The sequence below is a fragment of the Methylobacterium sp. E-065 genome, assembly GCF_022829605.1.
Taxonomy (GTDB): Bacteria; Pseudomonadota; Alphaproteobacteria; order Rhizobiales; family Beijerinckiaceae; genus Methylobacterium.
Genome location: NZ_JAKSYD010000077.1, coordinates 1 through 56,134, shown reverse-complemented (window position 1 = coordinate 56,134; position 56,134 = coordinate 1). Strand labels below are relative to the sequence as shown.

General features: G+C 68.1%; 54 protein-coding genes and 1 tRNA gene (1 of these 55 cut by a window edge). 22 read left to right on the top strand and 33 right to left on the bottom strand.

Translation table 11 applies throughout. The annotated features are described in order from the left end of the window. Positions 1-1,338, bottom strand: partial view of an MFS transporter gene (locus MKK84_RS08030; RefSeq protein WP_243918492.1) — the 5' portion only. It extends 9 nt beyond the left edge of the window; the window shows 1,338 of its 1,347 coding nt (coding positions 1-1,338); it begins with the start codon at positions 1,336-1,338; its stop codon lies beyond the left edge, outside the window. A 55-nt stretch (positions 1,339-1,393) separates the two neighbouring features. Continuing rightward, entirely contained in the window at positions 1,394-2,113 is a 720-nt protein-coding gene (locus MKK84_RS08025) for a ribonuclease activity regulator RraA (protein ID WP_243918490.1), read from the bottom strand. A 197-nt stretch (positions 2,114-2,310) separates the two neighbouring features. Between MKK84_RS08025 and MKK84_RS08020 the strand changes: the two genes are divergently transcribed. The 5 genes from MKK84_RS08020 (at position 2,311) to MKK84_RS08000 (ending at position 6,945) form a co-directional block, all read left to right on the top strand. Beyond that, positions 2,311-2,982 (top strand): GntR family transcriptional regulator, encoded by a 672-nt coding sequence (locus MKK84_RS08020; RefSeq protein ID WP_243918488.1) that lies wholly within the window; start codon positions 2,311-2,313, stop codon positions 2,980-2,982. A 66-nt stretch (positions 2,983-3,048) separates the two neighbouring features. After that, entirely contained in the window at positions 3,049-4,770 is a 1,722-nt protein-coding gene (locus MKK84_RS08015) for a thiamine pyrophosphate-binding protein (protein ID WP_243918486.1), read from the top strand. Between the two features lie 36 nt (positions 4,771-4,806). Next, on the top strand, positions 4,807-6,384 hold the full coding sequence (locus MKK84_RS08010; RefSeq protein WP_243918484.1) for an aldehyde dehydrogenase (NADP(+)): 1,578 nt from the start codon (positions 4,807-4,809) through the stop codon (positions 6,382-6,384). A gap of 60 nt (positions 6,385-6,444) precedes the next feature. Then, positions 6,445-6,519, top strand: a tRNA-Gln gene (locus MKK84_RS08005). 243 nt (positions 6,520-6,762) lie between these two features. After that, on the top strand, positions 6,763-6,945 hold the full coding sequence (locus MKK84_RS08000) for a hypothetical protein (protein ID WP_243918482.1): 183 nt from the start codon (positions 6,763-6,765) through the stop codon (positions 6,943-6,945). On the opposite strand, the gene MKK84_RS07995 is transcribed toward MKK84_RS08000, so the two are convergent. From MKK84_RS07995 to MKK84_RS07920, 16 genes are all read right to left on the bottom strand, one after another. After that, positions 6,929-8,266, bottom strand: coding sequence for an oligosaccharide flippase family protein (locus MKK84_RS07995; RefSeq protein WP_243918480.1), 1,338 nt, complete (start codon positions 8,264-8,266; stop codon positions 6,929-6,931). The genes MKK84_RS08000 and MKK84_RS07995 overlap by 17 nt on opposite strands. A gap of 277 nt (positions 8,267-8,543) precedes the next feature. After that, positions 8,544-9,404, bottom strand: a complete 861-nt coding sequence (locus tag MKK84_RS07990) for a glycosyltransferase family 2 protein (RefSeq protein WP_279599415.1) — start codon at positions 9,402-9,404, stop codon at positions 8,544-8,546. A gap of 233 nt (positions 9,405-9,637) precedes the next feature. Continuing rightward, positions 9,638-11,260 (bottom strand): hypothetical protein, encoded by a 1,623-nt coding sequence (locus MKK84_RS07985; RefSeq protein WP_243918478.1) that lies wholly within the window; start codon positions 11,258-11,260, stop codon positions 9,638-9,640. Positions 11,261-11,656: 396 nt separating this feature from the next. Further along, a complete protein-coding gene (locus MKK84_RS07980; protein ID WP_243918476.1) occupies positions 11,657-12,373 on the bottom strand; it encodes an HWE histidine kinase domain-containing protein in 717 nt (238 codons plus the stop codon). Between the two features lie 207 nt (positions 12,374-12,580). Beyond that, positions 12,581-13,870, bottom strand: coding sequence for a methyl-accepting chemotaxis protein (locus MKK84_RS07975; RefSeq protein ID WP_243918474.1), 1,290 nt, complete (start codon positions 13,868-13,870; stop codon positions 12,581-12,583). Between the two features lie 107 nt (positions 13,871-13,977). After that, positions 13,978-14,364 (bottom strand): response regulator, encoded by a 387-nt coding sequence (locus MKK84_RS07970; RefSeq protein ID WP_243918472.1) that lies wholly within the window; start codon positions 14,362-14,364, stop codon positions 13,978-13,980. A gap of 66 nt (positions 14,365-14,430) precedes the next feature. Beyond that, positions 14,431-15,195 (bottom strand): ParA family protein, encoded by a 765-nt coding sequence (locus MKK84_RS07965; RefSeq protein ID WP_243918470.1) that lies wholly within the window; start codon positions 15,193-15,195, stop codon positions 14,431-14,433. Continuing rightward, positions 15,192-15,437, bottom strand: a complete 246-nt coding sequence (locus tag MKK84_RS07960; protein ID WP_243918468.1) for a hypothetical protein — start codon at positions 15,435-15,437, stop codon at positions 15,192-15,194. Before MKK84_RS07960 ends, MKK84_RS07965 begins: the two co-directional genes overlap by 4 nt. After that, positions 15,437-18,031 carry a chemotaxis protein CheA gene (locus tag MKK84_RS07955; RefSeq protein WP_243918466.1) on the bottom strand — a complete coding sequence of 865 codons (2,595 nt, stop codon included), beginning with the start codon at positions 18,029-18,031 and terminating at the stop codon, positions 15,437-15,439. The genes MKK84_RS07960 and MKK84_RS07955 overlap by 1 nt, the downstream gene beginning before the upstream one ends. Beyond that, positions 18,028-18,399, bottom strand: coding sequence for a PleD family two-component system response regulator (locus tag MKK84_RS07950; protein WP_243918464.1), 372 nt, complete (start codon positions 18,397-18,399; stop codon positions 18,028-18,030). Before MKK84_RS07950 ends, MKK84_RS07955 begins: the two co-directional genes overlap by 4 nt. Position 18,400: 1 nt before the next feature. After that, positions 18,401-19,264 (bottom strand): CheR family methyltransferase, encoded by an 864-nt coding sequence (locus MKK84_RS07945; RefSeq protein WP_243918462.1) that lies wholly within the window; start codon positions 19,262-19,264, stop codon positions 18,401-18,403. A gap of 12 nt (positions 19,265-19,276) precedes the next feature. Then, positions 19,277-19,876 (bottom strand): HEAT repeat domain-containing protein, encoded by a 600-nt coding sequence (locus MKK84_RS07940; protein ID WP_243918460.1) that lies wholly within the window; start codon positions 19,874-19,876, stop codon positions 19,277-19,279. A gap of 19 nt (positions 19,877-19,895) precedes the next feature. After that, entirely contained in the window at positions 19,896-20,948 is a 1,053-nt protein-coding gene (gene cheB, locus MKK84_RS07935; protein WP_243918458.1) for a chemotaxis-specific protein-glutamate methyltransferase CheB, read from the bottom strand. Positions 20,949-20,997: 49 nt separating this feature from the next. After that, on the bottom strand, positions 20,998-22,551 hold the full coding sequence (locus MKK84_RS07930; protein ID WP_243918448.1) for a chemotaxis protein CheW: 1,554 nt from the start codon (positions 22,549-22,551) through the stop codon (positions 20,998-21,000). 146 nt (positions 22,552-22,697) lie between these two features. After that, the gene (locus tag MKK84_RS07925) at positions 22,698-24,626 is read right to left on the bottom strand and encodes a methyl-accepting chemotaxis protein (protein WP_243918446.1); all 1,929 of its coding nucleotides are present in this window, start codon (positions 24,624-24,626) and stop codon (positions 22,698-22,700) included. 255 nt (positions 24,627-24,881) lie between these two features. Beyond that, on the bottom strand, positions 24,882-25,079 hold the full coding sequence (locus MKK84_RS07920) for a hypothetical protein (protein WP_243918444.1): 198 nt from the start codon (positions 25,077-25,079) through the stop codon (positions 24,882-24,884). Between the two features lie 42 nt (positions 25,080-25,121). On the opposite strand from MKK84_RS07920, the gene MKK84_RS35405 reads away from it, so the two are divergent. Genes MKK84_RS35405 through MKK84_RS07910 form a run of 3 tightly spaced genes read left to right on the top strand, consistent with a single transcriptional unit; the run spans position 25,122 to position 26,632 of the window. After that, positions 25,122-25,253, top strand: coding sequence for a hypothetical protein (locus MKK84_RS35405; RefSeq protein ID WP_279599414.1), 132 nt, complete (start codon positions 25,122-25,124; stop codon positions 25,251-25,253). Between the two features lie 18 nt (positions 25,254-25,271). Further along, on the top strand, positions 25,272-26,114 hold the full coding sequence (locus tag MKK84_RS07915) for a bifunctional allantoicase/(S)-ureidoglycine aminohydrolase (protein ID WP_243918442.1): 843 nt from the start codon (positions 25,272-25,274) through the stop codon (positions 26,112-26,114). Beyond that, positions 26,111-26,632: an ureidoglycolate lyase gene (locus tag MKK84_RS07910; RefSeq protein WP_243918440.1), complete on the top strand. Its 522-nt coding sequence runs from the start codon at positions 26,111-26,113 to the stop codon at positions 26,630-26,632. Before MKK84_RS07915 ends, MKK84_RS07910 begins: the two co-directional genes overlap by 4 nt. Positions 26,633-26,639: 7 nt before the next feature. Here the strand turns inward: MKK84_RS07910 and MKK84_RS07905 are convergent, their stop codons facing one another. Further along, a complete protein-coding gene (locus MKK84_RS07905; RefSeq protein ID WP_243918438.1) occupies positions 26,640-26,849 on the bottom strand; it encodes a hypothetical protein in 210 nt (69 codons plus the stop codon). A 132-nt stretch (positions 26,850-26,981) separates the two neighbouring features. Further along, positions 26,982-27,212: a hypothetical protein gene (locus MKK84_RS07900; RefSeq protein WP_243918431.1), complete on the bottom strand. Its 231-nt coding sequence runs from the start codon at positions 27,210-27,212 to the stop codon at positions 26,982-26,984. A 356-nt stretch (positions 27,213-27,568) separates the two neighbouring features. On the opposite strand from MKK84_RS07900, the gene MKK84_RS07895 reads away from it, so the two are divergent. After that, complete coding sequence (locus MKK84_RS07895) at positions 27,569-28,354, top strand: endonuclease/exonuclease/phosphatase family protein (RefSeq protein WP_243918423.1); 786 nt, start codon at positions 27,569-27,571, stop codon at positions 28,352-28,354. On the opposite strand, the gene MKK84_RS07890 is transcribed toward MKK84_RS07895, so the two are convergent. From MKK84_RS07890 to MKK84_RS07880, 3 genes are all read right to left on the bottom strand, one after another. Next, positions 28,272-29,708 (bottom strand): phospholipase D-like domain-containing protein, encoded by a 1,437-nt coding sequence (locus MKK84_RS07890; protein ID WP_243918421.1) that lies wholly within the window; start codon positions 29,706-29,708, stop codon positions 28,272-28,274. The genes MKK84_RS07895 and MKK84_RS07890 overlap by 83 nt on opposite strands. A 129-nt stretch (positions 29,709-29,837) precedes the next feature. Beyond that, a complete protein-coding gene (locus MKK84_RS07885) occupies positions 29,838-30,146 on the bottom strand; it encodes a hypothetical protein (protein ID WP_243918419.1) in 309 nt (102 codons plus the stop codon). 144 nt (positions 30,147-30,290) lie between these two features. After that, positions 30,291-31,109: an enoyl-CoA hydratase gene (locus tag MKK84_RS07880; protein ID WP_243918412.1), complete on the bottom strand. Its 819-nt coding sequence runs from the start codon at positions 31,107-31,109 to the stop codon at positions 30,291-30,293. A gap of 180 nt (positions 31,110-31,289) precedes the next feature. Here MKK84_RS07880 and MKK84_RS07875 point away from each other — a divergent pair, with 180 nt between their 5' ends. Both MKK84_RS07875 and MKK84_RS07870 read left to right on the top strand, forming a co-directional pair. Then, positions 31,290-31,445: a DUF5993 family protein gene (locus MKK84_RS07875; RefSeq protein ID WP_243918410.1), complete on the top strand. Its 156-nt coding sequence runs from the start codon at positions 31,290-31,292 to the stop codon at positions 31,443-31,445. 14 nt (positions 31,446-31,459) lie between these two features. Next, positions 31,460-32,020: a disulfide bond formation protein B gene (locus tag MKK84_RS07870; protein WP_243918408.1), complete on the top strand. Its 561-nt coding sequence runs from the start codon at positions 31,460-31,462 to the stop codon at positions 32,018-32,020. A 60-nt stretch (positions 32,021-32,080) separates the two neighbouring features. Here MKK84_RS07870 and MKK84_RS07865 read toward each other — a convergent pair whose 3' ends face one another. Further along, positions 32,081-32,458 carry an AMP-dependent synthetase gene (locus tag MKK84_RS07865; protein WP_243918401.1) on the bottom strand — a complete coding sequence of 126 codons (378 nt, stop codon included), beginning with the start codon at positions 32,456-32,458 and terminating at the stop codon, positions 32,081-32,083. A gap of 340 nt (positions 32,459-32,798) precedes the next feature. On the opposite strand from MKK84_RS07865, the gene MKK84_RS07860 reads away from it, so the two are divergent. Continuing rightward, positions 32,799-33,239, top strand: coding sequence for a hypothetical protein (locus MKK84_RS07860; protein ID WP_243918399.1), 441 nt, complete (start codon positions 32,799-32,801; stop codon positions 33,237-33,239). Positions 33,240-33,252: 13 nt separating this feature from the next. On the opposite strand, the gene MKK84_RS07855 is transcribed toward MKK84_RS07860, so the two are convergent. Then, positions 33,253-33,942 (bottom strand): uracil-DNA glycosylase, encoded by a 690-nt coding sequence (locus MKK84_RS07855; RefSeq protein ID WP_243918398.1) that lies wholly within the window; start codon positions 33,940-33,942, stop codon positions 33,253-33,255. Positions 33,943-34,187: 245 nt separating this feature from the next. Here MKK84_RS07855 and hemH point away from each other — a divergent pair, with 245 nt between their 5' ends. Beyond that, positions 34,188-35,273 (top strand): ferrochelatase, encoded by a 1,086-nt coding sequence (gene hemH, locus MKK84_RS07850; protein WP_243918396.1) that lies wholly within the window; start codon positions 34,188-34,190, stop codon positions 35,271-35,273. A 92-nt stretch (positions 35,274-35,365) separates the two neighbouring features. After that, the gene (locus tag MKK84_RS07845; RefSeq protein WP_243918394.1) at positions 35,366-35,524 is read left to right on the top strand and encodes a hypothetical protein; all 159 of its coding nucleotides are present in this window, start codon (positions 35,366-35,368) and stop codon (positions 35,522-35,524) included. 274 nt (positions 35,525-35,798) lie between these two features. Here the strand turns inward: MKK84_RS07845 and MKK84_RS07840 are convergent, their stop codons facing one another. Continuing rightward, positions 35,799-36,710 carry a peptidylprolyl isomerase gene (locus tag MKK84_RS07840; protein WP_243918392.1) on the bottom strand — a complete coding sequence of 304 codons (912 nt, stop codon included), beginning with the start codon at positions 36,708-36,710 and terminating at the stop codon, positions 35,799-35,801. A gap of 262 nt (positions 36,711-36,972) precedes the next feature. Between MKK84_RS07840 and secA the strand changes: the two genes are divergently transcribed. The 7 genes from secA to MKK84_RS07805 all read left to right on the top strand — a co-directional run bounded on the left by secA (position 36,973) and on the right by MKK84_RS07805 (position 49,066). Then, positions 36,973-39,864 carry a preprotein translocase subunit SecA gene (secA, locus tag MKK84_RS07835; RefSeq protein WP_243918390.1) on the top strand — a complete coding sequence of 964 codons (2,892 nt, stop codon included), beginning with the start codon at positions 36,973-36,975 and terminating at the stop codon, positions 39,862-39,864. Between the two features lie 7 nt (positions 39,865-39,871). After that, entirely contained in the window at positions 39,872-40,543 is a 672-nt protein-coding gene (gene bioD, locus MKK84_RS07830; RefSeq protein WP_243918388.1) for a dethiobiotin synthase, read from the top strand. 170 nt (positions 40,544-40,713) lie between these two features. Continuing rightward, the gene (locus MKK84_RS07825; protein ID WP_243918386.1) at positions 40,714-42,657 is read left to right on the top strand and encodes a potassium transporter Kup; all 1,944 of its coding nucleotides are present in this window, start codon (positions 40,714-40,716) and stop codon (positions 42,655-42,657) included. Positions 42,658-42,815: 158 nt separating this feature from the next. Beyond that, positions 42,816-43,220, top strand: coding sequence for a CsbD family protein (locus MKK84_RS07820; protein WP_243918384.1), 405 nt, complete (start codon positions 42,816-42,818; stop codon positions 43,218-43,220). A gap of 213 nt (positions 43,221-43,433) precedes the next feature. Beyond that, positions 43,434-44,834 carry an adenosylhomocysteinase gene (gene ahcY / locus MKK84_RS07815; protein ID WP_243918382.1) on the top strand — a complete coding sequence of 467 codons (1,401 nt, stop codon included), beginning with the start codon at positions 43,434-43,436 and terminating at the stop codon, positions 44,832-44,834. 370 nt (positions 44,835-45,204) lie between these two features. After that, entirely contained in the window at positions 45,205-47,754 is a 2,550-nt protein-coding gene (locus MKK84_RS07810) for a PAS domain-containing sensor histidine kinase (protein ID WP_243918381.1), read from the top strand. Positions 47,755-47,833: 79 nt separating this feature from the next. After that, positions 47,834-49,066, top strand: coding sequence for an MFS transporter (locus tag MKK84_RS07805; RefSeq protein ID WP_243918379.1), 1,233 nt, complete (start codon positions 47,834-47,836; stop codon positions 49,064-49,066). Positions 49,067-49,209: 143 nt separating this feature from the next. On the opposite strand, the gene tolB is transcribed toward MKK84_RS07805, so the two are convergent. The 4 genes from tolB to tolQ all read right to left on the bottom strand — a co-directional run bounded on the left by tolB (position 49,210) and on the right by tolQ (position 53,187). Next, positions 49,210-50,547: a Tol-Pal system beta propeller repeat protein TolB gene (tolB, locus tag MKK84_RS07800; RefSeq protein WP_243918377.1), complete on the bottom strand. Its 1,338-nt coding sequence runs from the start codon at positions 50,545-50,547 to the stop codon at positions 49,210-49,212. Between the two features lie 68 nt (positions 50,548-50,615). Further along, positions 50,616-51,992, bottom strand: a complete 1,377-nt coding sequence (gene tolA, locus MKK84_RS07795; protein WP_243918376.1) for a cell envelope integrity protein TolA — start codon at positions 51,990-51,992, stop codon at positions 50,616-50,618. Positions 51,993-52,002: 10 nt separating this feature from the next. Next, complete coding sequence (locus MKK84_RS07790) at positions 52,003-52,446, bottom strand: ExbD/TolR family protein (RefSeq protein ID WP_243918374.1); 444 nt, start codon at positions 52,444-52,446, stop codon at positions 52,003-52,005. A 24-nt stretch (positions 52,447-52,470) separates the two neighbouring features. After that, the gene (gene tolQ / locus MKK84_RS07785; protein ID WP_091713126.1) at positions 52,471-53,187 is read right to left on the bottom strand and encodes a protein TolQ; all 717 of its coding nucleotides are present in this window, start codon (positions 53,185-53,187) and stop codon (positions 52,471-52,473) included. Between the two features lie 309 nt (positions 53,188-53,496). On the opposite strand from tolQ, the gene MKK84_RS07780 reads away from it, so the two are divergent. Then, positions 53,497-54,285, top strand: a complete 789-nt coding sequence (locus tag MKK84_RS07780; RefSeq protein WP_243918372.1) for an HpcH/HpaI aldolase family protein — start codon at positions 53,497-53,499, stop codon at positions 54,283-54,285. Between the two features lie 3 nt (positions 54,286-54,288). Here MKK84_RS07780 and ybgC read toward each other — a convergent pair whose 3' ends face one another. The 3 genes from ybgC to MKK84_RS07765 form a co-directional block, all read right to left on the bottom strand. Beyond that, positions 54,289-54,735: a tol-pal system-associated acyl-CoA thioesterase gene (gene ybgC, locus MKK84_RS07775; RefSeq protein ID WP_243918370.1), complete on the bottom strand. Its 447-nt coding sequence runs from the start codon at positions 54,733-54,735 to the stop codon at positions 54,289-54,291. A 97-nt stretch (positions 54,736-54,832) separates the two neighbouring features. After that, positions 54,833-55,555: a DUF4142 domain-containing protein gene (locus MKK84_RS07770; protein WP_243918368.1), complete on the bottom strand. Its 723-nt coding sequence runs from the start codon at positions 55,553-55,555 to the stop codon at positions 54,833-54,835. 377 nt (positions 55,556-55,932) lie between these two features. Next, a partial coding sequence (locus MKK84_RS07765) for a Holliday junction DNA helicase RuvB C-terminal domain-containing protein (RefSeq protein WP_279599413.1) occupies positions 55,933-56,134 on the bottom strand: 202 nt, incomplete at its 5' end.

Below are 56,134 nucleotides of genomic sequence, written 5' to 3'. Positions count from 1 at the left end.
CGGGCGGGCGGGGCGGACGGCGCCGGCTGGGTCCGTCGAAGCAGCCTGCCCGCGGACCGTCGCGAAGGCGAGGGCCGCGGAGGCCAGGGCGCAGCCCGCCAGGAAGTACAGGCCAGCCTCGTAGGTGCCGGTCGTATCCTTCAGCCAGCCCAGCACGTAGGGGCCGACGAAGCCGCCGAGATTGCCGATCGAATTGATCAGCGCGATGCCGCCGGCCGCGGCCGGTCCCGACAGGAACTCCGCCGGCAGGGGCCAGAAGGCCGGCTTGGTGCCGTAGAGGCCCACGGTGGCCACCGACATCGCCACGAGCGCCCAGAGGCTCCCCAGCAGCGGCCCGGCGGCGATCAGCCCGATCGCCGCCACGATCGCCGCGATGACGAAGTGCCAGCGCCGCTCGTTGCGCCGGTCCGAGGACCAGCTCCACGAGACCATGCCGATCGTGCCCACCACGTACGGGACCGCGGTCGCAAGACCCGTTTCCCAGTCGGTGAGCTTCAGGCTCTTAAGTATCGGCGGCAGGAAGAAGGTGATGCCGTAGGTCGCCGTGACGATGGTGAAGTAGATCCCCGCCAGGGTCAGGACCCGGGTATCGGTCAGCGCCTGCCGGAGCGTGAAGTGGCCGTGCGCCTTCACGGTGCTGCGGCGCTCCGCCTCCAGCGTCTCCTCGAGCCAGCGGCGCTCGTCTTCGGCGAGCCAGGTCGCCTTGGCGGGCCGGTCGGTCATCAGCGCCAGTACCACGAAGGCCAGGATGATGGCGGGCACCGCCTCGACCATGAACAGCCATTGCCAGCCGTGGAAGCCGAGCACCCCATCGAGCTGGAGCAGCGCCCCAGAGATCACCGCCGTCAGGGCGTTCGAGCCCGGCACCGCCAGGAACAGGGCCGCCACCACCCGGGCCCGGTATTTCCGGGGGAACCAGTAGGTGAAGTACAGGATCATGCCGGGGAAGAACCCGGCCTCGGCCACGCCGAGCAGGAAGCGCATCACCAGGAAGCTCACCGGCCCGGCGATGAACGCCATGCCGCCCGCGATCAGCCCCCAGGTGATCATGATCCGGGCGATCCAGATCCGCGCCCCGGTGCGCTCCAGCAGCACGTTGCTCGGCACCTCGAAGAAGAAGTAGCCGAGGAAGAAGATGCCCGCGCCCCAGCCGTAGAGCGTCGCCGAGAAGCCGAACTCCCGGTTCAGCCCGAAGGAGGCGAAGCCGACATTCGTCCGGTCCATGTAGGCGACGAAGTAGATCACCACGATCAGCGGCAGGAGCCGCCACGAGACCTTGGACACCGTCCGCCGCTCGATCTCCGGCGCCGCCGTGACCGTTGGAATGCCAGCCGCCATGGCGCCCTCCCTGTTCTGAACGTGCTTGTTGGCGCCCGCGAACGGGGGCCGGCTTTCAGCGGCCGGTCTGCTTCCGCCATGCGGCGAAGTCGGCGAGGCTCTGCTCGTCGGTCGCCGGGTAGAGGCCGAGGATCGAGCGACCCTTGCGGACCTCCTCGGTGACGAAATCCTCGTAAGCCGTCATCTCGACCGCCTCGTCGGCGACCGCGTCGGCGATGTGGGCCGGGATCACCGCGACGCCGTCGCCGTCGCCCACGATCACATCGCCGGGGAAGACCGGGGCGTCGCCGCAGCCGATCGGCACGTTGATGTCGATCGCCTGATGGATGGTGAGGTTGGTCGGCGCCGAGGGCCGCGCGTGGTAGCTCGGCATCTCGAGGGCGGCGATCTCGGCGGCATCGCGAAACCCGCCATCGGTCACGAGGCCGGCGCAGCCCCGCACCATCAGCCGGGTCGCCAGGATCGAGCCCGCGGAGGCGGCCCGTGCATCCTTGCGGCTGTCGATCACGAACACGGCGCCGGGCGGGCATTCCTCCACGGCCTTGCGCTGCGGATGCGCCCGGTCGCGGAACACCGTGATCGGGTTCAGATCCTCGCGGGCCGGCATGTAGCGGAGCGTGAAGGCCTCGCCGACCATGGTCGGGCCGCCCGTCTTCAGGGGGAGCACGCCCTGGATCATCTGGTTGCGAAAACCGCGCTTGTAGAGGGCGGTCATCAGCGTCGCCGTGCTGACGGTCTTCAGCTTGGCGCGCGTCCCTTCGGACAGCCCAGACATCGGTTTCCTCCCTGGATTGTCGTGTCGCTCCACCGCACGGTTCTTGCGGAACCGCCGTGAGCGCCGACTGATATCTCAGAGGTTGAGTAGCACGCCGTTCCTCGCCATTGTCAATGCCTGGACATGGCGTCAGACAAATCCTGAAACCCATGCAGCATGTATTGGCTGGAGAGAAACTTGTGTCGGCAGGATCGGGCTTGAACGGCCTCGCAGTGACGGAACGGCCGCGCTCCCTCGCGGAGACCGCCTACGACGCCATCGAGCAGATGATCATCAGCCGCCGGCTCGCCCCCGGGGCGATGGTGTCGGAGGGCGAGTTGGGCGAGGAACTGGCGCTCGGCCGCACCCCGGTCCGCGAGGCGCTGGCGCGGCTGAAGACCATCGGCTTCGTCGAGGTCCATCCGCGCCGCGGCGTGCTGGTGACGCCGGTCGATATCATCACGCATCTCGAACTGCTCGAAGTCCGGCGCCCCCTCGACGAGACGGTGGCGCGCTGCGTGATCGCGCGCGGATCGGACCAGGAACTCGCCGCCCTCGAAGGCGGTGTCGCCGGGTTGCTCACCGCCGCCGGGGCCCGGGATCGGGAGACCTATTTCCGCAGCAAGCGGACGCTGCACGAGGCAATGGTCAAAGCCGCCCACAACGCCACCCTGACCAGCACCATGGCGGCGCTCCACGCCCAGTCTCGGCGCTTCTGGTACACCTACGAGCCGACCGCGAGTTTCCTCGACTGCGCCCGGATCCATGCGGGGATCGTGGCCGGCGTGGTGGCCCGCGACGCCGAGACGGCGGTTGCCGGTATCGGCACCCTGTTCGACTTTCTGGACCAGATGACACGCAAGGCCCTCGACCGTCGTCCGCTCGTCTGACAGGTTGACGGCGACCGCCCGGCCTATATCCTCAGCTGAGATATCACCGGCATCTCAGACCGGATCATGGGCCTTCTCGGCCAGGGGCCGCACGGCGGAATCGCCAGGGAGGACGGCTTGAGCGGATTGCCCCCACGCACCGGCGCGCGGATTCTCGTCGACCAGCTGCTCGCGCAGGGCGTCGAGCGCGTCACCTGCGTCCCCGGCGAGAGCTACCTCGCGGTGCTGGACGCCCTGCGCGACAGCGGCATCGACATCCTCGTCTGCCGCCAGGAGGGGGGCGCTGCCATCATGGCGGAGGCCGCCGGCAAGCTCACCGGACGTCCGGGCATCTGCATGGTCACCCGCGGCCCCGGGGCGACCAACGCCTCGGCCGGGGTCCATATCGCCCGCCAGGATTCGACGCCGATGATCCTGTTCGTCGGGCAGATCGCCAGGAGGATGCGCGACCGGGAGGCGTTCCAGGAGATCGACTACCGCCAGATGTTCGGCGGCGTCGCCAAATGGGCGGTGGAGATCGACGACGCGGCCCGCATCCCGGAGATCCTCGCCCGGGCCTTCCGGGTGGCGATGCAGGGCCGGCCTGGCCCGGTCGTGATCGCCCTGCCGGAGGACATGCTGGACGACGTCGCTTCGGTCGGCGACGCCCCTTGCGTGGAGCCGGCCGAGCCTGCCCCGTCCCGGGCCGATGCGGAGCGGCTGCGGGCGATGCTGGCGGAGGCACAGCGGCCGGTGGCGCTGCTCGGCGGCTCGCGCTGGAGCGCGGAGACCTGCACGGCGTTCGCCGCCTGGGCGGAGCGCCACGATGTGCCTGTGGCGGTCTCGTTCCGCCGGGCGCAGCTCTTCCCCGCTGACCACCCGAATTTCGCGGGCGAATTGGGGATCGGCCCGAACCCGGCGCTCCTCGCCCGGATCAAGGAAGCCGATCTCCTGCTGATGATCGGCGGGCGCCTGTCCGAAATGCCGGCGCAATCCTACGGCCTGCTGGGCATCCCCGATCCCGGCCTGCCGCTGGTCCATGTCCACCCCGATCCGGCGGAACTCGGCCGGGTCTATCAGCCCACCCTTGCGATTCAGGCGAGCCCGGCGGCGTTCTGCGCGGGGTTGCCGGATTTCGCGCCCACCGGGTCCGGCCGCGCCGCCGAGGCCCACGCCTCCTACCGCGCCTGGTCCGAGACCCCGGAGGCGAAGCCGGGGGCGTTCCAGTACGGTCAGGCGATCACGTGGCTGCGGGAGCGGCTGCCGCCCGACGCCGTGATCTGCAACGGCGCCGGCAACTTCGCCACCTGGATCCACCGCTACTACCGATTCCGCGCCTTCGGCACGCAGCTCGCACCGACCTCGGGCTCCATGGGCTACGGTTTACCGGCCGCCGTGATGGCCAAACGCAGCCACCCCGACCGGATCGTCGTGGCGCTCGCGGGCGACGGCGATGTGATGATGACCGTGCAGGAATTCGCCACCGCCGTGCAGTACGACGTGCCGATCGTGGTCGTCGTTCTCGACAACGGCATGTACGGCACGATCCGGATGCATCAGGAGCGCGAGTATCCCGGCCGGGTCTCGGCGACCGAGCTGCGCAACCCCGATTTCGCGGCCCTGGCCCGGGCCTGTGGCGGCCATGGCGAGAGTGTCGAACGCACCGAGGATTTCGCCCCGGCCTTCGAGCGGAGCCTCGGTTCGGGCCTGCCGGCTTTGATCCATTGCCGCGTCGATCCCGAGGCGCTCACCCCGACCATGACCCTCGCGGCAATCCGCGAGAAGGCGCTCGCGGCGCAGCGGAGCTGATCCGCCAGCCTGCATCGAGACGAAGAGGACCAGCCCATGACCCTGCGCGGCGAGAACCTGATTGGCGCCGAGGCCCGGCGCGGCACGGAAGCCTCTTTCCGAGCCGTGGAGGCGGCCACCGGGGAGGCTCTTGAGCCCGATTTCCCGAGCGCCAGCCACGCCGACCTCGACCGGGCCTGCGCCCTGGCGGAAGCTGCCTTCGACACCTACCGCGAGACCGATCCGGAGACCCGGGCAAATTTCCTCGAGACCATCGCGGCCAACATTCTCGAAATCGGCGATGAGCTCGTGACCCGCTGCATGGCGGAGACCGGGCTACCGCGCCCGCGGATCGAGGGCGAGCGTGCCCGGACCGCCGGGCAGCTACGCCTGTTCGCCGGCGTGGTGCGTAAAGGCAGCGACGTGGGAGCCCGCATCGACCCGGCTTTGCCGGACCGAAAGCCCCTGCCGCGACCGGATCTGCGCCTGCGGCGGATCGCGGTCGGGCCGGTAGCGGTGTTCGGCGCCTCGAACTTTCCGCTCGCCTTCTCGGTGGCGGGCGGCGACACAGCGTCGGCCCTCGCGGCCGGATGCCCGGTGGTGGTGAAGGCGCATCCGGCCCATCCCGGTACCTCGGAACTGGTCGGGCGCGCCATCCAGAAGGCGGTCGCGTCCTGCGGCCTGCCGGAGGGGGTCTTTTCCCTGCTGTTCGATGCCGGCCAGTCGATCGGGCAGGCGCTGGTGGCCGACCCCCGGATCGCGGCCGTGGGCTTCACCGGATCGCGCCGGGGCGGCACGGCCCTGATGGCGATCGCAGCCGGGCGCCCGCACCCGATCCCGGTCTATGCCGAGATGAGCAGCATCAACCCGGTCCTGCTGTTCCCCGGCGCCTTGGCCGAGCGCGGCGCGGCGATCGGAAAGGCCTTCGCGGCCTCGCTGACGCTCGGTGCCGGACAGTTCTGCACCAATCCCGGCCTGATCCTGGCGCAGCCGGGCCCCGGCCTCGACGCCTTCCTGGAGGCTGCCGCCGCGGCCCTGACCGAGAGCCCGGCCGCCACCATGCTGACCCCGGGCATCCAGCGGGCCTATCGCGAGAGCGTCGCCCGGGTGGCGGGCCACGATGCCGTCACGCTGCTGGCGGAGGGGCCGGAGGGCACGGCGACCCAGGGGCGGGCCGCCCTGTTCGCCACCGACTCGGACGTATTCCTGGCGGATCCAGTGCTGCAGGAGGAGATGTTCGGCGCCTCGGCGCTGGTCGTCCGGTGCCCAGATCTGGCAGCGATGCGCAAGGTGCTGGAGCAGCTTGAGGGCCAGCTCACCGCCTCGCTCCACCTCGCTCCAGCGGACCACGCGGATGCCCGCGCGCTGCTGCCGCTCCTGGAACGGCGGGTCGGCCGCATCCTGGTGGACGGGTTCGGCACCGGCGTCGAGGTGGCGCACGCCATGGTGCATGGCGGCCCTTATCCGGCGACCTCGGACGGGCGCACAACCTCGGTGGGCAGCCTTGCGATCGATCGGTTCCTGCGCCCGGTGAGCTATCAGGACGTCCCGGACGCCCTGCTGCCGCCCGCGCTCCAGGCCGCCAATCCGCTGGACCTGCCCCGCCGGATCGACGGCGTCCCCGAACGCCACTGAGGCCCCCGGCGAAACGCTTGCCAGGCGGGGCCGCGCCGTCTAGACAGCGACCGCCTGCCTTGGGGCGTCGCCAAGTGGTAAGGCAGCGGTTTTTGGTACCGCCATTCCCAGGTTCGAATCCTGGCGCCCCAGCCAAATTCCCGACGGGACACGAGCCCTTTGGGGCCGGGTCACGACGGCCGGCGCGGACCGGTCGGCGATCTCCGGCGAACCGGAGACGGCGCCGCCTTCGAGAACCACCGCCCTACGGCGGACATTGTCCGCGCTACTGCCCGCAGTGTTACCGCCTGCAGGTGGCGGCACTCTGCTCCTGAAAATCCCTACGGCGCTGATCGGCAGCCTCGCCCGGGCATGCCATGGACGTGGCGGACAGTCGTGATGATCGGCGGCACCGATCCGCGCGCGGTGCCGGTGCCATTGGCACGATCGGCGGACGCGATGGTGCGTACCCGTCAGAATCAGGCCCGGTTGCTGGGTCGTCAGGCCATCGCCGCGATGACAGATGCCAAGCCCAGCAACCCGGCCGCTTCGATCCCGGCCTCCGTCAGAGTCCGGATCTGAACGTCATCGGGATCCGCAGGAACCGCTTCCGCAGACCCTGAAACCGGGCGGACAGGTTCATGGAGGCGGGTACGGAGCCGCTTGCGCGCCACACGTCGCGCCAGAGCCCGCTTCTGATCGTCACATAAAAGGTCAGAATCGTTATGGCGACTTCCGCAATCACGCGGCTGATCGCCATGCCCATGGCCCCGTTCTGCGGTGTCAGGACGATCGCGCACAGAAGATTGAGCGCACCGCCCACGATTGCGATGACCGTGACCGCCTTATCTTTTCGTGCGGGAAGAAGCAGGAGCATACTCAAGCAATAGCTGATGGTCCCGAGCGGCAGGGTCAGGCTCAGCACGGAAAAGATGTTGCCCGCCTCCGCGTAGGCATGCCCCAGGAAGATCTTCATGATGAAGGGCCCCAGGAACAGGATCGCGATCGATGCCAAGGTCGAGCAGAGCGTCAGCACGAAGGTCGTACGCTTGAGCAGCACGAAGGCCTCGACCGGGTTACTCCGTAACTCGCGGGTCATGTGGGGAAGCAGAAGCGTCGAGAGCGGGTTCAACAACTGCAGACCCGCATTGATCAGCTTGTCGGCCGGACCGAAGAAGCCAACCTGATCCGGCGTCGAGAGCCAACCCAACACGAGGCCGGAAGCCGCCGTATAGGCTGCGACGGCGCCCGTGAGGACAAAGATAGCTCCTCCGCCGCGAAGCGCGTCGCGCGCCGCCGTCCAGGACGCGATTCTGACCGTAACCTCTTTTACGAGGATCACACCCGTGATGAGCAGCGTCAGCGACGAGGCCAGAATATAGAACAGGATGACATAAGCATACGAATTCTCACCGCCGACAAACGTCACGATCAGCAGCATATTCAACAGCTGTGCAGCCAACTCGATCTTGACGACGAGCGCCATCCGCCCCCTGGCCCGGAAATACCAGAGCAGGTTGGTTCCCTGAAGAAGGCCATACATGATCGACAGGATGCCGACGCCGGGCGCATTCCTGAGAACTGACGAGCTGGAAATCACAAGAATGCCGAACGTGATGGCCGGAACCATCAGGATCAGCTTGGCCGTCAAGATCGCGGAAACGACGCCGTCGAGCTGCGACGCGTCTCGTGTGGCCAGATCCCGGGTACCCGATACATTGAAACCGAACTCGACAATCAGGCTGACGAGGGTTGCCAGGGATAGCCCGACGAGCACGATGCCGTAATGCTCGGCTCCGAGCTTGCGTGCCAGCAGCGGAATAATGATGATTGGGAATACGTATCTGAATATATGCGCAAAATATAAAAGCGCGCCGTCCGTAAAGAGCTTGTGCTTATGCATGTCGGGCCCTCATTCGCACAGCAGCTCCAAAATTTATACCCCTCCCGCGCCCTTTGATCGAGCATGCCGTGGATTGGCATTCCATTATGACCGACCGCATCCCGGCGCCGATCCGGGATCCTCGATCCCTCGCAGCGGGATCGAATCCCACGTTGCTCCTGTGCCACGACGCCTCAACCTTAGCCTCCCGCGCAGCAGGCTCAGGCTTCGAAGACCCCGCTTTCCGACACGGACGATTGCCCAATGAAGCGTTCGCAACCGGTTCTCAGGATATTCGTCAGGTTCGGAAAAGCCGCAGATTGAGCAGGCGAACCTTATTTTGCACCTGCATGGAGAGCGCAACCGTGCTGATCCGCGCCATCCAATAAAAGACGCGCATCAACCTGACGAGCAACACGGAGCGCGGGAAGCTCTTGGTCCGATAAAGCGCTTTCTGCAGGTTCAGTTGATGCAGGAACCATCGCGTCACGCTCCGTTCCTGGATGCTCCCGCTGTGCCCACGATAGAGGACGAGCTCCCGGTCGATGCCGTAACCCGGCGCAATCTCTAGGAACCGCGCGAAAAACTCATAATCCTCGCCCTGCCTCAACTTCGGCGATTCATCGAAAAGCTTGATGCTTGCGAGCTTCCCGCGCCTCAACATGATCGTCGATGGATAGATGTTATCCCCAAGGGACATGAGGAACCAAGCAAGCGAGATTTTCCGGCGATAGCCGATCTGCGGCTGCTCGATTTTATTGCCATCCGCATCAATGACGCCGGCCGCCGTGAAACAGAAATCGATCCCACGCTGCTCCATGAATTCGACCTGCGTCACGAGCTTGTCGGCGAGCCAGAGATCGTCATCGTCACAGAAGGCAATAAACTCGCCTGTGGCGAGTCGGATGCCAAAATTCCGCGCGACCGATGGCCTTCCTGCGAACTGACAGGCCGCATATGAGACGCGCGTATCCTGCAGGGACTGTATATAATCGCATACATCCTGCTGATGACCGTCGGCTACGACGATCAATTCGAAATTCGGATACGTCTGTGCGCGGATTGCGTCCACGGTCAACCGCAGAAAGTCGATCCGCTTTCTGGTCGGTATGACGATGGATACAAGCGGCAGCTGTGAATTATGACTTACATGTGTCATGTAATTCGCGCCGGAAAGCTATAAAAACGGTCTTGAATTTGCTAAATGGTTTCGGGTCGTTTCGCAACCACGGCCCAAAGATGTCCTCCTGTGACGGCGGGTGCGCCACTACTTAGCGTCGGCACTCGCACGCGCGCTACGTCGAGAGCGAGCCTGCCTCCCTGATCCTGAAAGCCCGTCTCGAAGGCAGGGCCGTTCCTGGCGGGCATGGCTCCGGACGGCGTCGATAAAACCTATTGGGCCGGCGCCGAAGCTCCACCCATGATGATAATGCCGGAACCCGTCTTCAACATATGCGCCGAGTCCAGGAACTTGGGCGGCAGCGCGACGGGTAGCCTCTTGGTAATGGCTCCCAGGGTCACGGGGTCAGGAAATTCACTCCAATCGATATGATCGATCCAAAGGATAGCCGGGCAGCGTTCGCCCTGCGAAAGATCCAGCGGCGCGCGCGACGTCAGGACCTGCACCGGAAATCCGTAGCGGGCCGCTTCGACATGATACGCCCAATCGATCACTTGGTCCTGATTGGGAACCACATAGTTGGCCGGGTACTCCGTCGCGAAGACCTGCGACGACGCACATTGGTTCTTCTGGGCCTGGATGAGGGACGCCGCGCTGTCCCAGCCGCGATCCAGGGCGTGCGAGATGACGGTGATGCCGTAGATCAGCGCACCATTCAGTAGCAGGAGCGTGAACAGAAGCCGCCGCTGCCGAACGACGTTGACGATCAGTGCAGCCACGATGGCGATGGTGGTCAGAGCGATCGAGGACAGATACCGGGCCACGAACAGATGCGGATGCTTGATATTGACAGCCAGCAGCAACGCGGCAGCGCAAGCCAGGCCCGCGATCATGGCGATCACGAACAGCGTATGACCGGTTCCGACGCCGGGGGGATCGATCTCGGACCGAACGCGGTCAGCAGTCACGCCGCCCGTCCTGCGCATCTGCAGAAGATTCGCGAGCAAGATCGCCAGTGCGGCCAGAACAGCAAGATTGAAGCCGAAGCTTTTCACAATCTGCGCGATCAAGGTCTTCAGCGCGATCGGTAACGAGACCTTGATCCAGAAGGTGCCGGATATCTGATCCAGGAAGGCGGTCTGCGTTATGAACCACGCCATCAGGGGCACGGAGGCGACGAGTCCGGCGGCGAGGAGGAGAAAAAACCAGTTCCACTGCCGCCGGACGAGCATGCAAAGCCCCGATGTGGCAACGATGCTCGTGGCCACGACGGTGGTCACGTAGTGAATATTAAGGGCCAACAGGATCAAGAGAAACAGCGAAACAGCCAGGAGGCGATGATCCCGGATCAGCGCATCGCGGCTCAGTGTCATCATCGTGTACAGGCAGATGATGAGGCTCGTCATACAGCAGATTTGCGTAAAATACGACCGGATTTCGGTCATATTATAAGAAGACACCGGGGACGTTACGATCATAAAACTACAAATGATAATGTAATTTCCGTTGTTGGGATATCGTCGACATAAGGCTGTCGCGAGCAGAAGGCTTGCGATCAGCGGTAAGAAGTTCATCAATCGACGAACCAGGATCGAATCTCCAGCCCATGTTTGTACGAGCCAGTTCACCCCGGTAAAAAAGGGTGGGTGGACGTCGATCAGCCAGCGCTCTCGGACGGCCGCCGTCAGCGGCACATCATGCTTGGAAAGCCAGAGCGTCCAGAATTCATCGAGCCACGGGCCACGCTGCCAAGCCGCCCAGACGGCGATGACTGCCATCAGCACGAAGAGACATATGTTTGTCGCCGTGAACAGTTTCAGATTTCGATCCTGCATCCTGTCGGTCGGCCACGCCAGCAGGCTTGATCTTCCTACGCCTTGTGCTGCAATCCTCATCGACGGTTCCTTATCAAGAGGTTGCATACCCTGACCTGCTGAAGCAGCCCTGATGCAAGGGTCGCTTCTCTTAATGATCGAACGCCTGACAATAAATATTTGGCGCAGAGTCTCTCTGATGGATCGTGACGCATGGCACGATCCAAAGGAATGGCATGGATTTGTAATTATATTCGAGAGCGTCTTGCTCGATATTCGCCCACGGGTCAACAACGCCAGCGGCTGCTGTGGATGATGCGCTTGCACGTGTGTCCAACAGCCTGTCGTCAACCATTGAGCCCCAGTACCGTTCGGGATGGCGCGTGCAATACCAGGCACTACCCGAGCGGGAGCGGTCCGATAGGCGCAGTTCGGCCGAACGATCGGTGGCAGCCTCAGCGGGGTTCGAACGCGGCTCTAGAAGCTCGCGCCGTCGTCGTCATGCTCCGGCTCCGCCGCGATCAGACGCCCGATCTGAGCCGTGAACGGAATCCGGAGGCTGCAGCGCAGGCCGTCCGGCCCGTAGGTCAGGACGGTGCGTGCTTCGAGCTCGTAGCCCAGCATGTCTTCGAGGAGCGTCATGCCGAAGCCGCGGTGCGCGGGTTCCCGGATCGCCGTCCCGCCGGTCTCGTGCCACAGCAGCGCAAGGATCGGCCCGGACTCGCCCGGTTGCATCTCCCACGTCACCGTCACGCGCCCCTGCGGCAGGGCGAGGGCCCCATGTTCGATCCCGTTGCTCGCCAGCTCGTGCAGCGCGAGCGCCAGACTCAGGGCGGGCTTCGGCCGGAGGCGCACGCGCGGTCCGGCGATCGTCGCCTGATCGCCCTCGCGCACGAGGTGGACCATCAGCTCATCCGAAACCAGGGAGTGCAGATCGACCTCGCCGAGCACATCCGTGGTGGATTGGACCCGCAGCAGGGCGCTCAGGCGCCCGTCCAGATGGGTGACGTAGGTCTCGACATCGGTGGCGCTCTCGGCGGACCGATGCATGATGATGCGCAACGTCGCCATCGTGTTGCGCAATCCGTGCCGCAGACTGTCGGGCATGCCGGCTTCGTCGAGCAGGCGGCGCAGGCGGGCATTGTCGGCGCGCAGGGCGGCGAGCTGATCCGCCAGGTCCCCAGGTTCGGTCATGTCGCGCCTCCGTGGCAATCGGATATCTGCGCAAGTCGGCGCAGGCGCGTGCGGTTCATACGGGCGCGAAAAGGACCGGTTCGGCGCATGGCGTTGCGGCGGGTGCCGAACCGGTAAGCCCGGAGATTCTGTGGATGAACCGGTGGGAGCGATGCGCGGACGCTCGGGGATCCGCAACCGATTCTGGACGATAACGCTTCGGGATCTTCAGAACAGCTCGATATCCGGCGCATCGGCGTGAGCGGTCGCTTGGCCCAGGGCCTGCGCGTCGACGCGGTGCTGGATCTGCGTGACGTAGCGCGACCGCGCCGACTCCAGAATGGCGGCGGGTCGGACCGGTGCCTCGGGCTCGTCCCCGCTCAGGCTCTGCCTGAACCCGTCGAGACACGTCTCCAGCATCGCGTTCGACTCGTCGATCGCTTCGATCTGTTGGCGAACCACGTCCTGGAACTGCACCTGCCCGAAGACCGACAAAACCTCGTTGCCGACCGCGCCGGTCAGGGTCGCGATCTCTGAGAAGTCGTTGCGAACCATACCGAGCAGTACCTCGGTCGTCGTCTGAGCGATGCTGTCGAGTTCGGTCATCAGGGCCTGGAGACGCTCCTGCTCGGTGCGCGTCCCGTCGGCCCCGTGGTCGATGGTGAGCACCTGGCCAATCGTCCGCTGCACGTTCGTGACCTGAAGCCGGGCCTCCGCCATGGCCGTCTGGGACGCCTGGGCGAGATCTTGGAGTTCCCGGGCAATGACCTTGAACCCGGCCCCATGGATGCCGGCCCGGCTGGCCTCGATATTGGCGTTGAGGGCGAGCATTCGGGTCGAGGCGCCAACCTTCTCCAGGGAGACGATCAGGGTGTCGAGGCCGCGCATCTGCGCCGCCGCGGCGTCGACCGCACTGCGCTCCGCCCGGGTCTCCCGCAGGCGTCCGTCGAGGTAGGTTCCGAGCGACCGCGCCAGCGTGTGCAGGGCGGTGTCACTTTGCTCGGCGACGCCGACGATCCGCTCACGGGTGTCGTTGATGCAGACGGCGCTGCGGTTCTGCGCCGCGCTGAGCGCTTCCAGGGATGCCATGATCGCCGAAGCCGCACCTTCGGTCTGCCCGACGATGCTGCGCAACTGCTCGCGCGTCACGGAGAAGAAGGGTTCGAGGTCGGCCAGATCCTGCGCGACATTCCGCGCCACGCCCTGTGCCGCCACATCCGGCGCCCCCTCGGCTGGCCGGCTCGCCGCCGATTGCGACGCATGCCACGCGGCTTCGTCGGAAGCGGCGGTGGCAGACTGATGCCCGAGCGGCACAGCCGACGGGAGCGGGACCGCCGGCCGCTGCAGTGCGCGCGTCACCAGGCCACCGCAGACGGCCGACGCTGCCGCGATCACGAGATGGACCGGCTGTGCCGCGCCGAGGATCAGCGGCAGAACGCCGATGACACAGCCAGCGCCGCCGCTGATCAGGAGCGTCTTCATCTCGATCTTGAGGATGGCGGGGGCCGCGGTGTGCATCGATGGAATCGGTCGCTCCGGCTTGGTCGGCAGCACGCTACCGGACGAGGGCCGAAGCCCGCGTGCGGAGTTCGGCAAAAGGCGCCAGCTGGGTTAGCCCCTTGAGGTCAGGCGGCGATGGCCTGGAGCGACGGGGCGACCTGCTTCACCACTTGCAGCAGCTTGTCGGCCTGGACCGGCTTCACCAGCCAACCGGTCGCACCGGCCTTGCGCGCCTCGTCGCGCTTCTCCTGCTGGGACTCGGTCGTCAGGACGAGCATCGGCGTGAAGCGTGTCTGGGTGAGCTTGCGCAGTTCCTGGATCAGCTGAACACCGTGCATGCCGGGCATGTGATAGTCCGTGATGACCAGAGCAGGACGAAGACCGGCCTGGACCTGCGCGAGAGCATCCTCGGCATGCATGGCTTTGACCGTAATATATCCAGCGCCTCCGAGAATACCCACCATGCTGGCCAGGATCGTCGGAGAATCATCAACAATCAAAACCTTGTGCATCGCCTCGCCTTCCACTTCTGCGCGCGCAGTTTACAATCGTTTTAACTTTGCCAGCAATAGGTGATTTTAGATCGCAAAGACTTTTTCCATGACGTGACTGCATAGCACGTCATAATCCTGAATCGCCCGTGACCGGGGCTTGAAGTATTTGAGCGGCATTTCGCGCCCGAATGCCTCCGCGAGTGCAATGTCCGAGCGAATGCCCGGCAGCAGGCGTTCGCGGCCGAACCGGGCCTCGAGCCGCTGCAGCGCTTCCCGCTGCATCGTGATCCGCAGATCGACCTGGACCGGCATGATCGAGAGGCCGCGCAGGTCCGGGTTGAGTGTCGTGGCGACGTGGAAATACGAGCGGGCGAACTGCCCGACCCCATCGACGGCGAGGTGATGAAGCTGGGTGGGGACGAGGACGTGATGCGCACTCGCCAGGGCGTTGATCAGCAGGGCGTCGGCGGTCGGCGCGGTGTCGATCAGGGTGATCGCGTAGGAGGCGGCCAGGGGCTTCAACGCCGTCGCGAGACCCAGGGGCGCGACGGCGCCGTCCGGGCCCGAGAAGCCACGGTCGGCCGGCAGGATGTCGACCTGCGGCACGTTCGTGACGCGGATGGCGTCGCGAAGATCCACCGCCCCGGTGCCGCGGTAGAGATCGTGCACCGTCGGCTCGCCCGATGCGGCTCGCACGCCGAAGCCCAGGCCGGTATGACCCTGCGTGTCGAGGTCGACGAGCAGCACCCGCAGGCCGCGCGCCGCGAGGGCGGCGGCGAGATTCACCACCGTGGTGGTCTTGGCGGTGCCGCCCTTGCGATTGGCGACCGCGAGGATGCGCGCGCTCATCCGGCCTCCGCCGCAGGAAGGCCGGCAAGGCAGGCCGCCGGCACCAGACCGTCCGGGCGGCCGCGCAGGGCAGGGGTCGCCACCATCAGCACCTGCAGGACGGCGGTGTGGAGCCACGCGGCCTCGGTGAGATCGACCGTCGCGTCCGGCGTTGCCCGGAGGACGTCGAGCAGGGGCTCGGCATCCTCGACCGAACAGTGCCCCGTCAGCCGGATGGTTGCGCCGTCGTGTTCGAGGGGCATCAGATCAGATCCGGAAGGTTGAGGACTAGGAGGACCCGGCCGTCACCGAGCAGCGCCGTACCGGAGAAGCCCACGAGGCCGGCGAGCAGCCCGTCCAGGGGCCGCACGATCACCTCCATGCGCTCGCGGAAGCCGTCGACCACGATGCCGATTCGCTCGCGCCCGACCCGGGCGACCATCACGGCCTCCTCGTCGGGCGGGGCGCCCGTCGCGGGGGCGAGACCGAGGCTGTCGGCGAGGCGAACCAGGGGAATTACCGCGTCGCGCAGCACGAAGGTCTCGCGCTGCTTGATCCTGTGGATCTGGCCAAGCGGCACCTTCACGGTCTCGGCCACCGCATCCATGGCGACCCCGTATTGCTGGCCGCGGGCCTCCACGGTGACGATCCGGGTCACCGCCATGGTCAGCGGCAGTTGCACGGTCACGCAGCTACCCTGGCCCAAGCGGCTCGCCAGCCAGACGTCGCCGCCCGCCTTGCGGACGGCATTGCGCACCACATCCATGCCCACCCCCCGGCCCGACAGGTCGGAGACCTGCTCCTTGGTCGAGAAGCCGGGGGCGAAGACGAGGTTGACGATCTCATCCGCCGTCATCTGGGCGGCGTGATCGGGCGTGATCAGGCCGACACGCACCGCCTTGTCGCGCACCACGTCCGGATCGATGCCCTTTCCGTCATCGGCCACCTCGATGATGACGTTGTCGTTCTCCTGGCGGGCCGAGAGGCGCAGGGTCCCCTGGGCCGGCTTGCCGGCGGCCAGCCGCTCGGCCGGCGTCTCGATCCCGTGGTCGAGGGCGTTGCGGACCATGTGGATCAGCGGGTCGGCGAGGCTCTCCAGGACGTTCTTGTCGGCCTCGGTATCCTCGCCCTGGATCACCAGCTCGGCCTCCTTGCCGAGCTTGCGCATGGTGTCGCGCACCAGCCGGGGGAAGCGCTGGAACACTTGGCTCACAGGCATCATGCGGATCGCCATAACGCCGACCTGAAGGCTCTGGGCGATCCGATCGATGACCGCGTATTGCTCCTTGATCTCCCGCCCGAGCTGCCGCGAGCCGCTGACCTGCTCGACCCGCCCGGCGAGGTAGGCGAGCCCGTTCTTGGCGACCGTCAATTCGGCCGCGAAGTTCATCAGGGTGTCGACCTTGGCCTGATCGACCCGGAGCATCCGCGCCGGGGCCGCGCCAGATCCTGCGCCATTCTCCGACGCTTCTGAGGGCGCGCCGGCTGCCAGGGGCACCGTGGGCGCTGTGGACACGGCCGGCTTCTGGACCGCCTTCGGCGCCGGGACGACAACAGCCGCCGATACCGTGTCTCCCCCTTCCCGAAGGACGGCGCGGAGCGCGGCCGCATCGCCGGGTTGGGCGAGGGCGGCGTTCAGCGCCTGCGCCCGGGCCGGGGCGAGGTGCGGCAGGCAGCGCAGAGCCACCGTCCGCACCGACTCGCGCCGCCCCGCATCCAGCGCCGCCTCGACCGGAACGTCCAGCATCTCGGCCTGGGCCGCCAGGATCACCTCCGCCCGTTGCCGCAGGGGCGCGTCCGTACCGGTTGAGGCCGGCGCCGCAGCCGTGGGCGGGGCCGTCATCGCGGCGGACACCGGGCGGGCGGGCGCCGCGCCGTCGATCGCTGCGACGAGGCGCTGGAGCGCATCGGCGTCGGCGGTCGGGGCCAGGGCCGCGATCCAGCGCAGGGCGGCGGCCTGCCGGGTCGCTGGGCCGATGATGCCCAGCAGCGCTGCGGCGGCGGCCTTGAGCTCCGCCCGCGCCTCGGTTGCCACCAACGCCCGGGCCCGGACGCCGAAATCGCCGAACACCTCGGCCGTGTCCTCCGGGCCCGCCAGGATGACGAGAGCGTCTTTGGTGATCGGGCTCAGCTGCACCTGATCGCTGACGTAGCGCAGATGTTCGGACAAGGCCTCGGCAGGGGCGGCGCAGAGCGCCTCGAAGCGCAGCCAGCTCAGGACGGGGTCGCAGAACTCGGGCGCGGGCACGGTCTCCCGGGGCAGCACGCGCACGCCGAGGAGTCCGGGCGCCTGTTCCACGAGGTGGGCCGGATCGTCGCCGCGGAAGAAGCAGGTCTCGTCAGGCTCGTAGCTCCAGGCGATCAGAGGCCCCCCCGCCGCGTAGGCGGCCTGGCGCACGGACTCGGGCAGGGCGCCGATCCAGTCCGGCGCCGCCTCGCTGGCCACGGGGCTGGCCGCGGCCGCCGGGCCACCAACTTGGAGCCAGCCGCGCAGGGTCACAACCCGGCCCGACATCGCATCCGCGGCGTCATCCGGCAGGACCTCGCGGGTCTCGAGCGCGTCGATCCAGTGGCCGACGAGATCCAGGCTGTCGAGGAGCCCGTCCACGATCTCGGGCTCCAGGGCGAGTTGGCCCGCCCGGACCTCCACCAGCAAATCCTCGGCCGCGTGCACCAAGTTGGTGAGCGGCGCGATGTCGAACAGGCCGGACGTACCCTTGAGGGTGTGGACCGCCCGGAAGATTTCGTCGAGGGCCTCGGCGCTATGCGCCTTCTCCAGGGCCAGCAGGCCGCTTCCGGCGCGCTCCAGGAGTTCGCGCGCCTCCGGGATGAACTGGGCGAGCAGGGCGTTGGTCACGGCACGACTCCAGCCATCACGGTGGCGACCTCGGTCAGCACCTCCGGGCGCACGGGCTTGACGAGGTAGAGGTTGGCGCCCGCCGCGTAGGCACGCTCGCGGTCCTGCGCCGCGCTCTCCGTGGAGATCATCACGGCCGGCACGGCTTGCAGCTCGGGCATCGTCCGGCCCTGGCGCAGGAAGGCGTAGCCGTCCATCTTGGGCATGTTGACGTCGACCAGGACGAGGTCGAAGCTCTCGGCCACGGCCTTCTCCAGGCCCTCGAACCCGTTCACGGCCTCTTCGACCGTGAAGCCGGCCTCTTCCAGCACGTCTCGGTAGTACATCCGCACGGTGGTGGCATCGTCGACCACGAGAATACGGGCCATCCTACGCCTCCGCGCTCAAAGGTTTCTGGTAGACGATCGCCTCGGTGAACTTGCGCAGCTCGAACAGCGAAGACATCCGGCTCATCGATTCCGAATGGCCGAGGCAGACGAAGCCGCCGGGTCTCAGCGCCTCGTAGATCGTCTGGGCGGCATTGCGACGCGAGGCGTCGTCGAAGTAGATCAGCAGGTTCCGGCAGAACACGACGTCGAAGTTGCGGAACTGCCGGGTCGAGAGCGAGTCGGCGAGGTTGACCCGCGCAAAGGCGATCGAGTCGCGGATGTCGGGGATGACCTCGTAGGCGCCGCGCACCCGCCGCGTGTAGCGCTCCAGGGTCGCCTTCGGCACGTGCTGGACCGAGCGGTCACCGTAGAGCCCCCGCTTGGCCTGTTCGAGCACCGTGGTGTCGATGTCGGTGGCGACGATCTCGATGTCGAAGCGGTCGACATCGGGCCAGGTGTCGAGGAGCTGGAAGGCGATCGAGTAGGGCTCCTCCCCGGTCGAGCAGGGCACCGACCAGATCCGCACCGGCTCGCCGGGCCGCTTGTGGCGGGTGACCTCGGGCAGGATCGACTGCACGAGGCAGCGGAATTGGTATTCCTCGCGATAGAAATACGTCTCGTTGACGGTCATCAGATTGACGAGCGTCTGGAATTCCTCGCTGCTGGCCTGGAAGCGGATTGTATTGAAGTAATCGCGGAACTGGGTCTGACCAACGGTCAGCATCCGCTCGTGCAGGCGCTTATCGACGAAGTAGCGCTTGTTATCGGCAAACATGATGCCGGTTTTGCGGTAGAAAAAGTCGCGGAAGCGCACGAAGTCGCTGTCGGTGATGATGGGCGTCGACGGGTTGAAGGGGGTGGTCATGCGGGCCGCCGGTCAGGCGATGCGGCGGCTTGCGGCGCGGGCCGCGTAGGTCAGGAACGGTGCGTCGGGGAAGCGCGCCGCCGCGGCTTCGATCTCCGGGATCATGTCGGGGGTGCCGATCTCGGCGAGCACGTCGATAGCGGCGGCGACGACGTTGACGTGATCATCCTCGGCCAGGACCCGGCGGGCGTAGTCCACGGCCGCCCGATGGCGCAGCGAGACCAGGATGTTGACCGCGAAGATGCGCCGGTCGCTGTCGAGATCCGAGAGCGCCCGGTCGAGGGCGCCGATCACCGCCGCATCCATCTCAGAGAGGGTTTCGATCGCGGCGTTGCGCAGCCAGACATCCTCGGAGCCGAGCAGGTCGAACAGGCGCTCGGCCGCGGCCTCGGTGCCGATGCGGCCCAGCGCCAGCAGAATCGCTTCGCGGACACTCTTGTCCGCCTCCCGTCCGAGCCGGTCGGCCAGCGAGTCGACCGCGTCGGGATCGCTCGCCAACAGGTGCGCCGCCTCCCGGCGTTCAGCAGCCGTCGCGCCGTCCAGGGCCGCGCGCGGATCCCCGGCGGCGGGGGCCGGGGCTGGCGCGGCGGGTTGCTTGCGGACGAGGGCCATGGCGATCTCGGCGACGATCTCAGGATAGCCAGCTGACGAGCTGGCTGGGGATGGTGCGGGCGGGCAGGGTCAGCGTCGCACCGCCCAGGCGGATCAGTTCGGCCGGCATCCCAAAGACGACGGCACTCGACTCCGCCTCCGCGATGGTGCGCCCGCCCTCGGCCTTGAGCGCCGCCATGGCGGCGGCTCCGTCATCGCCCATGCCGGTGAGCTCGACGCCGATCAGGGCCTCGGCGGGCATGAGGTCCCGGGCGCTGCGCACGAGGCGGTCGACGCTCGGATGCCAGCGCAGGGACGGGTCGCTCGGTACCGAGGTCACCGTCAGCCGGCCGAGCTTGCGCTGGATCACCACGTCGGCATCGCCCCGGCCGATATAGACGTGCCCCGCCGCCAGCGGCATCGGACCGGCGACCTCAACCACCTTCAGCGCGCAAAGTCGGTCGAGGCGCAACGCGAAGGGCCCCGTGAACGGCCCGGGCATGTGCTGGGCGATCACCACCGGCCAGGGCAGGTTGGCGGGCAGTTCGGGCAGGATCTCCTCGAGGGTGCGCGGCCCGCCAGTCGAGACCCCGATCAGGACGCAGCCATCGACCCGGGTCGCCGGCTGCGGGACCTTCCGGCTCACGATCTCGGTGTGTCCGCGCCGGACCCGGTCGACCAGTCCGCGGGCGCGCCGCGGCTTGGCCCCGACCGCGCCGCGGACCTTCTGGACCATCTCGTCGCGGGCGTCGGCGATGTTGAGCGATACGGTACCGCCGGGCTTCTCGACGTAATCCACGGCCCCGAGCTGCATCGCTTCGAGGGTCACGGCCGCGCTCTCGCTGGTGAGCGAGGAGATCATCACCACCGGGCGGGGCCGCGTGGTCATGATCTCACCCAGGCAGGTGAGCCCATCCATCTCCGGCATGTTGATGTCGAGGGTGATCACGTCGGGGTCGAAGCGGCCGAGCTGATCGAGGGCGTCGCGCCCATTGCGGGCGGTCTGGACCTCGAATTGTCCGGTCTCCTCGAAGATCATGCGCAGGTGTTTGCGCATCAGGGCGGAGTCGTCGACGATCAGGAGCTTGGGCATCGGGATGCGAAAGTCTGGTCAGCGGTCAGGGTGAAAGGCGAGGGCGGCTTCACGCCGCCTTCAGGTCGGCGACCTCGTGCCGGCTCAGCAGCCGGTCGACGTTCACCATCAGAATGATGCGCTTGGCATCCGCCAGGTTGGCGATCCGCTCGACGGCGTTGTCGTCGTCCTGCGCGAGATCCGGCGCCGGCACGATGGCCGAGCGGGGGATCTTCAGGACTTCCGAGACCGAGTCGACGATGAAGCCGGTCCGCACCCCGGCGATCGCGAACACCATGATCCTCTGGCGGTCGTTCCGCTCGGCATCGGGCAGCTGGAAGCGGCGGCGTTGATCCACCACCGGCAGCACGGCCCCGCGCAGATTGACCACGCCTTCGATGAAGGCGGGCGTACGCGGCACGTGGGTCAGCTGCTCGGGCACGCGGACGATCTCGTGCACCGCCTCGATCGGCACGCCGTACTCCTCGTCGGCGAGGCGGAACACGACGAACTGCTCCTCCTCGTCGGCCCGCGCCACCTCGGTCCCGCCGCGCGTCTCCTGCATGGTTCCCTCCTCGACGGCCCGGTCGCCGGACATTTGGGTGGTGTCGAACAGGCGGCCGGCCGACAGGATCGAGACCAGCCGCTTGCCGCCGTTGAGCCGGCAGATCGATTCGACCTCACGCAGCGACCCGCCATTCGCGAGCAGCTCGGGCAGCGGATCGACCACGGCGCGGGCGACCCGCAGCACCTCCTTCACGGTGTCGGTGACGATGCCCACGGACGCGGTCCCCAGGGACACGACGACGATGCGGTTCTGCTCGCCCAGCGGCGCCGCCGGCAGGCCGAACAGGGTGCGCAGGCTCACGAGGGGCAGCAGCCGATCGCGCAGATTGATCACGCCGATCAGGTGACGCTCGGCGTTTGGCAATTCGCTGACCACCTCCGGCACCTGGACGATCTCCTGCACGTGCTCGATTGGCAGGGCGTATTCCTGGCCGGCGAGTTCGAACGAGACCAGCTGGATCTCGTCGGAGGCCTCGCCCTCGGCCCGCGCCGCGGCCACGGCACCGAACTCGGCCGGCCCCTCGGCGTGGCGGCTGCTGCCACCGCTGCCGCGTCCCGAGCCGCTGCGCTGGAGCAGCCGGCCAAGATCGATGATCGTGACCATCCCGGCCGGCTGCTTGATCACCCCCGACAGCAGGTCGGCCTCGGCGCTGGCCGTGAGACCGTCGGCGCCCTCGATCTCGCCGGCTTCGGCCGTGATCACGCTCGCCATCCGGTCGACCACGAAGCCGGAGGTGATCTCCTGGCCGCTCCCGTGGCCGCCAGCGCGGTTGATGACCACCACCCGGGTCGCGTCGTCGTGGCCCCGGTCGGGCAGGGCGAACAGCCGGCGCAGGCTGGCGACGGGCAGGACCGAGCCACGCAGGTTGGCGAGGCCCGCCAGCGCCGGGGGTGCCAGGGGCACCTCGACCATCTCGGGCAGGCGGATGATCTCCTGCACCTCGGCGAGCGGCACCGCGTAGGTTTCGCGCTCGACGTGGAAGGTCACGAACTGCCGCACAGATGCGGCGGCCGACGGATCGTCCGGTGCGGCGGAGGCGGGGACATCGTTGGACATGTCGGATTCCGGACAGGGCAGGGTAGGGTCGGGACCGACCCGGCGGGACGGCCTAAGCGCGGGCGGCCTTTGGCAAAGGCGACCTGCGCGCGGCCGACCCCTGACGGTCGGCCGCCGCCGCAGCGGCGGCCGGGCGGCGGTGCCCCTTACTCCTGGTTCTGGAGCTCGTCGGCGAGCGAGGCGACTTCCTCGATCGCGGCGGCGAGTTCCTCGGCGCCCTTCGCCTGCTCTCGGGCGGCCTGCTGGGACTCGATGACCGACTGGCTGCCCTGCTGGGCTGCGGTCGCGATCTGGTCGATGCCGCGCTTCGCCTCCTCGATGTTGCGCAGGATGATCTCGGAGCCCTGAAGGATCTTCCGGTTGCCCTCGAGCACCCCCGCCATCTCGTCGGCGGTGGCCTGCAGGTCGCGGGTGATGGCGCGGTTCTTCTCGACCTCGGCGCCGGCGGCCGAGGAGATCGCCTCCAGATCGCGGCTCACGACCACGATCTGATCCTGGATCGCCTTGACCAGATCCTTGATCCGCTCGGCGTTCTCGGAGGAATCCCGGGCGAGGTTCCGGATGTCGGTGGACACCACCATGAAGCCCTTGCCGAACTCGCCGGCCCGGGCCGCCTCAATCGACCCGTTCACCGCCAGCATGTTGGTCTGGATCGCCACCGTGGTGATCGCGTCCACGATCTTGTCGATCTTCCGGCTCACCTGCTCCAGGCCGGCGACCTGCTCGCGGCTCTTGTCGGTCCCGACGAGCGACTGGGTGACACCGGCGACCAGCTCGTCCACCGCGGCCCGGTTCTCCTGAAGCTGGCTGGTGACGAGGCTGCCCTTGTCCAGGGCTTCCTGCGCCCGGGCCTGGGCGATACCGGCGCCCCGCTCGATCTGCCCGATGGCGGCCGACGATTGCTGGGCCGCGGAGGTCTGCTGCTGGGCGCCCCGGTCGATCTGGTCCAGGGCCGTGGTGATCTGCGCGGCGGCGCGGTTGATCTCTTCCACCGCGGAGGACAGCTCCTCGGCCGCGGAGGCGACCTCCTCGGCGCTCTTGCCGACGTCGGTGGCGTTCTTCAGCTCGTCGGCGAGCGTCGACAGCTCGGTCGAGGCCTGCTCGCTCTCGCCCAGCGCCGTGGTCTGCTGCTCGATGGTCTTGAGCGATTCCTGGCAGGCGGAGGATTGCTCCTCGGCGGCCGCGGCGATCAGCTCGGCGCCCTTCTGCGCCTCACCGGCCCCGTTCTCGGCCTCGACCGCGACCCGGGAGATGGCATCGGCCCCGCTGGCGATCTCGACCATCACGGCGCGCACGCTCTCCAGCTGCGCCGTGATCGCCTCGCCCTTCTCGACCTGCTGGCGGGCGCCCTCGGCCGAGCGGTTGATGCCGTCGGCGATGACCTTCACGTCCTCCTGGATCCGGCCGATCAGCGCCTGGATCTCTTCCGCGCTCTTCTCGGAGGTCTCGGCCAGGGTGCGCACCTCGTCGGCGACCACCGCGAAGCCCTTGCCGTGCTGGCCGGCGCGGACCGCCTCGATGGCGGCGTTGAGCGCGAGCAGATTGGTCTGGTCGGCGATCCGCGCGACGGCGCGGACGATGTCGCCGATATTGGCGGCCTGCCGCTCCAGCTCGACGATCATCGTCACCGAGGCGGCCTGACGGTCGGCGGAGGTGCTGATCGAGGCGATGCTCAGCCGGATCTGCTGGCTCACGCCGGCGATCAGAGTCTGCAGAGCCTCGGTCTTCTGGCGGGACGTCTCGGCCTCGGTCCGGGCGCTGGCGATCGCCTCCGACACCGTGGTCACGGCGCGCTGCGACTGCTCGGAGGCACCGGCCGCCTGCTCGGCCCCGGCGGCGATCTGCTCCATCGCCTTGCGCAGCTCCTCCGCCGCGGAGGACGCCTCGGCCACGCCGCTGGCCAGCTGCGTCGTGGCGGCGGCGATGCGCTCGGCCGCCTTCTGCTGCTTGGCGAAGGTCCGGGCCCGGCGCCGATTCTCCTCGTTCAGCCGTCCGAGCTGGGTGGGACTGGCCTGCTCGTTCTTACGCACCAAGGTTTGCGGGCCCGATAGGTCGGCTTTTTTCACGAGAGCCATGACGTCTTTCCGCTCATCTCAGGTTTGGGCCGCACGCCAGCGACAACCGCACAGAACGATTGCTTGGACGCGGTCATACGAAGCCTCAAGTTTCAAATCAATAAACGGTCTGCGTTTTTTTCAGATTGATGCATAGACGATATCGTACTGCCAAATAACAAATCAAAATTTCTCTACTATTAAATCAGTCCGAATGTAAGAAATACAGCGATAGAAGGCATACCGTTATCTCAATTGCACTATCGGGAAAATTAGTCAGCTCAATATGATCGAGCGGTCGCGAACACCGCAATGATGAATTTTGTGCGACGTCGCGCAGCACAGTTTAGAGCCCAGGTTGATCCCCGCCGGGAACCGCGCCACCGGGGAATTACGGTCCCGGGCGATGCCGCCGGTTTCGCGAATCCGTGGCTCGCGGCCGATTCGCGCCTGCTCGAACCAACGCGAGATCATACCCCCTCGCTTTCGTCGCTTGGGACTGGAGGAACGAAGTTCGTGACGATCGTCGGGGCCGTCTGGCCGGGCGACATCGACCGCGCGCGGGCGCATCGTATCCTGAACGGCGAGCAGACCACCGACGCGACGGCGATCCTCGACACGCCGGCCGCCGTGCCCCAAACGGCCTGAACGCCGCCGGAGACCGCCATGACCCAGACACCCTATAATCCGCCCTGCGGGGGCCTGCCGGCGCAGACGGCGCTGATGACCGGCCGCGCGGTCTTCACGGAGGCCTATGCGGTGATCCCGCGGGGCGTGATGAGCGACATCGTCACGAGCTTCCTGCCAGGCTGGCACGGGACCCGCGCCTGGATCCTGGCGCGGCCCCTGTCGGGCTTCGCCGAGACCTTCGCCCAGTACCTCATGGAGGTCGCCCCCGGCGGCGGCAGCGAGGCTCCCGAGCCCGATCCGGAAGCCGAGGGCGTGCTGTTCGTGGTCGGAGGCACCCCGAGCCTGGATCTTGCGGGCCGGACCCATAGCCTGCGCCCCGGCAGCTATGCCTACCTGCCGCCGGGCGCGCGCTGGCGCCTGGACAACGCGGGTGCCGAGCCGGCCCGGTTCCACTGGATCCGCAAGCGCTACGAGCCAGCGCCGGGCCTCGGCGCGCCGGAAGCCATCGTTACGCATGAGGGTGCGATCGAACCGGCCGCCATGCCCGGGACCGACGGCGCCTGGGCCACGACCCGCTTCGTCGCGTCCGACGACCTACGCCACGATATGCACGTCACCATCGTCACGATGCAGCCCGGCGGGTCCATCCCGTTCGAGGAGACGCACGTGATGGAGCACGGGCTGTTCGTGCTGGAAGGCAAGGCCGCCTACCGGCTCAACCGCGACTGGGTCGAGGTCGAGGCCGGCGACTTCATGTGGCTGCGCGCCTTCTGCCCGCAGGCCTGCTACGCGGGCGGCCCCGGCCGGTTCCGCTACCTGCTCTACAAGGACGTCAACCGGCATCCCGCCCTGGGGGCTCTGCGCGGGACGGGACGATGACGGGGAAGTCCGAGGCCCGCTCGATCACGGCCGAGCCCCTGACGGACGCGGCCTTCGCGCCGTTCGGATCGGTGATCGATACGGCGACCGTTGTGGCGCGTCCGATGAACGGCGGCATGGCGCGCCGCTTCCACGATCTCGCGGCGATCGAGCTGGCGGGGGAGGGCGCCCGCGCGGTGATCGGCCTCGTGGAGGCGGAGCCTTATCCGCTGCCCCTGCGCCTGAGCCTGGTCGAGCGCCATCCGCTCGGGAGCCAGGCCTTCGTTCCGCTGAGTGCTGCGCCGTTCCTGATCGTGGTCTGCCTGGACGAAGACGGCCAGCCCGGTCGACCGCGGGCCTTCGTCACCACCCGGCCGTTCCAGGGGATCTGCTACGCACGCGGCACGTGGCACGGCGTGCTGACGCCGTTCGGGGCGCGGCAGGATTTCGTGGTGGTCGATCGCGGCGGATCGGGCGTGAACCTGGAGGAACACGTCTTCGCGGAGCCCTGGACGGTGCACTATTCGGGCACGGCCTGACGGCCGATCACGACTCGGCGGATTCCGGCTCCTCCGTGAAGGTGAACACGACCTCGCCGGTCCGCTCGCAGAGCACGCTCACGGATGTCGCGCCGGTCTGCGCTCGCTGAACCGGGAGCTGCGCCTTGGCGTGGGCGACGGCCGCCTCCAGATCGCAGGGCCACAGCTTGGTGAAGCTGACGCGCTTCCCCTTCCAGAACGAGATCCTGTACGCCATCGCGCCCTCCATTTTCACCGAGCATACACCCTGCGGGCGGAGAAGCGTCCGCCCGCAGGGCATGGCAACGATGCGTGTCGAGCGGAGAGGTGCGCTGACGACAACCGTGAAGCCGGATCACGGCGTCGGATGTCAGTGCGTCGGCATCGCCGCCGCGACGACGCGCGTGGCGGCCGGCGTCGCCGGGACTAGGCGCGGGGTCGTGGCGAGTTCGAAGGCCGGACGCGCGGTGGCCGTGGTCCGAGCCTGGTCACGGTAGAGCGGCGGCGTCAGGGTCAGAGCCTCGTCGGCCAGGGCGCCGGTGGTCGCGGCGGCCATGGGGGCGGCGATGAGGGCGGCGAGAACAAAGGAACGCAGGGTCATGATCAATCCTCTCGATATCCGGGTCTGGCCCGGCGTCGAGCGATATCTACGCTGCACAGCAACATGATCCAAACAGATTGGATCGATATGGGGAATTGATGAAATCGATATGTCCTGCCGTCGGTCCCGCGTCGCTCGATGGGTGGGAAGTCCGACGTGTCGACTGATACCGTTTCCAGTCGATGCGTTCGGTCCCCGATTCCTATCCGGCCAGCCCCGGGATGCACACGATCCGGCGCAAGCCTCGCAGTCGTGGAACTGTCGTCGCCGCGGATCCTATCGAACGTCCGGCCCTCGCGCGCGTTGAAGCGCGGCGGTGGCGACGGGGCCACCCGGTGAAGTACGAGTCCGGCCCGATGACCATCGCTGCACGCCCGGCCCGCTCTGGCCTCGCCCCGGTTCAAATCCCGCCGCTCCGGCCGGCGGACAACGCCCACCCGCCGTTCAAGATCGTGAGCTGGAACCTGCTGCGCCGCACCGGCGCGGCGGTCGACGACGTCGCCGCCCTGGTCGCCCAGGAGAAACCCGATCTGCTGCTGATGCAGGAGGCGACCCGCGCCATCGGTTTCCTGCTCGACCGGATCGGCGGCCACTATGCGTGGGCGCCCCTGCCGGGGCGGATCCACGGCCTCGCCATGTGGAGCCCGACCCCCTGGCCCGCGCCCCCGCGGGTGATCACGCTGCCCTCCGGGGCCCTGGTGCATCGGGTCTGCCAGATCCTCGACCTCGGCGCGTTCGGGATCGCCAACGTCCACCTGTCGCACGGGCAGATGCTGAACCGGCGCCAGCTCCGCCGGATTGTCTCCGAGCTGCCGCCCCGCGCCGCCGTGCTCGGCGATTACAACATCGTCGGGCCCGCGATGATCCCGGGATTCCGCGATGTCGGCCCCCGCCGGCCGACCCACGCGATGGTGGAGGTGCTGCCGCTGCGGCTCGACCGCTGCCTCGCCCGCGGCCTCATCTGCCACGACCACGCGGTGCTGCCCCGGGGCCGCTCCGATCACCGCCCGATCGTGGTCCATCTCGGGCCGGCACCCGAAGCACACGTGCCCGGCCGTTTCAAAGGTATGGCAGCAGCAGTCGCACGCCTGCGTCGCGGAGACGGATCGGCAGCGCGCGTGCGGCGAGATCCTCCCGGCTGAGCCGGGCCTCCATCTTGGCGCGCATGAACTGGTCGAGCTGGGCCGCGAGATCCGCGTCGACGATCTCGACGTTCAGCTCGAAGTTGAGCCGGAAGCTGCGCATGTCCCAGTTGGCGCTGCCGACGAAGCACCAGATGTCGTCCACCACCATCACCTTGGAATGGTCGAAGGGCGGTTCGTCGAGCCAGACCCGGACACCGGCCCGGAGCAGCGGGTCGAGATGCGCCCGGGTCGCCCAGTCAATGAAGTGGTGGTCGCTGACCCGCGGGATGATCACGTCGACGGTGATGCCCCGCGTAGCGGCCTGGGCGAGGGCGCCGGTGACGAGCTCGTCCGGCAGGAAGTAGGGCGTCACGAACCGGACGGTCCGACGCGCGCAGGCCAGCGCCTGGAGGATGACCTGCTCGATCTTCTCCACGTCGGCATCCGGGCCGGAGGTCACCGCCCGGGCGACGCTGGTCCCGGTGGGCTGAAGGTCGACGAACCACGGCGCGCCGTCGAGGTTCTCGCCGGCCGCGAAGGCCCAATCGGCCGCGAAGGCGGCGGCCAGCTGTTCGACCACGGGCCCGGTGAGCCGGTAATGGGTGTCGCGGATCGGATGCTCGGGCTTCAGGGCGACGCGGTTCGCGTGCCAGATGTTCAGCCCACCCGTGAAGGCGACGCGCCCGTCGACGATCAGCAGCTTCTTGTGCGAGCGCAGATTGAGGAACGGCATCCGCCAGGGCAGGGCCGAGTGCATGAACAGGGCCGCCGGCACTCCGGCGGCGGTCAGGCGGTGGTAGACCGGCGCCCGGAAGTAGCCGCCGCCGATCCCGTCGATGATGACGCGAACCTCCACGCCCCGCGCCTTCGCCTCGGCCAGGGCGTCGCAGAACTCCCGGCCGGTGGGATCGTCGCGGAAGATGTAGCTCGACAGGCCGATGCTGACCTTGGCCTCCCGGATGGCCGCCAGCATGGCCGGATAGCCCGCGTCGCCGTTGCGGAACATCTGCACGGTGTTGCCCGCGAAGGCCGGCAGGCCGGTGATCCGCCGGATCGCCCGGTCGAGGGGCCAGAGCGCCTCCGGCACCACCGCGTCGTCGGTATCGGGCAGGTGCAGGGCGTCGGAGGGTTTCGTCCGCAGCCGCCGGGCCCGGCGCGAGACGCGGTTGATGCCGAAGGTCAGGTACAGCGCGGTGCCGAAGATCGGCGACAGCCACGCGAGCCCGATCCAGCCCACCGCCACGCTGACCCGCCGCTTGCGCAGCAGCGCGTGCAGGGTGACACCGATCGCCAAGACGAAGCCGATGACGGCCTCGACATCCGACCGCATGAGGGCGGTGGAGTGAAGCCATCGGAGGAGTGCGTTTTCCAAGGTCTCGGCATCCGGTTCGCAAGAGCCGTCATTGTAGCGCACTCTCTTGCGCCGAACCGGGGTCCACTTCGGCGAAGAGCGCTCTGATGACGGCGCCGGATATACCCGAAGGTGACGCGGGGTCGCGGATTAATCCGCATTCGTGACCGGATGCGCCACGTCGGCTTCGACCGGCCTCTCGCAGCGATAGGGGCCGCTGCCATCGAGGGCCGCGTACAGGACGCGGCCGCCGGACCGAATGCAGCGCGCCTTGGCCTCGGCGTAGGGCCGGTGGAAGCTCCAGATGGTGACCATCGGCCCCACCATGGCGATGCAGATGCCACCGAACACCAAGGCGGCGGCCCAGGTCGCACCGTTGCGATCCGGGCGCGGCGGACGCGGCGGCGGCATCGTTCCGTAGAAGGCCAGCGTCAGACCGAACAGGTCGATGGTGCTCATCAGCCGTTCCGCGTTGGGGCGCCGGGGTCCAGCACGACCGGCGCGTTCCCGATCCTAGGGCAGGGCGGCGCCAGAACCTACGCGAGCGGCGCCGATGGGCCTGCGTCCTATCGCGCCAGGATGCGTCGATAGGGTCGGCGCAGTTCAGGGCTCCCAGCGGGGCGGGCGCTTGCCCAGGAAGGCGTCGATTCCCTCCTGTGCGTCGGCCATCATCATGTTCCGGACCATGACCTCGGCGGTGTAACCGTAGGCCTCCTCCAGGCCCATCTCGATCTGGCGGCCGAACGCCTCCTTGCCGATCGCCAGGACACGCCGCGCCTTCCCGGCGATGCGGCCCGCCAGCGCATCGACCGCGGCGTCGAGGTCCGCCTCCGGTACGACACGGTTGACCAGACCGATCCGCAGCGCCTCCTGGGCGTCGATCGGCTCGCCGACCAGCAGCATCTCCAGGGCGGCCTTGCGCGACACGGCCCGTGACAGCGCGACCATTGGGGTCGAACAGAACAGACCGATCTGCACCCCAGGCGTGGCGAATTGGGCCGACTCGGCGCAGATCGCGAGGTCGCAGGTGGCGACGAGCTGGCAGCCGGCCGCGGTGGCGATCCCGTGGACCCGCGCGATCACCGGCTGCGGCAGGCGGGTCAGGCTCAGCATCAGCCGGGCGCAGGCGCGGAACACCGCCTCGGTCGCGTCGCGGGACGGCTCGGCGCGCATCTCCTTGAGGTCGTGCCCCGCACAGAAGGCCGGGCCGGCCCCCTGAAGAATGACCACCCGCACCGCCGGGTCCACCCGGATCGCGTCGAGCGCGTCCTGAAGCGCGGCCATCAGGGCCATCGACAGGGCGTTGCGCGCCTGGGGGCGGTTCATCGTCAGGGTCGCGACGCCATCGGAATCGCTGCGCAGCAGGACCGGGGCCTGTGGATCTGCCGCGATGGGCGGGACCGGCGCAGTCGCTGCTGTCATGGGGCGTCTCCCGATGCCGGCTCGACCTTGTGGGGGCCGGCTTATCGAACCAGGGGTAGCATGCGGGCCGATGGGCCGCGACGCCGGCCGCGACAGGTCCGCGAAAGCTTCACCCCTCATGCGTCCCCGTTCGCGCAGCGGACCGGGCTCCCCCGACCGGCAGATCGAGGGACGCGGATCATGATGGTGTTGCAGCTCATCGGCTTGGCGACGAGCGCGGCGGCGATTCTCGCCGGGCGGCGGGGCATCGCCATCGGGCTGTGGCTCGCCGCGCTGTTCGGGACGCTGGCGCTGTTCGCGGCCCACGCCACGTCGACGCTCAACCTTGATTTCTGACCGGATCACGCGCCATGACGCTGCTCCATGCCCGCACGCTCAACGCCCTCGGATTGCTGGGCTGCTGCGCGATCCTGCTCGTGGCCTTCGGCTATCAGCTCCTGCTCGGCGCGTTGCCGTGTCCGCTCTGCCTGTTGCAGCGGGCGGGGTTCGCGGCCTCGGGCTTCGGCTTCGCGCTCGGAATCCGATTCGGCCCACGGCCGTCCCATTACGGCATCGCGATCCTCGGTGCGCTGGTGGGTGCGGCTATCGCGGCTCGGCAGATCGCCCTGCACGTCGTGCCCGGAACCGGCGGCTACGGCGCGACGCTATTCGGCCTCCACTTCTACACCCTGACACTGATCGCTTTCGTGGCGCTGATCGGGGCGGTGGCCGTGCTCCTCCTGATCGCCGATACCGACCAGCCTGCCACCCCGCCCGGGCAGGGTGCCGGGCTCTTCGGGACGGTCTGTCTTCTGCTGTTCCTCGGCGTCACCCTGGCCAATGCCGTCTCGACGGCGGCGGAATGCGGCATTGGCCTCTGCCCGGACGACCCGACGCGCTACGAAGCACTCGATGCGTGGCTGGCGCGCTAAGCAGGTTTCGCAAAAGTGGCCGCCGGGTTTGCGATAAAAATTTGCGGCCGGATGAGAACCTCAGGCCAGCTCGGCCAGGGCCAGATCGAGGCTCGCGAAATCGGCACCCTGGCCATTCCACCACAGCGCCGGGTAGGTCGCGAGGCGGCCCATCACCGCCGCGTAGGCCTCCGCCAGATGCGTGTCGGCGATGACCAGGACGGCTCCGGACAGGCCCTCCGCCAGCGCGTCGCCGCGGCGACCCGCAAGGTCGATCACGCGCAGGCCGAGTCGGCCGAGGCCGAGGCGCATGGCCTCCGCCTGCCCGAAATCCTGCACCAGCAGCGCGACGGCGTCGCCCGCCCGGAGGCCTTCGCCCCAGGCCCAGCGGGCCACGCGGTGCGGACAGACCGGGACGGCGGACAAAGCCGGATCGGTGCGCCGCGCACCGCCGGGCATGCGCCCCTCGGAGGCACGCGGTGCCGGGGCGAGAGGGGGGACGACAGTGGATTCGAGACCGAACATGCGATGCAGACCGCCTGGATCTGGACAAACCGTGGTCTCTGGCGTGACGCGAGCCGGTTAACACTCTGTCTCACCGCACGACGGGAGCGGAACAAGAGCCGCTTTTCGGGCGTTGGCGCCCTCACGATTGATACGATGGCCAACGAGGCGTGAAGGCCGAGCCTCGATTTGTCGTCAAATTCGGTCGCAGTGGCGCGGGCTGCGGACCGGCCTATGTCGTTGTCCGCCGAGGCGGCCCGACAGAGGCCGCCATGATCGAGGAGACAGCCCCCGCATGCGCCACATCGTTCTTTCCGCCGCCCTGATCATCGCCGCCGCCCTTCCGGCGCAGGCGCAGATCCGCAACGCGCCAGCCCCACGGGCCCTGGAATTCGCCGCCTACATCTTCGCGGCCTCCAACGTCTGCGGCTACCGGATCGGCAGCGAGCAGTTCGAGGGGCTGCTGGCGAAGCAGAGCGTCCGGATCGAGGACGTCCAGCCCCGGGGGCCGTTCGGCAACCGCGTGCAGACGATGTTCACGCTGATGTCGAACCAGATGCAGCAGAACCGCGATCAGGCATGCCTGGCGGTGGCGGGCGAGTACGGGCCGGAGGGCACGGTCGCCAAGAACGTGTTGTTGCCGGCTGGCGCGGATGCAGGCGCACCGGCCAAGCCTGCGGAACCCGCCAAGCCTGCGGAATCCGCCAAGCCCGCGGAGCCGGCCAAGCCGCAGTGACGGGACGGTCGGCTTAACCCAGCGGCCATTCGATCGGCCGAACACCGCGCTCGGTCAGCCAGCGATTGGCCCGGCCGAACGGGTCCGAGCCGGGAAAGTCCCGTGCGCGGTTGAGCGGGGAAGGGTGTCCGCTTTCGAACACGCCATGGCGGCTCTGATCGATCAGCGCCGCCCGGGCCCGGGCCTGGGCCCCCCAGAGCAGGAAGACCGCCGGCTCCGGCCGCGCCGAGACCGCCGCCACCGCCTCATCGGTCAGACGCGCCCAGCCGAATCGTAGATGCGCCCCGGCCTTGCCGGCCTCGACCGTCAGCGCACTGTTGAGCAGGAGGACACCCTGTCGCGCCCAGGCGGTGAGGTCGCCGCCCGCGGCCCGGTCTGAACCCGCCTCGGCGAGGATCACTCTAAGCGAGGCTGGCAGGCGGCCCGATCCCACGAACGAAAAGGCGAGGCCGTTGGCATCGCCCGGTGTCGGATAGGGGTCCTGCCCGAGGATCACCGCGCGCACGGCGGGCAGCGGCGTCTCCGTCAGGGCGCGGAAGATCTGGGCCGGGGCCGGCAGCACGTGGGCGCCGGCCGCGATCCGCGCATCGACCCGGTCCGCCACGGCTTCGGCCCCGCCATCGGTGAAGAAGGGTAGCACCAGCCAGGGTGAGCCGGACGCGCGGAAGGCCGCGAGGGCATCGGTCACGGGTGTCTCGCTCATCGAATCTCCATGTGGCCCAGCGACAGCCTCGGTTGCGGCGCGCCGCCCCGCGTGGTTAGGAACAGGGGTCGTACGTGAGGATCCGGTGCGGCATGTCGCATCCGGTCTTCGCCGGCCGACTTCGCACCCTACATGGAAGCCGACCCGACGGGGTTAAGCCTCCGGTCCAGGCCTCAGCGTGCGCGCCGGCCGCCGGATATCTGATGCCACAGGAAGGACCCGGCGCGCGGCGCTGGGACGCTGCCATGAACGAACGCGTCGAACCCGCCGCCGCGCTGGCCAATGGCCGTCCCCTCGCCCCGCGCGAACCCGCGGCCGCCACCCTGCCGGCCGACCATCCGAAGGTCGCCTGGGGCTGCGTCGGCGTCCTGCTGATGAACCTCGGCACGCCGGAGGGCACGAGCTACTGGCCGATGCGCCGGTATCTCAAGGAGTTTTTGTCGGACCGCCGGGTCATCGAGGTGTCGCGGCTGATCTGGTGGCCGCTGCTCAACCTGATCATCCTGACCAAGCGTCCGGGGCCCAAGGGCCGCGACTACGCCAGCGTCTGGAACAACGCGCTCAACGAGGGCCCGCTCAAGACCACCACCCGGGGCCAGAGCGAGCGCCTCCAAGCCGCGATGGGCGACACGGTCGTGGTCGACTGGGCGATGCGCTACGGCAAGCCGGAGGTCGCCGGCCGGATCCAGGCATTGCTCGACCAGGGCTGCGATCGCATCCTGCTGGTGCCGCTCTATCCGCAATACGCCGCCGCCACCTCGGCAACCGCCTGCGACCAGGCGTTCCGCGCCCTGATGGACATGCGCTGGCAGCCGACGGTCCGCGTCTCGCCGCCCTATCACGACGACCCGGTCTACATCGCCGCCATGGCGGATTCGATCCGGGAAGGGTTAGCCAAACTCGATTTCGAGCCGGAGGTGATCCTGACCTCGTTCCACGGAGTGCCGCGCAGCTACCTGCTCAAGGGCGACCCCTATCATTGCCAGTGCCACAAGACCGGCCGGCTGATCCGCGAGGCGTTGGGGATGTCGCCGGAGAAGATGCGCGTCACCTTCCAGTCGCGCTTCGGCAACGAGGAATGGCTCAAGCCCTACACGGACGAGACCGTGATGGATCTGGCCAAATCGGGCGTGAAGCGCATGGCGATCGTGGCGCCGGGCTTCACGGCTGACTGCCTGGAGACGCTGGAGGAACTCGACGGCGAGAACCGCCACTATTTCGAGGACAATGGCGGCGAGCGCTTCGCCTATATCCCGTGCCTGAACGACAGCGACCTCGGCATGAAGGTGATCGAGCACGTGGTGCGGCGGGAGCTTCAGGGCTGGATCTGAGGATTGGTCCGAGCGGGCGCTTGCTGTCGCGCCCCGGCCGCCTATTCTCCCCTCAAGCCGGACGGGTGATTGATCCGGCACGGGAGGGTTCCATGGCGTTCTTCATCGGTATCGCGTGCCCCTGGCTGCTGATCGCGGTGCTCGACCGGATCGCCGAAGGCCGCCGCACCAGCGAACTCGCCGCCCTTGGAGTCACGCCGACGCCCGCGCCGGCGCAGTCGAGCTATCTCGTGCCGGATCGGCCGTACTGACGGCAGAGACTCAGCTTTCTCAAGGTGCTGGGCCAAGCACGCAGTCTCGTGAGTCGCGCGCCCCTTTCCCGGGCGCAAGCAGCGTCAGCGGAATGCGATCCGGGATCCAGCGCAAGAGAACGCGCAGCGTCCTTCTAGAGAAAACGGTGCCGCTGACGCGGCGCTTTTCGTGCTGGGTCCCGGATCACCTTCCACTGCGTTCCAGGCGTCTGGGACAGGGTGCGCGTCATGCGAGCCAGAGGCAGCGTACGTCCGACGCTGCCCCGCCCACCACTCACGGCTTCTTCGTCTCCGGCGCCGGCTGAGCCGCCTCGGCGGGTGCGTCCGGGCGCACGATCTTCGCATCCGCGCGCAGCTTCAGGATCAGGTCCTGCTGCGCCTTACGGATCAGGTGCTGGTCGATCTGCTCCTTCAGCTCGTCGAAAGTCGGCTGCGGCTTGGTCCGCATCTCCTCGACCTTGATCACATGCCAGCCGAACTGCGTCTTGATCGGGTCGGAGACCTGGCCGGGCTTCATCGCGAAGGCGGCGTTCGCGAAATCCGGCACCATCCGTTCCTTGGTGAACCAGCCGAGATCGCCGCCCTCGGCCTTCGAGCCCGGGTCCTTCGAGGTCTCGGCTGCGACCTTGGCGAAGTCCTCGCCGCCCTTGATCCGCGCCGCGATCTTCTTCGCGTCGCCCTCGTTATCAACGAGGATGTGCCGGGCATGCACCTCCTCCTCGGGCTTCATCAGCTTGACGGTCTGATCGTAGATCGCGTGCTCGGCCTCGGGGGTCACCGCGCGTTTGGCCTCCTGCTCCAGATAGTCATCGAGCAGGAGCTTGTCGCGGAAGTAGGCGAGCTTGCGCTTGAACTCCGGCGTATCGCCGATCTTGGCGGCCTCGGCTGCCTGCGCGCCGACCCGAAGGTCGACCATGTAGTCGACCAGCAGGTTCTTCTTCTGGGCGTCATCGACGCCGGGCAGCGACAAAGCCGGATCGTCGGACGCGATGGCGAGGTCGCCCTGCGTGATCGGCTTGCCGTTGACGCTCGCCACCACCGAATCCGGCCCCGCCGGGGCAGCCGGACTGTTCGCGGCGGGCGTGGCGGCGGGCGCCTTCTGGGGGGCCTGAGCCAGCGCGACGCCGGGCATCGCGATCAGGATTGCGAGCGCGCTGACGCGCCGGAGGAGGGCGGGGTGGAGCATGCGGGCGAAATCCTCGGCTGACGTCTCGTGGCCGCTCCGGACCGGGCCGGGCGGCGGGCCGCGGCACAGGTGGCCCGCGTCGCACGAGAAGGCAAGCGCGGCGGTTCCGCCGCTGTCGGAACCGTGACCGCATCGACAGGCGTTGAGGCCTGCCCCTTTCAGGTGCACCGGGCGATGTTTACCTCTATAAGCCCGGCCAACTCCGCCCAGGCCGGCCCGCCACGCTGCTGCGTGGGCGGGCTCGCGCGTCCGCAGGTCCACGATGCTCGGCTCGATCGCCAAGAAGATTTTCGGCTCCTCCAACGACCGGCGCGTCAAGGGCTATCGCCCCCGCGTGGCGTTGATCAACGCACTGGAACCGGAGATCCAGGTCCTGTCGGACGACGCCCTGCGCGCCCGCACCGATATGCTGAAGGCGGAACTCGCCGCCGGCAAGAGCCTCGACGACATCCTCGTGCCGGCCTTCGCCACCGTGCGTGAGGCGGCCAAGCGGGTCTTCGGCCAGCGGCACTTCGACGTGCAGATGATCGGCGGCATGGTGCTGCACGAGGGCGGCATCGCGGAGATGAAGACCGGCGAGGGCAAGACCCTGGTGGCGACGCTGCCGGTCTACCTCAACGCCCTGGAGGGCAAGGGTGTCCACGTCGTCACCGTGAACGACTACCTCGCGGCCCGCGACGCCGAGTGGATGGGTCAGCTCTACCGCTTCCTGGGGCTCTCGGTCGGCACCATCGTGCACGGGCTCGACGACGCGCAGCGCAAGGACGCCTACGCCTGCGACATCACCTACGGCACCAACAACGAGTACGGGTTCGACTACCTGCGCGACAACATGAAGTACGAGATGTCCCAGCTGGCGCAGCGGGGGCACAATTTCGCGATCGTCGACGAGGTCGATTCGATCCTAATCGACGAGGCGCGCACGCCGCTGATCATCTCGGGCCCGGTGGACGACCGCTCGGAGCTCTACGTGTCGGTCGACGCGATCATGCCCCGGCTGGTACGCGAGCATTACGACCTCGACGAGAAGCAGCGCACGGTCTCGCTCACCGAGATCGGCAACGAGTTCGTGGAGGAGACCCTGCGCGAAGTCGGCCTGCTCAAGGACGGCGACCTGTACGACGCGCACAACGTCAGCCTCGTCCACCATGTGAACCAGGCTTTGCGCGCCAACACGCTGTTCACCCGCGACAAGGACTACATCGTCAAGAACGACGAGGTCGTGATCATCGACGAGTTCACCGGCCGCATGATGCAGGGTCGGCGCTACTCGGAAGGGCTCCATCAGGCGCTGGAGGCCAAGGAACGGGTCACGATCCAGCCCGAGAACCAGACGCTCGCCTCGATCACCTTCCAGAATTACTTCCGCCTCTACAAGAAGCTGGCCGGCATGACCGGCACGGCCTCGACCGAGGCCGACGAGTTCGCCGAGATCTACAAGCTCGACGTGGTCGATATCCCGACCAACAAGGAGGTCGAGCGCGTCGACGAGGACGACGAGGTCTACCGCACGGTGGCCGAGAAGTACGACGGCATCATCGCGGAGATCGACAAGGCGCATAGCCGCCATCAGCCGATCCTGGTCGGCACCGGCTCGATCGAGAAGTCGGAGCACCTCGCCGAGATGCTCAAGAAGGCGGGCTACACCCTGCTCGACTATTCCGACCCGAATGCGCTGACCGACGTCTACGCCGCCGCCCGCGAGGGCCGGGTGACCAAGCGCTTCGCCGTGCTGAACGCCCGCTTCCACGAGCAGGAGGCCTACATCGTGGCCGAGGCCGGTGTGCCCGGCGCGATCACCATCGCCACCAACATGGCCGGCCGCGGCACCGACATCAAACTCGGCGGCAACATCGAGATGCGGGTCGAGAAGGAACTCGCCGGCGTGCCTGAGGGGCCGGAGCGCGACGCCCGGATCGAGGCGATCAAGGCCGAGATCGCCGAGAACCGCGCCAAGGTGCTGGCCGCGGGCGAGAAGGCGGATCCGGAGGCGGGCCGCAAGAAGGATCTGCCGGGCGGCCTCTACATCATCGGCACCGAGCGGCACGAGAGCCGGCGCATCGACAACCAGCTCCGCGGCCGCTCCGGCCGCCAGGGCGATCCCGGCCGCTCGAAGTTCTACCTGTCGCTTCAGGACGACCTGATGCGGATCTTCGGCTCCGACCGCATGGACGGGATGCTGCAGAAGCTCGGCCTGGAGCAGGGCGAGGCGATCATCCACCCCTGGATCAACAAGGCGATCGAGAAGGCGCAGCAGAAGGTCGAAGCGCGCAACTTCGACATGCGCAAGAACGTGCTGAAGTACGACAACGTCATGAACGACCAGCGCAAGGTCGTGTTCGAGCAGCGCCGGGACTTCATGGCCCAGGAGAGCGTGCGCGAGACCGTGGACGAGATGCGCGAGGGCGTGATCGACGACCTCGTCGCGCGCTTCATGCCCGAGAACGCCTATGCCGAGCAGTGGGACGTCGTCGGTCTGCGCGATCAGGTGAGGGAGGTGCTCAACCTCGACGTGCCGGTCGAGGACTGGGCCAAGGAAGAGGGCATCGCCGACGAGGAGATGCGCGAGCGCCTGCTCAAGGCGGCCGAGACGGCCTATGCCGAGCGGACCGAGAAGAACGGCGCCGAGGTCACCGCCTATATCGAGAAGCAGGTCCTGCTCCAGACCCTGGACCACCTGTGGCGCGAGCACCTCGTGACGCTGGACCACCTGCGGCAGGTGATCGGCTGGCGCGGCTTCGCCCAGCGCGATCCGCTGAACGAGTACAAGTCTGAGGCCTTCGATCTGTTCAACGGCCTCGTCACGGCCCTGCGCGAGCAGGTGACCGCGCAGCTGTCGCGGGTCGAGATCATGTTCCAGGAACAGCAGGAGCAGTATCCCGCCGGTGGACCGGCGCTGCCGCCGATGTTCGCCCAGCACCTCGACCCGGTCACGGGCGAGAACGAGATGGACTACGCCGGCCAGGGCTCCGGCAGCGATGGCGGCGGCGGCCCCGCCTACGGCTTCGCCGCCCAGGGCTTGGCGGCGGACGGTGCGGTGCTGGAGCGCGATCCGCAGGATGTCGGGACCTGGGGCCGCGTCAGCCGCAACGAGCCGTGCCCCTGCGGCTCGGGCAAGAAGTACAAGCACTGCCACGGCAGCCTGCAGGCCTGAGGCCGGCATGGCCGCACGGGCGGTCTTCATCGCGGGCGCCGGGACGGAGATCGGCAAGACCTACGTCACCGCGGCTTTGACCCGGCGCCTGCGGGCGCAGGGCCGGGCGGTGCGGACCGTGAAGCCGCTCGCGAGCGGCGTCCCGGCTCTGGGTGATCCCGGCTTCGCCGAAAGCGACACCGCCCGCCTGCTCGACGCGCAGGACATCGCCCTCGACGCCGAGGCGGTTGAGGCCTGTTCGCCCTGGCGCTTCTCCGCGCCGCTCTCGCCCGATCAGGCAGCCGTGCTGGAGGGTCGGTCCCTTGAGCTGGCCGACCTCGTCGGCTGGTGCCGCGCGCAGATCGCCTGCACGACGGGAACGCTGCTGATCGAGGGTGTCGGCGGGCTCATGAGCCCAGTGAGCGAAGCGGCCACCGGGCTAGACTGGCTCCGTGCGCTGGACGTGCCCGCCTTGCTGGTAACCGGCAGCTACCTGGGGGCGATCAGCCACGCGCTGACGGCCTGCGAGACCCTGCGCCGGTACGATGTCCCGCTGCTCGCCATTGCGGTGAGCGAGAGCGAGGGCGCGCCGGCCCCGGCCGCAACCGTGGCCGCGTCGATCGCCCGTCACGCCGGCGCGGAGGTCTTTTGCCTGCGGCACGGGGATTCCTGTCCGGAAGCGCTCGCCGACCTGATCTGAGCCGGCTGCTTCGGCGTTGTGCGCGACGCGTTATACCCTCAAGTCTGCGTGTGGCTCCGACATCCCGGCGCCTTCGGCTGCGCCCTCGCTGGACGATGTGGCCTTGGCTGCTAACTGTCGAGCAGTCTCGACGCGCCCAGGCCCGGGCGGGTCATGCGGGAGCTGTTGCGTTGAGTCAGTCCCTTGCCGCCACCGCGGAACCCGGAACGGAGACCGCGGCGCAGGAGGGCGAGCCCACCCGCAACCGCCTGCGGCCAGCGCTCGTCCTCGGTGCCCTCGGCGTCGTCTACGGCGATATCGGCACGAGCCCGCTCTACGCGTTCAAGGAGGCCGTGAAGGCTGCCACCAGCGGCGGCGTGTCGGTGCCGGCTGCGGCGACTGGCGCGGTGTCGCTGATCCTGTGGTCGCTGATCTTGATCGTCTCGCTGAAATACGCGGTGCTGATCCTGCGTGCCGACAACCGAGGCGAGGGCGGCATCGTCGCCATGCTGGCGCTGCTCGGCGCACGCCAAGCGCGGCCGGGCAGTTGGGGCGCACTGCTGCTGGTGGTGGGACTGGTCGGCGCAGCGCTGCTTTACGGCGATGGGGCGATCACACCGGCAATCTCGGTGCTCTCGGCGATCGAAGGCTTGAAGGTCGATGCGCCGTCGCTCGGGCCATACGTGGTGCCGATCACGCTGGTGATCCTGATCGGGCTGTTCCTGGTCCAGTACAAGGGCGTGGCCGCCATCGGCCGGGTGTTCGGCCCGGTCATGTTCGCGTGGTTCCTGATTCTGGGTCTGCTCGGGATCCTCGGGATCCTGCACAATCCCGAGATCCTCGCCGCCGCCAATCCACTCCGGGCGCTCGACTTCATGTTCCATGCCGGTTTTGCCGTCAGCTTCGCCATGCTGGGCGCGGCGTTCCTGGCGGTGACGGGCGGCGAGGCGATGTATGCCGATCTCGGCCATTTCGGCGCCCTGCCGATCCGCGCGGCGTGGTTCGTGCTGGTCCTGCCGGCGCTGATCCTCAACTATTTCGGGCAGGGCGCCCTGCTGATCGCCGATCCGAGCGCGATCGAGAACCCGTTCTTCCGCCTCTGCCCCGATTGGGCGCATTATCCGCTGGTCGCGCTCGCCACCATGGCGACGGTCATCGCCTCGCAGGCGATCATTTCGGGCGTGTTCTCGCTGACCCAGCAATCGGTGCAGCTCGGCTTCCTCCCGGCGATGCGCATCGTCCAGACGGCCCGGGACGAGCGCGGCCAGATCTACGTGCCGGTGGTGAACTGGCTGCTCGCCGTTGCCACCCTTGTGGCCGTTGTCATGTTCGGATCGTCCGACGCACTGGCCGGCGCCTACGGCATCGCGGTCTCGATGCTGATGGGCATCACCACGCTGCTCGCTGCGCTCATCGCGCTGCGCTGGGGCTACAACCCGATCCTTGTCTTCGCGGTGAACGGCTTCTTCCTGGCCATCGACCTCGTGTTCTTCGCCGCCAACAGCGTGAAGATCCTGGAGGGCGGCTGGTTTCCCCTCGTGCTCGCCGGCTTCGTCGCGCTGATGATGCTGACGTGGAAGAAGGGCAACGAGCTTGTCGAGGACGCGCGCGTCCTCCTGCGCCTGCCGGAGGACGTTTTCCTCTCCGGCCTCCAGCACCGCGAGCTGCTGCGCCTGCCGGGCACTGCGGCCTTCCTGTCGGCCGCGGAGCACGGGATCCCGCTGCACCTGTCCCGGTTCGTGGAGCGCAACCACGCCCTGATGGAGCGCATCCTGATCATCACGGCGCTCTACGAGGAGACCCCGACCGTCGCGCGGGAGCAGCGCGCGCACGTGACGATCCTGGCGCCGGACTTCTACCGGGTGATCCTGCGCTACGGCTTCATGGAGGAGGCCTCGATCCCCGAAGGTCTGGCCTGTGCGGTCGAATCGCGCCACCTACCGCCGCACGTGCTCGACGACATGACCATCTTCGTCGGTCACGAGACAATCATCGCCAAGAGTGATGATCGCGGCATGGCACCCTGGCGGGAGAACCTCTTCGCCTTCATGCAGCGCAACGCGGAGCGCACCGGCGCCTTCTTCGGCGTCCCGACCCGGCAGGTGGTGGAAGTCGGGACGGAGATCGAAATCTGAGGGATCTGCGGCGGCGTGTGACTCGGCTGTCCAGGGCCAGGACGCACCGAAACGTGTGATTCGGTCCGTGATCCAAACGGAACCGCAACGCTTCGGCCTCGTTCCGCCCCGACGCAGGCGGTGCGCCATCCCGGCGCATGCCGGATCGGAGGGACACGATGAACAAGGATCATCTCGAAGGCGGTCTCCGCCACCTGGGTGGGCGGGTCAAGACGGCTGCCGGCGCGGTCGGCGGTAAACCGGGACGCCAGTTCGAGGGCGCTTACGACCAGGCCGCCGGCGCCGCCCAATACGCCTACGGCGAAGCCCGGGACGCCGTGCGCGATCTGCGCGACGGCGGCGAGCATCTCGTCGAAGAGGGCCGGACCCGGTTCCGCGACGTCAGCGCACGCGGCCGGGATCTGGCCGACGAGGCCTTCGAGCGCGGGCAGCACTACCGGGACCGCGCCGTCCACCACAGCCGCAGCATCGCGGCACGCGCGGACGAGAATCGCGGCACGACCCTCGCCCTCGTGGCCGCCGTCGCGTTCGCGGTCGGCTGGCTGGCTCGCCCGACCCGCTAAAGGCACTGGACTCGTGGAGCTGCCGGGGCGGCCAAGCTGCCGCCTCGGCTTTAACGCCTTGCGGTTAAGCGCTCTCCTGCGCCGAACCGGTGACCACTTCGGCGGCGAACTCTCTAGAACGTATAAAGACATGTTTATATCTTGATTGCTTCGCGGCTCGCGAGGTGGTAGAGGCTCGCGCCGAACCCCACGCGAACACGGAGCGGTCGACACATGGCCAAGGATTACATCGTCAAGGACATCGGGCTGGCCGATTACGGTCGCAAGGAGATCTCGATCGCCGAGACGGAGATGCCGGGCCTGATGGCGGTCCGCGAGGAGTACGGTTCTGCGCAGCCCCTGAAGGGCGCCAAGATCGCCGGCTCGCTCCACATGACGATCCAGACCGCGGTGCTGATCGAGACCCTGAAGGCGCTCGGCGCCGACATCCGCTGGGTCTCCTGCAACATCTATTCGACCCAGGACCATGCCGCCGCCGCCATCGCGGCCGCCGGCATCCCGGTCTTCGCCGTGAAGGGCGAGACCCTGGAGGAGTACTGGGATTACACCTCGCGCCTGTTCGACTGGCATGACGGCGGCCTGCCGAACATGATCCTGGACGACGGCGGCGACGCCACCATGTTCGTCCACCTCGGCCTGCGCGCCGAGAACGGCGACACCGCCTTCCTCGACAAGCCGGAGAGCGAGGAAGAGGAGGTCTTCTTCGCGCTGCTCAAGAAGAAGCTGGCCGAGAAGCCGAAGGGCTGGTTCGCCGGCCTCGCCGACAGCATCAAGGGCGTCTCCGAGGAGACCACCACGGGCGTCCACCGCCTCTACGTGCTGGCCAAGGAGGGCAAGCTGCTCTTCCCGGCGATCAACGTGAACGACTCGGTCACCAAGTCGAAGTTCGACAACCTCTACGGCTGCAAGGAGTCGCTGGTCGACGGCATCCGCCGCGGCACCGACGTGATGATGGCCGGCAAGGTCGCCATGGTCGCCGGCTTCGGTGACGTCGGCAAGGGCTCGGCCGCGTCCCTGCGCAACGCCGGCTGCCGTGTGCTCGTGTCGGAGATCGACCCGATCTGCGCGCTTCAGGCCGCCATGGAGGGCTACGAAGTCGTGACCATGGAGGATGCGGCCCCGCGCGCCGACATCTTCGTCACCGCCACGGGCAACAAGGACATCATCACCCTCGACCACATGCGGGCGATGAAGGACCGGGCGATCGTCTGCAACATCGGCCACTTCGACAACGAGATTCAGGTCGTCGGCCTGAAGAACCTCAAGTGGTCCAACATCAAGCCGCAGGTGGACGAGATCACCTTCGCGGACGGCCACCGCATCATCCTCCTGTCGGAGGGGCGTCTGGTGAACCTCGGCAACGCGACGGGCCACCCGTCCTTCGTGATGTCGGCCTCGTTCACCAACCAGACGCTGGCTCAGATCGAGCTGTGGTCCAACCCGGGCAAGTACCAGAAGCAGGTCTACACCCTGCCCAAGACCCTCGACGAGAAGGTCGCGGCCCTGCACCTGGAGAAGATCGGCGTGAAGCTCTCGAAGCTGCGCCCCGATCAGGCCGCCTATATCGGCGTCTCCGAGACCGGCCCGTTCAAGCCCGAGCACTACCGCTACTGAGGCTCCGAAGGGCGCCCGGACGCGCCCGACCACCGGTTGTATATCCGGTGGTCGGGCCACGTTTGGAGCTCATTCATGGCTATCCCTGAAGGCCCGGCGCGCTGCGTCGGGCCTTCTTGTTTGTCAAGCTGTGTATGCGGGTTGGGACTGTGTCTTCTGTGTGTCGTTAACGACTGATTATGCGCGTCGGTCAAAAGCCACGCTTCGTTCCCCTTCCGGGTGGATTCCTACGCACGGTAGAGTGACGTCGAATCTTTGATCGATGGGGCCGCGCCGGTTCGGGAGAACCGCCGCGGGGACGGTGCGTTTGGCGCCGCGCGATGGCGCGCGCCGCTCGCATCGCCGTCGGTAGGCGGGGGCGGGGCAAACCATGGGTGTCGGTCGGGCGGCCCACATTCGAATCGGCGTGGGTGCGCTCGCTCTCACAACGGCGAGCGCGGCTCTGGCCGAGCTCGTCGATGCGCCCGCGGCCCATTCCGCGCGCGAGATCCACAGCGTGGCCGCGCTGGCGATCTTCGGCGGCCTGGTCGCCTTCGCGGTCATCCTGTCCCTGCTGCACCTCTATGAGCGCAACCGCTGGACCCGGCGCGAGCGTGAACTGGCCGCGGCTCTCGACGTCCTGCGCGGCGCCCATGACCGCGCCGAAATGCTGCTCAACGCCGAGCGCCAGATCATCGTCACCTGGGACCGGCGCAGCGAACCGGTGGTGGAAGGCGATGTCAGCCTCGCGATCAACGGTGAGCGTCCGGCCTCAGGCTATGCCCGGCGCGTCCTGGCCTTCGGCACCTGGCTCGTCACTGCGGACGCCAATGCGGTCGAGGCCGCCGTCGAGGCCTTGCGGGCACGCGGCACGGGCTTCACGCTGAGCCTGCGGACGCAGACCGGCCGCAGCATCGAGGCGCACGGGCAGGCGGTGGCCGGCCGGGCTCTCCTGCGCCTGCGCGAGACGAGCCAGGAACGCAGCGAGATCGCGGACCTGCGCGCCACCTTGGACGAGACCCGCCGGGGGCTCTCGACGCTGTCCGGGCTGCTTGATGCGATCCCACAGCCCGTGTGGCGGCGGACCCGCGAGGGCAGCCTGAGCTGGGTCAACGCCGCCTACGTCAATGCCGTCGAGGCGGAGAGCCGCGAGGCCGCCCTCGATTCCGGCCTGGAGCTGTTCGACCGGCCGGCCCGGGAGACCATCGCCCGCGAGGAGGCGGCGCGCGCCGCCGGCCTGACCCGGAGCCTGCCGCGGCTCTCGGCCATCGTGGGTGGGAACCGGCGCATGCTCGACGTGTTCGAGACCAGCCTCGATACCGGCCGCGTCGGTATCGCCATCGACGTGTCGGAACTGGAGAGCGTCCGCGCCGACCTGCAGCGGCAGATGAATGCCAACGTCCGCACCCTCGACCAGCTGCCGACCGCGGTGGCGATGTTCGACGTGTCGCAGCGGCTAATCTTTCACAACGCCGCGTATCGCCAGTTGTGGGACCTCGATCAGGCGTTCCTAGACGGCCGGCCCTCCGACGGCGAGATCCTCGATCATCTGCGCGCGAAGCGGAAGCTCGAGGAGCATGCCGATTTCCGGGGCTGGAAGCAGGGTGTGCTCGCCGCTTACCGCGCCGCGGAGGCCAACCAGTCGTGGTGGTACCTGCCCGACGGGCGGACGCTCCGCGTCGTGGCGGATCCGAACCCGCAGGGCGGCCTGACCTACCTGTTCGACGACGTCTCCGACCATCTGAACGCCGAATCCCGCTACAACGCCCTGCGCCGCCTGCAGGCCGAAACCCTCGACACCCTGGCCGAGCCGGTCGCGGTGTTCGGGGCCGACGGAAGGCTGACCCTCGCCAACCGCGCCTTCCTGACCGTGTGGCAGCTCGACCCCGCGATGGTCGAGGAGCGTCCGCACGTCGATGCCGTCATCGCGGCCTGCCGGGAACTGGCGCCCGCCGAGGAGCCGTGGCTCGACATCCGCGACGCCGTGGTAGGCCTCGAATCGCGGACCGCCCGGGCCTGCCGTCTGGAAGTGGCCGACGGCTCTGTGCTGGACTGCGCGGCCCAGCCGCTGCCGGAGGGCGCGACGCTCCTGACCCTTATCGACGTCACCGCCAGTGTGAACGTCGAGCGGGCGCTCACCGAGAAGAACGACGCCCTGGAGAAGGCCGCTCAGCTGCGCGACACCTTCGTGCACCACGTCTCCTACGAGCTGCGCTCGCCGCTCACCAACATCATCGGCTTCACGCAGCTCCTGGGCGACGAGACGGTCGGCGCCCTCAATGAGCGGCAGCGCGAATACGCCGATCACATCATGCGCTCCTCCGCTGCGCTCCTCGTCATCATCAACGATATTCTCGATCTCGCCTCGATCGATGCCGGCTCGCTGGAGCTTCAGCGCGAGGACGTGGACGTTCAGGCCACCATCGAGGCGGCCGTGCGCGGCATCGAAGACCGGCTCGCCGAATCGCGCATCACCCTCTCCCTCGACGTGCCCGAGGATATCGGCAGCGTGCACGCCGACGGGAAACGCGTCCGCCAGATCCTGTTCAATCTGCTCTCGAACGCGGTCGGCTTCTCGGAGGCCGGGCAACGCGTGGAGGTCCATGCCCGCCGTAGCGGCCAGGATCTGCTGCTGAGCGTACGGGATTACGGACGCGGCATGCCCCAGGAGATCGCCGACTCGGTCTTCAACCGGTTCGAGAGCCATACCCTCGGCACCCGGCATCGGGGTGTCGGGCTCGGCCTGTCGATCGTCCGCTCCTTCGTGGAGCTGCATGGGGGCCGCGTTCATCTGGAGACGGCGACCGGAGCCGGCACCTGCGTGACCTGCACCTTTCCGCTGGATCCAGCCGCCCGGTCGCGCCGCGAGCCGATCCTGGATGTCCTACCCCCCGCCACGCCGGCAACGGCCCCGCGAAAGCCCGGGCTGGCGCTGCATTAGGCGTTACGGTCGGCGCAAAAGCCGACGCCGGCCCGACCGTCAGGCTTGATTCTTCAGCCCGTGCCGCGCAGCAGGGGGCATGTCCAAACAGGATCGCTCCGGCTGGGCCGTCTTCGGCATCGGCGATTTCCGCCTGTTCGGGGCGGCCCGCTTCCTCACGGGCCTCGCCTACCAGATGCAGGCGGTGGCGATCGGCTGGTTCGTCTACGACCTGACCCATTCCCCCATGGCGCTGGGCCTCGTCGGCCTGGCAGGCTTCCTGCCGGCGATCGTCTGCGCGTTGATCACCGGGCATGTCGCGGATGCCTATGACCGCCGCTTGGTCGGCGCCGGGGCCTTCGCGCTCCAGTGCGTGGCGAGCTTCGGCCTCCTGGCCTGCGCCCTGTCGGGCGTCCACGTGATCTGGCCGATCTACGCCCTGGTGATTCTGGTCGGGACCGCCCGAGCCTTCGCCAACCCGGCCCTGCAGGCGCTGCTGCCGACCCTGGTTCCGGCGACTCAGTTCAGCTCGGCCATCGCGTGGAACGCCTCGCTCTGGCAGAGCGCCTCGGTGATGGGGCCGGCTTTGGGCGGCTTCCTTTACGCCCTCGGGCCGGCGGTCGTGTTCGGCGGAGCGGGGGCGAGTTTTGCGCTTGCGAGCGTCCTGACGGCGCTGATCCGCTTCCGCCCGGCAGCCGTGACCGAGCGTCCGCCGATCTCCTGGGCGGCCCTCTCGGCCGGGATCGGCTATATTCGCTCGCAGCCGGTGGTGCTGGGTGCGATCAGCCTCGACCTGTTCACCGTTCTCCTCGGCGGCGCGACCGCGCTGCTGCCGATCTATGCCGGGGAGGTGCTGCATGTCGGCCCCCTCGGGCTCGGGGCATTGCGCAGCATGCCGGCCTTCGGGGCCGTCACCATGGCGGTGCTGCTGGCAAACTATCCCCTTCGGCGCCATGCGGGCCTGCGCATGCTCCGGGCGGCGGCCATGTTCGGTGCTGCCACGGTGGTGTTCGGTCTCTCCACCTCGCTCCCCCTGTCGATGGCCTGCCTGTTCGTCACCGGCGCCGCCGACATGATCTCAGTCTATGTCCGCCAGACCTTCGTGCAGGGCGAGACACCGGACGCCATGCGCGGCCGGGTCGCGGCGGTGAACACAGTGTTCATCGGCGCCTCGAACGAACTCGGCGAGTTCGAATCCGGGGTGCTGGCCGCCGCAATCGGGGCAGTCCCGGCGGTGGTGGCGGGCGGCGCCGCGACGGTCGGCGTCGCGCTGCTGTGGGGGAAGCTGTTTCCGGCGCTCCGGAACCGCGATCGGCTCTTGGTGCAGGGCTGAAGGCGATTATCCCTCAGCAGCCGCGTTCGACGCGCGGGAGGGATAATCTCAATCCGATCAATATCTTCGTCCTGACGGCGCGCTGGCAATCTTGATGCTGCTCGGCGATTGAGGCCCGGCTTACACGCCGGGCCCCGCTATCGTCAGCGCCCGCCGAGCAGCGGCGACCACGTCGGGTCCGACGCATAGGCCGGCGTCGGGACCGGCTGCTCGACCTTGCCGGTGATATCGACCATGAACAGCTTGCCGCCGCCCTGGCCGCCGGGATCGCGGAAGAACAGCACGTACTGGCCGTTCGGCGCGAAGGTCGGGCCCTCGTTGTGGAAGCCCTCGGTGAGGACGCGCTCGCCGGTGCCGTCCGGCTTCGACACGCAGATCGCGAAGCCGCCGTTGCGCTGGCGCGTGTAGGCGATCAGGTCGCCGCGGGGCGAGAAGGCCGGCTGCGAGGCCGAGCCCGAACCGAAGGTGATTCGGTGCGGGTTCGAGCCGTCCGCGCCCATGACGTAGACCTGCTGGGAGCCGCCACGATCGGACTCGAACGCGATCTGGGCGCCGTCCGGCGAGTATGTCGGCGAGGTGTCGATCGCCATGCCGCTCGTGATTGAGCGCTGGGCCTTCGAGGCGAGGTCCATGGTGACGATGTCGGCGTTGCCGCCCTGCTGAACGCTCATGACGATCTTGCGGCCGTCCGGCGAGAAGCGCGGGCTCGCACTCATCGAATCGACGCTGCCGAGCGCCTGCCGCGAGCCCGTCTCCAGGTTGATCATCTGCACCCGCGGCTGGTGGCCGGTGGCCTGCGCCATGAAGGCGATGTCCTGGGTGGCCGGCGAGTAGCGCGGCGCCACCACCGACATCTCGCCGCTGGTGATCGCCCGGACGTTGGCGCCGTCCTGATCCATCACCATCAGGCGCTTGCGGCGGTTCTCCTTGGGGCCGGTCTCGTCCACGAAGGCGATTCGGCTGTCGAACCAGGGCCCGAGGCCGGTGATCTTGGTGTAGACCGCGTCCGAGATCAGGTGGCCGGTGCGCCGGACATTGGCGGCGTCGGTGCCGTATTGCTGGCCGGTCATCTGCTGGCCGGAGGTCACATCCCAGAGCCGGAACTCGACCTTGACCCGGCCGGCGTCCCGGACGACGCGGCCGGTCACGAGACCCTGGACGCCGGTGGCACGCCACTTCTCGAAATTCGGGGCGGCATCGAAGTTCGGCTGCTCGGGAAAGCGCGCATGCTCGAGCGGCGTGAAATACCCTGAGCGGCGCAGGTTGTTGGTGACCACGCCGGAGACGAGGCCGGCGAGGCTCGGATCGCCGCCGAAATCCGCGATGGCGATCGGCATCGGCTGGAAGTTGCCGCCGCCGATGCGCAGTTGCAGCTGCGCCTGGGCGGGCCCGGCCAGGAAAGCCGTCAGCAACGCGAAGACCGCGATCAGGCGCGCGGCGAAGGACGTCGGGAGGCGCCCGACGGAGGGCAGGTGATGCATGATGGGTCGGATCCGAGTGACGATCTGACGAGGCGGCCGGATCAGGGCGGAAGAAGGGCTGGAGGGCCTCAAGTCGCTGTGAACTCGAACTCCGCGTTGATGGCCTTCCAGTCGTTGTAATACGGCGCGTAGGTGGCCGGAATGTTGTACGGCGCGCAGCGGCGGACCGCCCGGAGCGCGGCCTGCGCGATCGACTGATCCACCGAACTCGATCCGCCGCGCATGATCCGCGGCTCGGTGCTGAGCGAGCCGTTCGGGTTCAGGCGGATGTCGAGCACCGGCAGGACCACCCCCTGGGCTGCGCCGGGGGGCGCCGAGTAGCAGCGCTCGATCTGCTGCTGGAGCAGGCCGACCAGGGCGTCCCGCAGCGACGGCGACAGGCGCTGGGCATTGCCGGTCGCGGCACCGAGCGCCGCCACCTTCTGAACCGCCTGGCCGGTGGCGCCGGTCGATTGCGACGGCGCCTTCGAGGCCAGCATCGAGCGGATGTCGCCCGCATTGAACTTGTTGGCGAGTTCGGCCTGCTTGCGCGCCTTGGCCTCCCCGTCGGCCTTGGCCTTCGCGTCCGCCACCGCCTTGGCCTTCGCCTTGGCGGCAGCATCCGCCTTCGCCGCAGCTTCGGCCTTCGCAGCCTCCGCCTTGGCTTTCGCGGCGGCCTCCGCCTTCTCGCGCTCGGCCTCGGCCTTCGCCTCTGCGAGGTCTTTCTGGCGTTCGGCTTCCGCCTCGGCCTTCGCCTTGGCGTCCGCAGCCTTCCTGGCGGCTTCCTTCGCGGCTTCGGCCTTGGCCGCAGCCTCGGCCTTTGCCTTCGCGGCAGCGGCCTTCTGGGCAGCCAATTCGGCCTCCGCCTCCTGCTTCTCGATCAGCTTCTCAAGCTGCTCGCGCTTCTCGGCCTCGGCCTTCTCGGCGGCCTCCGCCTTGGCTTTCGCTTCGGCCTTGGCCTCCGCCTTAGCGGCCGCAGCCTTCTCGGCCGAGGCTTTCTCGGCCGCAGCCTTGGCGGCTTTCTCGGCCGCCTTTTCCGCGGCCTTCTCGGCGGCGGCCTTCTCGGCGTCCCGCTTCTCCTGGGCCGCCTTGGCGGCCTGGGCCACCTCCTGCGGGTCCGGCTCGCTGCGCAGCGGCATCTCCTCCGCGTTGGCGAGCTTCATCTGGGCCGTGCGCGTGGGCGCGGTCGGCGCGTCGGTCTTGGCGTTCTCGGGCTCGCGATCCTCGACCTTCTCGGCCTTGCGGTCGGCGCGGGAGGTCGCGTTCGGCATCGGCTTGTCGGCCTGCCGCTCGCCCTTGGTGATCTCGGAGAATTGGTTCTCGGTGATCACCTCGACGGGCACGCCCTCCTGCGCCTCCGGCAGGGCCGGGGCGGCGACGCTGAACAGGGCGAGCCCGAGCAGCGCGACATGGGTGCCGGCGGAGATCCAGACACCCGGTTCCTTGCGGTCGAAGCGGAACTCCACGATCCAGGCCCTACTGATGCTCAGGCTCGGTCACGAGGGCGACCTTCTTGAAGCCACCACCGGTCACGATCGCCATCACCTGCGCCACCCGGCCGTAATCGACCCGCTTGTCGCCGCGTACGAAGACACGCTCCTCGGTCCCGGTCTTGGCGGTTTCCATCAGCTTCGGCACGATCGTGTCGTCGGTGAGTTCGTCCTCGCCGAGGAAGATCTGGCCGTTCTGGCGGATCGACAGGGTGATCGGCTTCACGTCGGAATTGAGCGGCGAGGCCTTGGATTGCGGCAGGTCCAGCGGCACGCCGACCGTCATCATCGGTGCGGCGACCATGAAGATGATCAGGAGCACCAACACGACGTCGATGAACGGCGTCATGTTGATCTCGTTGATCGGGCCGCCGCGGCGGCTCCGGCGACGGCGCTTGCCGCCCTGCGATGCGCCTGCTGCCATACCCATAATCGTGTCTCCTCCGGATCGGCCTCAGGCGGCGAGCGGCAGACGCTCGTCGATCTGGCGGGACAGGATGGCGGAGAACTCGTCGGCGAAGCCCTCCAGCCGCGACTGCAGCTTGGCGACCTCGGCCTGGAGCTTGTTGTAGGCGAGCACCGCCGGGATCGCGGCAAACAGGCCGATGGCAGTGGCGAACAGCGCCTCGGCGATGCCGGGGGCGACGACGGCCAGCGACGTGTTCTTGGAGGCCGCGATCGAGGTGAACGCGGTCATGATGCCCCAGACCGTGCCGAACAGGCCGATATACGGACCCGCGGAGCCGATCGAGGCGAGGAACAGAAGGCGGGACTCGAGCCGCTCCACCTCGCGGTGGATGGTGACGTCGAGCTGCTTCTCGATGCGCTGCGACAGGGACTGGATCTGGCGGCCCGATCCCTCGAACGAGCGCTTCCACTCCCGCATGGCGGCGACGAAGACGGCGGCCAAACCGGTGGCCGGGCGGTCGTTGAACGAACGGAACAGCTCTTCAAGCGAGCGGCCGGACCAGAACGCATCCTCGAATGCATCCATCTCGGCCCGGGTGCGGCGGAACAGCAGCGTCTTGTCGACGATGATCGACCAGCACCAGATCGAGGCGCTGAGCAGCCCGATCATCACGATCTTCACGACGAAGTGGGCCTGCAGGAACAGACCGAGCAGCGTCATGTCGGCGACAGGCGCGGCCTGCATCGCGTCGGCTGGGTTCATCTGTCGAGGTCTCCTGCTCCGGACCGCGCTGCGCCGGGCGAGGCCCGCGTCCGCCGGATCCGTGAGCGATATCAACGCTGTCGCCCGCGAATCTGTCGAAAGTAAGGGCCATCGGCGGCCCCCGGCGCCCCGCCATGGCAACGGCCTTGTTAAGGGCGCGACAGGGTTAAGGATCGGTTTCGATCCCGGCGATCCTGCGGCGTCCGGCTGTTCGAACCGGGGCGGGGTGGACCTGCCGGAACCCGGTCCCGTATGGTCGCAGCCGGCGACACCGAGTCGCGCATCACGCGAGATCTGCACAGGAAGCGCATGACACTTCCCGTTCCCAGTCTTCAGGAGCTGCTGCCCACGGGCCATGCCCGGTTCCTCGGATGGTCCTGCATTGCCGACCCCGCCATCGCGGGCGCTTTGGCGCGGGCCGGATTCGACGCCGTCCTGCTCGATCAGCAACACGGGGCCTACGATTACCGAACAAGCTGTGCGGCGATCACCGAGGTGGCGCTCGCCGGCAAGCCCGCCTTGGTGCGGGTGCCGGTCGGCGATTTCGCCATGGTGTCGCGGATGCTCGACGCGGGTGCGGCCGGGATCGTCGCGCCGATGATCAACACGGCGGCGCAGGCGGAGGCGCTGGCCGCAGCCGCCAAGTTTCCGCCGGTCGGTCAGCGCAGCTGGGGCCCGGACCGGGCGATCCTGCTATCCGGACTGCGGGACGGGACGGAGTATCTCGCGGGCGGCAATGCACGCGCGCTCACCATCGCCATGTGTGAGACGGCGGAGTCGATCGCCGCCCTCGAATCGATCCTGGCGGTGCCGGGCATCGACGGGATCCTGGTCGGGCCCGCCGACCTCTCGATCGCCCTGTCCCGGGGCGCGGCCATCGACCCGACGGGTTCGGCCGTCACGGCGGCACTCGGCGAAATCGTCCGCAGGACTTTGGCGGCGGGCAAGCTGCCCTGCGCCTTCGCGCCTTCGGCCGCCCGCGCGCGCGAGATGGTGGCGATGGGCTTCCAGCTCGTGTCGATCGCGTACGACTCGATGACCATCGCGGAGGCTTTCGCGCGGCTGCTGCGCGAGGCTGATCCGTCCCGGGCGGGCTGAGACCTATCTGGCGGGGCCGAGCCGGCGCCGCAGAGCTTCCGGCAGGCGGACGGCGCGGCCGTCGCGGACACAGGCAACCGTAACCTCGGCGGCGACCAGCAGCACGTCGCCCCGGCGCACCTCCTGGGCGAGCTGCATTGAGGCGCCGCGCAGGGTTCGCGTGCGGGTGACGACGGTCAGCAGATCGTCCATCCGGGCCGGGCTGACGAAATCGAGGCTCATCCGGCGGACGACGAAGACGAGGCCCTGCGCCTCCCGGTGCAGGTCGGACTGGTCGCCGGCAAGGTCGCGGAGCAGCTCCGTGCGGCCGCGTTCCAGAAATCGCAGGTAGCTCGCGTGATAGACGAAGCCCGAGAAATCGGTGTCTTCGTAGTAGACGCGGACGCTCATGCGATGTGGCGGCGCGTCCGCCGCCTCGGGATCGCCGGTCGCAGGCAAGGGTTCGGTCATGCCCGTCCTTTAGCGGCCGTCAGCACGCGCGTGCAACGCGACGAAGGCCGCCCCGGGGGGACGGCCTTCGCGTACTTCAGAGCGTGAGTGCGTTCGATCAGCCGCCGATGCGATTGGCGAGGGTCGCCGAATGCGCATGCTCGTCGGCGATGTAGGGCAGCGCCTCGTTGGCGAACTTGCGGCCCTGGGCGTTGTCGCCCGACTTCGCGTAGGCGTCGTAGAGCGCCAAGGTCTGAGCGTCGGAGCGGGCCTGCTGATCGACATAGGTCCGATCGAAGGCGCGGCCGTTCGGAGCCGACTGCAGCCGCGCGAGGCGGGCCTGACCGCGCTCGCCGAGCGCCACGCGGCGACCCGGCTCGGCGGGGCTGTTGTCGATGATGCCGACTGCGCCCAGCGCGCCACCAACGATGCTGGTGCCAATGTTCGCGGCCACCGTCACCGGCGCCAGCACGAGGCCGATCGGGTTGCTCAGATCGGTCCGGATGCCCTGGTTGTCGGAGACGACACTGCCGTTGCGCGACAAGGACGTGTTCGGCGGCAGCAGGGCGTCGGTGGTCGCCTTGCGCTCGACCAGAACGCGGTTGGCATAGTTGCGGACCTGCGGGTTACGCGACCGCTGCAGGGCGATCCGGCTCGCCTCAATGCTGGCGGCGTCCGAGCGCAGGGCCTCGGCGCGGAAGGCCGGGGTCTCGGTGGCGGCGGCGCCGACGCCGTCCTGCTGGGCGAAGGGCAGCACGCGGATCGGCAGCGCGTCCTGCGCGAAGGCCGGTGCGGTGAAGGCGGCGGAAAGGCCGAGGACGGCGAGCGTCATTCTCTTCATGGCGGAAGTTAATCCCTGACGTTGTTCTTGATGCTCGAAGATCTGCCGCGAACCGAGGGGCAGGGCCCTGAATGCGACAACCTAGCCGGCACCAAACCAAGTTGGCGCGGTCGCCACCACAACAGGTGCGTCTTCGCCCTGTTCCATGCCGAAACGAAATTTTTCGCGGCTCATCGGCGCGAACGCTTGTTTCCAAGCTTGGCTATACAGATGAAAACCTGAGACTAAAATCGAAGCCCGGACAGTATGTTATCGATTTTTGCGACGGAATAGGGACGGCGATTGCCTTGGTTATTCCGATGTCATCGCCCATGAAGCGATTGAATTGCTGACCTGAACGAAGCGCATGGGTCATCACTCGGACGTGTTCAGTGGTCTTATCCTTCGAAAAGACGGGACTGATCATTTTGATCCTTCCCGGGTACGGCCAGCCCCATATGCTTATAGGCGTGCCGGGTGAGCACCCGCCCGCGGGGGGTGCGCTGCACGAAGCCGCGCTGGATCAGGTACGGCTCGATGATGTCCTCGATCGCGTCCCGCGGCTCCGACAAGGCCGCCCCGATCGTCTCGATCCCCACA

Excerpts from the sequence above, each read along its gene's own strand:
- MKK84_RS08025 (WP_243918490.1), bottom strand. The coding sequence starts at position 2,113 with ATGTCTGGGCTGTCCGAAGGGACGCGCGCCAAGCTGAAGACCGTCAGC.
- MKK84_RS08015 (WP_243918486.1), top strand. The coding sequence starts at position 3,049 with ATGGGCCTTCTCGGCCAGGGGCCGCACGGCGGAATCGCCAGGGAGGAC.
- MKK84_RS08010 (WP_243918484.1), top strand. The coding sequence starts at position 4,807 with ATGACCCTGCGCGGCGAGAACCTGATTGGCGCCGAGGCCCGGCGCGGC.
- MKK84_RS08000 (WP_243918482.1), top strand. The coding sequence starts at position 6,763 with ATGATCGGCGGCACCGATCCGCGCGCGGTGCCGGTGCCATTGGCACGA.
- MKK84_RS07995 (WP_243918480.1), bottom strand. The coding sequence starts at position 8,266 with ATGCATAAGCACAAGCTCTTTACGGACGGCGCGCTTTTATATTTTGCG.
- MKK84_RS07990 (WP_279599415.1), bottom strand. The coding sequence starts at position 9,404 with ATGACACATGTAAGTCATAATTCACAGCTGCCGCTTGTATCCATCGTC.
- MKK84_RS07985 (WP_243918478.1), bottom strand. The coding sequence starts at position 11,260 with ATGAGGATTGCAGCACAAGGCGTAGGAAGATCAAGCCTGCTGGCGTGG.
- MKK84_RS07980 (WP_243918476.1), bottom strand. The coding sequence starts at position 12,373 with ATGACCGAACCTGGGGACCTGGCGGATCAGCTCGCCGCCCTGCGCGCC.
- MKK84_RS07975 (WP_243918474.1), bottom strand. The coding sequence starts at position 13,870 with ATGCACACCGCGGCCCCCGCCATCCTCAAGATCGAGATGAAGACGCTC.
- MKK84_RS07970 (WP_243918472.1), bottom strand. The coding sequence starts at position 14,364 with ATGCACAAGGTTTTGATTGTTGATGATTCTCCGACGATCCTGGCCAGC.
- MKK84_RS07965 (WP_243918470.1), bottom strand. The coding sequence starts at position 15,195 with ATGAGCGCGCGCATCCTCGCGGTCGCCAATCGCAAGGGCGGCACCGCC.
- MKK84_RS07960 (WP_243918468.1), bottom strand. The coding sequence starts at position 15,437 with ATGCCCCTCGAACACGACGGCGCAACCATCCGGCTGACGGGGCACTGT.
- MKK84_RS07950 (WP_243918464.1), bottom strand. The coding sequence starts at position 18,399 with ATGGCCCGTATTCTCGTGGTCGACGATGCCACCACCGTGCGGATGTAC.
- MKK84_RS07945 (WP_243918462.1), bottom strand. The coding sequence starts at position 19,264 with ATGACCACCCCCTTCAACCCGTCGACGCCCATCATCACCGACAGCGAC.
- MKK84_RS07940 (WP_243918460.1), bottom strand. The coding sequence starts at position 19,876 with ATGGCCCTCGTCCGCAAGCAACCCGCCGCGCCAGCCCCGGCCCCCGCC.
- cheB (WP_243918458.1), bottom strand. The coding sequence starts at position 20,948 with ATGCCCAAGCTCCTGATCGTCGACGACTCCGCCCTGATGCGCAAACAC.
- MKK84_RS07930 (WP_243918448.1), bottom strand. The coding sequence starts at position 22,551 with ATGTCCAACGATGTCCCCGCCTCCGCCGCACCGGACGATCCGTCGGCC.
- MKK84_RS07925 (WP_243918446.1), bottom strand. The coding sequence starts at position 24,626 with ATGGCTCTCGTGAAAAAAGCCGACCTATCGGGCCCGCAAACCTTGGTG.
- MKK84_RS07920 (WP_243918444.1), bottom strand. The coding sequence starts at position 25,079 with ATGATCTCGCGTTGGTTCGAGCAGGCGCGAATCGGCCGCGAGCCACGG.
- MKK84_RS07915 (WP_243918442.1), top strand. The coding sequence starts at position 25,272 with ATGACCCAGACACCCTATAATCCGCCCTGCGGGGGCCTGCCGGCGCAG.
- MKK84_RS07910 (WP_243918440.1), top strand. The coding sequence starts at position 26,111 with ATGACGGGGAAGTCCGAGGCCCGCTCGATCACGGCCGAGCCCCTGACG.
- MKK84_RS07905 (WP_243918438.1), bottom strand. The coding sequence starts at position 26,849 with ATGGCGTACAGGATCTCGTTCTGGAAGGGGAAGCGCGTCAGCTTCACC.
- MKK84_RS07900 (WP_243918431.1), bottom strand. The coding sequence starts at position 27,212 with ATGACCCTGCGTTCCTTTGTTCTCGCCGCCCTCATCGCCGCCCCCATG.
- MKK84_RS07895 (WP_243918423.1), top strand. The coding sequence starts at position 27,569 with ATGACCATCGCTGCACGCCCGGCCCGCTCTGGCCTCGCCCCGGTTCAA.
- MKK84_RS07885 (WP_243918419.1), bottom strand. The coding sequence starts at position 30,146 with ATGAGCACCATCGACCTGTTCGGTCTGACGCTGGCCTTCTACGGAACG.
- MKK84_RS07880 (WP_243918412.1), bottom strand. The coding sequence starts at position 31,109 with ATGACAGCAGCGACTGCGCCGGTCCCGCCCATCGCGGCAGATCCACAG.
- MKK84_RS07875 (WP_243918410.1), top strand. The coding sequence starts at position 31,290 with ATGATGGTGTTGCAGCTCATCGGCTTGGCGACGAGCGCGGCGGCGATT.
- MKK84_RS07870 (WP_243918408.1), top strand. The coding sequence starts at position 31,460 with ATGACGCTGCTCCATGCCCGCACGCTCAACGCCCTCGGATTGCTGGGC.
- MKK84_RS07865 (WP_243918401.1), bottom strand. The coding sequence starts at position 32,458 with ATGCCCGGCGGTGCGCGGCGCACCGATCCGGCTTTGTCCGCCGTCCCG.
- MKK84_RS07860 (WP_243918399.1), top strand. The coding sequence starts at position 32,799 with ATGCGCCACATCGTTCTTTCCGCCGCCCTGATCATCGCCGCCGCCCTT.
- MKK84_RS07855 (WP_243918398.1), bottom strand. The coding sequence starts at position 33,942 with ATGAGCGAGACACCCGTGACCGATGCCCTCGCGGCCTTCCGCGCGTCC.
- hemH (WP_243918396.1), top strand. The coding sequence starts at position 34,188 with ATGAACGAACGCGTCGAACCCGCCGCCGCGCTGGCCAATGGCCGTCCC.
- MKK84_RS07845 (WP_243918394.1), top strand. The coding sequence starts at position 35,366 with ATGGCGTTCTTCATCGGTATCGCGTGCCCCTGGCTGCTGATCGCGGTG.
- MKK84_RS07840 (WP_243918392.1), bottom strand. The coding sequence starts at position 36,710 with ATGCTCCACCCCGCCCTCCTCCGGCGCGTCAGCGCGCTCGCAATCCTG.
- secA (WP_243918390.1), top strand. The coding sequence starts at position 36,973 with ATGCTCGGCTCGATCGCCAAGAAGATTTTCGGCTCCTCCAACGACCGG.
- bioD (WP_243918388.1), top strand. The coding sequence starts at position 39,872 with ATGGCCGCACGGGCGGTCTTCATCGCGGGCGCCGGGACGGAGATCGGC.
- MKK84_RS07820 (WP_243918384.1), top strand. The coding sequence starts at position 42,816 with ATGAACAAGGATCATCTCGAAGGCGGTCTCCGCCACCTGGGTGGGCGG.
- ahcY (WP_243918382.1), top strand. The coding sequence starts at position 43,434 with ATGGCCAAGGATTACATCGTCAAGGACATCGGGCTGGCCGATTACGGT.
- MKK84_RS07810 (WP_243918381.1), top strand. The coding sequence starts at position 45,205 with ATGGGTGTCGGTCGGGCGGCCCACATTCGAATCGGCGTGGGTGCGCTC.
- MKK84_RS07805 (WP_243918379.1), top strand. The coding sequence starts at position 47,834 with ATGTCCAAACAGGATCGCTCCGGCTGGGCCGTCTTCGGCATCGGCGAT.
- tolB (WP_243918377.1), bottom strand. The coding sequence starts at position 50,547 with ATGCATCACCTGCCCTCCGTCGGGCGCCTCCCGACGTCCTTCGCCGCG.
- MKK84_RS07790 (WP_243918374.1), bottom strand. The coding sequence starts at position 52,446 with ATGGGTATGGCAGCAGGCGCATCGCAGGGCGGCAAGCGCCGTCGCCGG.
- tolQ (WP_091713126.1), bottom strand. The coding sequence starts at position 53,187 with ATGAACCCAGCCGACGCGATGCAGGCCGCGCCTGTCGCCGACATGACG.
- MKK84_RS07780 (WP_243918372.1), top strand. The coding sequence starts at position 53,497 with ATGACACTTCCCGTTCCCAGTCTTCAGGAGCTGCTGCCCACGGGCCAT.
- ybgC (WP_243918370.1), bottom strand. The coding sequence starts at position 54,735 with ATGACCGAACCCTTGCCTGCGACCGGCGATCCCGAGGCGGCGGACGCG.
- MKK84_RS07770 (WP_243918368.1), bottom strand. The coding sequence starts at position 55,555 with ATGAAGAGAATGACGCTCGCCGTCCTCGGCCTTTCCGCCGCCTTCACC.